The 57,671-nt window shown below is 70.8% G+C and carries 46 protein-coding genes and 2 pseudogenes (1 of these 48 running past the window's edge); 21 read left to right on the top strand and 27 right to left on the bottom strand.

Annotated features, from left to right (window positions below; genetic code table 11):
- Together ACWGIS_RS21185 and ACWGIS_RS21180 are read right to left on the bottom strand one after the other, a co-directional pair.
- A protein-coding gene (locus ACWGIS_RS21185) for a hypothetical protein (protein WP_453363980.1) crosses the window boundary here: on the bottom strand, positions 1–1,396 show its 5' portion. Its footprint begins 119 nt before the window's first position; the window shows 1,396 of its 1,515 coding nt (coding positions 1–1,396); its start codon is at positions 1,394–1,396; the stop codon falls past the left edge of the window.
- Between the two features lie 213 nt (positions 1,397–1,609).
- Complete coding sequence (locus tag ACWGIS_RS21180; RefSeq protein ID WP_453363979.1) at positions 1,610–2,623, bottom strand: zinc-binding dehydrogenase; 1,014 nt, start codon at positions 2,621–2,623, stop codon at positions 1,610–1,612.
- A 171-nt stretch (positions 2,624–2,794) separates the two neighbouring features.
- Here ACWGIS_RS21180 and ACWGIS_RS21175 point away from each other — a divergent pair, with 171 nt between their 5' ends.
- From ACWGIS_RS21175 to ACWGIS_RS21150, 6 genes are all read left to right on the top strand, one after another.
- Positions 2,795–3,334 carry a TetR-like C-terminal domain-containing protein gene (locus ACWGIS_RS21175; RefSeq protein ID WP_453364034.1) on the top strand — a complete coding sequence of 180 codons (540 nt, stop codon included), beginning with the start codon at positions 2,795–2,797 and terminating at the stop codon, positions 3,332–3,334.
- A gap of 521 nt (positions 3,335–3,855) precedes the next feature.
- On the top strand, positions 3,856–5,298 hold the full coding sequence (locus ACWGIS_RS21170; RefSeq protein WP_453363978.1) for a family 2B encapsulin nanocompartment shell protein: 1,443 nt from the start codon (positions 3,856–3,858) through the stop codon (positions 5,296–5,298).
- The gene (locus tag ACWGIS_RS21165; protein WP_453364033.1) at positions 5,295–6,377 is read left to right on the top strand and encodes a family 2 encapsulin nanocompartment cargo protein terpene cyclase; all 1,083 of its coding nucleotides are present in this window, start codon (positions 5,295–5,297) and stop codon (positions 6,375–6,377) included. The genes ACWGIS_RS21170 and ACWGIS_RS21165 overlap by 4 nt, the downstream gene beginning before the upstream one ends.
- A 54-nt stretch (positions 6,378–6,431) precedes the next feature.
- Entirely contained in the window at positions 6,432–7,307 is an 876-nt protein-coding gene (locus ACWGIS_RS21160; RefSeq protein WP_453363977.1) for a geranyl diphosphate 2-C-methyltransferase, read from the top strand.
- 275 nt (positions 7,308–7,582) lie between these two features.
- On the top strand, positions 7,583–8,866 hold the full coding sequence (locus ACWGIS_RS21155) for a hypothetical protein (RefSeq protein ID WP_453363976.1): 1,284 nt from the start codon (positions 7,583–7,585) through the stop codon (positions 8,864–8,866).
- Between the two features lie 131 nt (positions 8,867–8,997).
- Entirely contained in the window at positions 8,998–9,234 is a 237-nt protein-coding gene (locus ACWGIS_RS21150) for an acyl-CoA carboxylase subunit epsilon (protein ID WP_453363975.1), read from the top strand.
- A gap of 111 nt (positions 9,235–9,345) precedes the next feature.
- Here ACWGIS_RS21150 and ACWGIS_RS21145 read toward each other — a convergent pair whose 3' ends face one another.
- The 4 genes from ACWGIS_RS21145 to ACWGIS_RS21130 form a co-directional block, all read right to left on the bottom strand.
- Positions 9,346–9,933, bottom strand: coding sequence for an exonuclease domain-containing protein (locus ACWGIS_RS21145; RefSeq protein ID WP_453363974.1), 588 nt, complete (start codon positions 9,931–9,933; stop codon positions 9,346–9,348).
- Between the two features lie 73 nt (positions 9,934–10,006).
- Positions 10,007–10,900 (bottom strand): NAD-dependent protein deacetylase, encoded by an 894-nt coding sequence (locus tag ACWGIS_RS21140; protein ID WP_453363973.1) that lies wholly within the window; start codon positions 10,898–10,900, stop codon positions 10,007–10,009.
- A 44-nt stretch (positions 10,901–10,944) separates the two neighbouring features.
- Positions 10,945–11,379, bottom strand: coding sequence for an ester cyclase (locus ACWGIS_RS21135; protein WP_453363972.1), 435 nt, complete (start codon positions 11,377–11,379; stop codon positions 10,945–10,947).
- Positions 11,380–11,536: 157 nt separating this feature from the next.
- On the bottom strand, positions 11,537–12,436 hold the full coding sequence (locus tag ACWGIS_RS21130) for a LysR family transcriptional regulator (RefSeq protein WP_453363971.1): 900 nt from the start codon (positions 12,434–12,436) through the stop codon (positions 11,537–11,539).
- 95 nt (positions 12,437–12,531) lie between these two features.
- Here ACWGIS_RS21130 and ACWGIS_RS21125 point away from each other — a divergent pair, with 95 nt between their 5' ends.
- Positions 12,532–13,395 (top strand): PhzF family phenazine biosynthesis isomerase, encoded by an 864-nt coding sequence (locus ACWGIS_RS21125; protein ID WP_453363970.1) that lies wholly within the window; start codon positions 12,532–12,534, stop codon positions 13,393–13,395.
- Between the two features lie 157 nt (positions 13,396–13,552).
- On the opposite strand, the gene ACWGIS_RS21120 is transcribed toward ACWGIS_RS21125, so the two are convergent.
- The 4 genes from ACWGIS_RS21120 to ACWGIS_RS21105 form a co-directional block, all read right to left on the bottom strand.
- A complete protein-coding gene (locus tag ACWGIS_RS21120) occupies positions 13,553–14,392 on the bottom strand; it encodes an endonuclease/exonuclease/phosphatase family protein (RefSeq protein ID WP_453364032.1) in 840 nt (279 codons plus the stop codon).
- Between the two features lie 129 nt (positions 14,393–14,521).
- Positions 14,522–15,727 carry a vWA domain-containing protein gene (locus tag ACWGIS_RS21115; protein ID WP_453363969.1) on the bottom strand — a complete coding sequence of 402 codons (1,206 nt, stop codon included), beginning with the start codon at positions 15,725–15,727 and terminating at the stop codon, positions 14,522–14,524.
- 131 nt (positions 15,728–15,858) lie between these two features.
- Positions 15,859–17,166: an AAA family ATPase gene (locus tag ACWGIS_RS21110; RefSeq protein ID WP_453363968.1), complete on the bottom strand. Its 1,308-nt coding sequence runs from the start codon at positions 17,164–17,166 to the stop codon at positions 15,859–15,861.
- A gap of 112 nt (positions 17,167–17,278) precedes the next feature.
- Positions 17,279–18,775, bottom strand: a complete 1,497-nt coding sequence (locus ACWGIS_RS21105; protein ID WP_453363967.1) for a hypothetical protein — start codon at positions 18,773–18,775, stop codon at positions 17,279–17,281.
- Positions 18,776–19,274: 499 nt separating this feature from the next.
- Here ACWGIS_RS21105 and msrA point away from each other — a divergent pair, with 499 nt between their 5' ends.
- Positions 19,275–19,787 carry a peptide-methionine (S)-S-oxide reductase MsrA gene (gene msrA, locus ACWGIS_RS21100; protein WP_453363966.1) on the top strand — a complete coding sequence of 171 codons (513 nt, stop codon included), beginning with the start codon at positions 19,275–19,277 and terminating at the stop codon, positions 19,785–19,787.
- A gap of 138 nt (positions 19,788–19,925) precedes the next feature.
- On the opposite strand, the gene ACWGIS_RS21095 is transcribed toward msrA, so the two are convergent.
- The 3 genes from ACWGIS_RS21095 to ACWGIS_RS21085 form a co-directional block, all read right to left on the bottom strand.
- Positions 19,926–20,663, bottom strand: coding sequence for an SDR family oxidoreductase (locus ACWGIS_RS21095; RefSeq protein WP_453364031.1), 738 nt, complete (start codon positions 20,661–20,663; stop codon positions 19,926–19,928).
- 461 nt (positions 20,664–21,124) lie between these two features.
- Complete coding sequence (locus ACWGIS_RS21090; protein ID WP_453363965.1) at positions 21,125–22,585, bottom strand: dihydrolipoyl dehydrogenase family protein; 1,461 nt, start codon at positions 22,583–22,585, stop codon at positions 21,125–21,127.
- 257 nt (positions 22,586–22,842) lie between these two features.
- Complete coding sequence (locus tag ACWGIS_RS21085; protein ID WP_453363964.1) at positions 22,843–23,286, bottom strand: VOC family protein; 444 nt, start codon at positions 23,284–23,286, stop codon at positions 22,843–22,845.
- 318 nt (positions 23,287–23,604) lie between these two features.
- On the opposite strand from ACWGIS_RS21085, the pseudogene ACWGIS_RS21080 reads away from it, so the two are divergent.
- Positions 23,605–23,745: pseudogene (locus ACWGIS_RS21080) on the top strand (epoxide hydrolase N-terminal domain-containing protein); the annotation flags it as partial.
- Here ACWGIS_RS21080 and ACWGIS_RS21075 read toward each other — a convergent pair.
- Complete coding sequence (locus tag ACWGIS_RS21075) at positions 23,691–23,819, bottom strand: hypothetical protein (RefSeq protein WP_453363963.1); 129 nt, start codon at positions 23,817–23,819, stop codon at positions 23,691–23,693. The pseudogene ACWGIS_RS21080 and the gene ACWGIS_RS21075 overlap by 55 nt on opposite strands.
- A gap of 547 nt (positions 23,820–24,366) precedes the next feature.
- The gene (locus ACWGIS_RS21070; protein WP_453363962.1) at positions 24,367–25,644 is read right to left on the bottom strand and encodes an MFS transporter; all 1,278 of its coding nucleotides are present in this window, start codon (positions 25,642–25,644) and stop codon (positions 24,367–24,369) included.
- Between the two features lie 74 nt (positions 25,645–25,718).
- On the opposite strand from ACWGIS_RS21070, the gene ACWGIS_RS21065 reads away from it, so the two are divergent.
- The 5 genes from ACWGIS_RS21065 to ACWGIS_RS21045 all read left to right on the top strand — a co-directional run bounded on the left by ACWGIS_RS21065 (position 25,719) and on the right by ACWGIS_RS21045 (position 28,644).
- Entirely contained in the window at positions 25,719–26,288 is a 570-nt protein-coding gene (locus tag ACWGIS_RS21065; RefSeq protein WP_453363961.1) for a TetR/AcrR family transcriptional regulator, read from the top strand.
- A 248-nt stretch (positions 26,289–26,536) separates the two neighbouring features.
- Positions 26,537–26,893, top strand: coding sequence for a sortase-dependent protein (locus ACWGIS_RS21060; RefSeq protein WP_453363960.1), 357 nt, complete (start codon positions 26,537–26,539; stop codon positions 26,891–26,893).
- 128 nt (positions 26,894–27,021) lie between these two features.
- A complete protein-coding gene (locus ACWGIS_RS21055) occupies positions 27,022–27,600 on the top strand; it encodes a class F sortase (RefSeq protein WP_453364030.1) in 579 nt (192 codons plus the stop codon).
- 101 nt (positions 27,601–27,701) lie between these two features.
- Complete coding sequence (locus ACWGIS_RS21050; RefSeq protein WP_453363959.1) at positions 27,702–28,193, top strand: RNA polymerase sigma factor; 492 nt, start codon at positions 27,702–27,704, stop codon at positions 28,191–28,193.
- Positions 28,177–28,644 (top strand): hypothetical protein, encoded by a 468-nt coding sequence (locus tag ACWGIS_RS21045; protein ID WP_453363958.1) that lies wholly within the window; start codon positions 28,177–28,179, stop codon positions 28,642–28,644. The genes ACWGIS_RS21050 and ACWGIS_RS21045 overlap by 17 nt, the downstream gene beginning before the upstream one ends.
- A 459-nt stretch (positions 28,645–29,103) precedes the next feature.
- On the opposite strand, the gene ACWGIS_RS21040 is transcribed toward ACWGIS_RS21045, so the two are convergent.
- Entirely contained in the window at positions 29,104–30,120 is a 1,017-nt protein-coding gene (locus ACWGIS_RS21040; RefSeq protein ID WP_453363957.1) for a LacI family DNA-binding transcriptional regulator, read from the bottom strand.
- Positions 30,121–30,404: 284 nt separating this feature from the next.
- Here ACWGIS_RS21040 and ACWGIS_RS21035 point away from each other — a divergent pair, with 284 nt between their 5' ends.
- The 6 genes from ACWGIS_RS21035 to ACWGIS_RS21010 all read left to right on the top strand — a co-directional run bounded on the left by ACWGIS_RS21035 (position 30,405) and on the right by ACWGIS_RS21010 (position 38,349).
- A complete protein-coding gene (locus ACWGIS_RS21035) occupies positions 30,405–31,718 on the top strand; it encodes an ABC transporter substrate-binding protein (RefSeq protein ID WP_453363956.1) in 1,314 nt (437 codons plus the stop codon).
- A gap of 110 nt (positions 31,719–31,828) precedes the next feature.
- On the top strand, positions 31,829–32,824 hold the full coding sequence (locus ACWGIS_RS21030) for a carbohydrate ABC transporter permease (RefSeq protein WP_453363955.1): 996 nt from the start codon (positions 31,829–31,831) through the stop codon (positions 32,822–32,824).
- Positions 32,825–32,837: 13 nt separating this feature from the next.
- Positions 32,838–33,779, top strand: coding sequence for a carbohydrate ABC transporter permease (locus tag ACWGIS_RS21025; RefSeq protein WP_453363954.1), 942 nt, complete (start codon positions 32,838–32,840; stop codon positions 33,777–33,779).
- 90 nt (positions 33,780–33,869) lie between these two features.
- Positions 33,870–35,330 carry a GH1 family beta-glucosidase gene (locus ACWGIS_RS21020; protein WP_453363953.1) on the top strand — a complete coding sequence of 487 codons (1,461 nt, stop codon included), beginning with the start codon at positions 33,870–33,872 and terminating at the stop codon, positions 35,328–35,330.
- 905 nt (positions 35,331–36,235) lie between these two features.
- The gene (locus tag ACWGIS_RS21015) at positions 36,236–37,615 is read left to right on the top strand and encodes an APC family permease (protein ID WP_453363952.1); all 1,380 of its coding nucleotides are present in this window, start codon (positions 36,236–36,238) and stop codon (positions 37,613–37,615) included.
- A gap of 242 nt (positions 37,616–37,857) precedes the next feature.
- Positions 37,858–38,349, top strand: coding sequence for a DUF5949 family protein (locus ACWGIS_RS21010; RefSeq protein ID WP_453363951.1), 492 nt, complete (start codon positions 37,858–37,860; stop codon positions 38,347–38,349).
- A 179-nt stretch (positions 38,350–38,528) separates the two neighbouring features.
- Here the strand turns inward: ACWGIS_RS21010 and ACWGIS_RS21005 are convergent, their stop codons facing one another.
- From ACWGIS_RS21005 to ACWGIS_RS20975, 7 genes are all read right to left on the bottom strand, one after another.
- Positions 38,529–41,228, bottom strand: coding sequence for a hypothetical protein (locus ACWGIS_RS21005; protein ID WP_453363950.1), 2,700 nt, complete (start codon positions 41,226–41,228; stop codon positions 38,529–38,531).
- Positions 41,229–41,644: 416 nt separating this feature from the next.
- Positions 41,645–43,405 (bottom strand): AAC(3) family N-acetyltransferase, encoded by a 1,761-nt coding sequence (locus tag ACWGIS_RS21000; protein ID WP_453363949.1) that lies wholly within the window; start codon positions 43,403–43,405, stop codon positions 41,645–41,647.
- Between the two features lie 113 nt (positions 43,406–43,518).
- Entirely contained in the window at positions 43,519–44,775 is a 1,257-nt protein-coding gene (locus tag ACWGIS_RS20995) for an FxsB family cyclophane-forming radical SAM/SPASM peptide maturase (protein ID WP_453363948.1), read from the bottom strand.
- A 96-nt stretch (positions 44,776–44,871) separates the two neighbouring features.
- Positions 44,872–48,846 (bottom strand): FxSxx-COOH system tetratricopeptide repeat protein, encoded by a 3,975-nt coding sequence (gene fxsT / locus ACWGIS_RS20990; RefSeq protein WP_453363947.1) that lies wholly within the window; start codon positions 48,844–48,846, stop codon positions 44,872–44,874.
- Positions 48,836–50,140: a TIR-like protein FxsC gene (locus tag ACWGIS_RS20985; RefSeq protein ID WP_453363946.1), complete on the bottom strand. Its 1,305-nt coding sequence runs from the start codon at positions 50,138–50,140 to the stop codon at positions 48,836–48,838. Before ACWGIS_RS20985 ends, fxsT begins: the two co-directional genes overlap by 11 nt.
- 136 nt (positions 50,141–50,276) lie before the next feature.
- Positions 50,277–50,483 (bottom strand): FxSxx-COOH cyclophane-containing RiPP peptide, encoded by a 207-nt coding sequence (gene fxsA / locus ACWGIS_RS20980; protein WP_453363945.1) that lies wholly within the window; start codon positions 50,481–50,483, stop codon positions 50,277–50,279.
- Between the two features lie 441 nt (positions 50,484–50,924).
- A complete protein-coding gene (locus ACWGIS_RS20975; protein ID WP_453363944.1) occupies positions 50,925–52,037 on the bottom strand; it encodes an ABC transporter substrate-binding protein in 1,113 nt (370 codons plus the stop codon).
- A gap of 418 nt (positions 52,038–52,455) precedes the next feature.
- On the opposite strand from ACWGIS_RS20975, the gene ACWGIS_RS20970 reads away from it, so the two are divergent.
- On the top strand, positions 52,456–52,845 hold the full coding sequence (locus ACWGIS_RS20970) for a VOC family protein (RefSeq protein ID WP_453363943.1): 390 nt from the start codon (positions 52,456–52,458) through the stop codon (positions 52,843–52,845).
- A gap of 261 nt (positions 52,846–53,106) precedes the next feature.
- On the opposite strand, the gene ACWGIS_RS20965 is transcribed toward ACWGIS_RS20970, so the two are convergent.
- The 4 genes and pseudogenes from ACWGIS_RS20965 to ACWGIS_RS20950 form a co-directional block, all read right to left on the bottom strand.
- Positions 53,107–53,934 carry a glycoside hydrolase family 16 protein gene (locus tag ACWGIS_RS20965; RefSeq protein ID WP_453364029.1) on the bottom strand — a complete coding sequence of 276 codons (828 nt, stop codon included), beginning with the start codon at positions 53,932–53,934 and terminating at the stop codon, positions 53,107–53,109.
- A gap of 259 nt (positions 53,935–54,193) precedes the next feature.
- Positions 54,194–54,874 (bottom strand): annotated as a pseudogene (locus ACWGIS_RS20960) (polysaccharide deacetylase family protein); the annotation flags it as partial.
- 255 nt (positions 54,875–55,129) lie between these two features.
- Positions 55,130–55,819 (bottom strand): glycoside hydrolase family 11 protein, encoded by a 690-nt coding sequence (locus ACWGIS_RS20955; protein WP_453364028.1) that lies wholly within the window; start codon positions 55,817–55,819, stop codon positions 55,130–55,132.
- A 409-nt stretch (positions 55,820–56,228) separates the two neighbouring features.
- Positions 56,229–57,581 (bottom strand): SGNH/GDSL hydrolase family protein, encoded by a 1,353-nt coding sequence (locus tag ACWGIS_RS20950; protein ID WP_453363942.1) that lies wholly within the window; start codon positions 57,579–57,581, stop codon positions 56,229–56,231.
- Between the last annotated feature and the right edge of the window lie 90 nt (positions 57,582–57,671).

Genomic DNA, 57,671 nt, shown 5'->3' with positions numbered 1-57,671 from the left:
CCGGATGGCCCGCTGCCGTCCGCCTCGCCCGTCCGTCGGTCAGACAGGCGAGGAGTGCCGGCCCCGTCGCATGCGGATGCCGGGCGATCTCGCGCCACGCCCTCGCCGCCGTCGGCCGGTGTCGAGCCAGGTCGCACAACAGCTCCGCGGTCGCGTCCGGGTTGGCCGCCACCCCCGCGGCCACCTGAACGCCGTACCGCTCCACCATGCCTCGCAGGTGTGCCTCGTCGAAGCCCGGATGAGGGGCGACGGACTTGACCACCTTCGCGTCGGGGTCGGTGGCCAACGCGTCGCGGACTCCGGCGGGCAGATCGCGCCGTAGAGCCGTCAGCATCCGCACGGCGGACGTGGGCGACTGGGCCAGCGACTCGACCTCGTCGAGACGGGCGGCGGCGATCCGCGGCGGCAGGGTCGGACCGATCTTGCAGGTCGAGGCCAGGCGGACCAGCACGTCGAGCGGCACGTCCGGGTGATGGGCCAGGCTGCGCTGTACGTCGTGTCCGCGGTCGTCGGCCAGGATCCGGATCAAGGACTCGTCGATCGCGGAATTTCCCGCGAGGTCGGCGCGTATTGCGGGAACGGGGTCCGCGGCCAGCAGCCGGTACACCTCCGCCGGCAGGTCGGTTCGGCTGACGAGTGCCCAGCGCAGGAGGACCGACGGGTGGGCGGCGAAGTCGACCACCGCATCGACGGGTGTGGCCGGGTTCCCCAAGGCCGCTTGGCGGATGTCGTGCACCGTGGACTCGTGGGCTCCGTCGCAGAAGGCACCGCTCGGCAGGTCACGCGAGGGCTGCCGGCCCTGAGGATCATCCGCGCACGGCGTCGTCCCGCCGTCGCAGACCAGGCACCAGCGAGCGGGAGGCAGGCCCTCGTCGCTCAGCAGCGCGGCGAGGACGGCAGGCGGGGTCGCCTCGTTCACCGCCACCGCACGCCGGACCTCTGCATGAGGATGACCGGCCAGCCCGGCGGCCACATCCGGCGTGGCCCACAGGGCGAGTTCCGCGACGACCGCGATGTGCGAGTCGTGTGCCAGAGTCTCCACCACGTCGGACGGGAGGCCGGGGCAGCCGGCCAGTTTCTCCCGGCGCTCGACGAGCGGATCCGCCGCGAGAAGGCGCGCCCACTCCGGGTTCCCGGAACGCTCATCGAGGAGAGCCAGGGCGGTGAGCGGCTGTGCCGAGGGATCGACGTCGGCGGCGGTCAGCCGGCCCCTGTAGGCGAGGAGCGGCCCGCTCTCCGGTACGCGAGAGGCCAGCTCCACCGCCTGCGCGTGGCTGAGGTCCGGCCGGCCGGCCAGGCTGTCCGCGACGTCCTCGTCCGCGATCGCGATCAGCCGGTCGACCAGTTCGGACGGCAGGGCGGTATTGCCGGCGAGACCGCACAGGACGTGATGCACGACAGGCATCATGCCCGCGCCGAGCGTGAAGGGCGCGGGTTTTTCTGCGCCGTCGCACGGCTCCCGGCGCCGAGGCGGCTGGGTCGCCTCCACGGCCAATGGGGCGTGCCAGTGCACCTCGACGGCCGGTGGGCGTGCCCGTAGGGGCCGGGGCGGGCACCTACCGGCACGCCACATGACCGCTCCCCGCCCCGGCGTCGGTCGTCGCCGTCGTCAGGGGCGGAGGATGAGCCGGATGGGGTTGCCCTCCTTCTGCTCCAGCCGTTCCACCGCCCGGGCCGCCTCCGTGAGCGGCAGCACGTCGCTGATGGAGCCGGAGAAGTCCAGCCGCCCGTTCTGGATCAGCCGCAGGAGCTGGGGCAGGGCGACGGGCATGTCGGAGCCGTAGTGGCCGAGGATCTGCTGCTGCAGGTAGCTGAAGCGGGTGCCGTCCGACACGGTGAGCGGCTTGTCGGTCAGCCCGACCAGGACGAGCCGGCCCTTGGGTGCCAGGACCCGAAGCGCTTGTTCGCGCACCGCCGGGACGCCCGCGAAGTCGAAGGCGGCGGCGAGACCGGCGCCGCCCGTGAGCCTGGTGACCGTCGCGCGCAGCTCGGGGTCGGCGGAGTCCAGTGCGAAGTCGGCGCCGGCCGCGAGGGCGCGCTCCCGGGCGACGGGGTTCGGGTCGACGGCGATGACCGGGCAGGCGCCCACCGCGCGCAGCAGCTGCACGGCGTGCACTCCGAGCCCTCCCACGCCCCAGACGCCGACCGCCTCGGCGGGCAGGACCGCACCGGTGGTGGTGATCGCGCCCCAGGGAGTGGAGACGGCGTCGGGAATGATCGACCCCTGCTCGAAGGGGATGGAGTCCGGGAGCACGGTGAGCGCGTCGGCGGACGACAGGGCGTACTCGGCCCAGCCGCCGTCGTAGTCGACACCCCGCGTGTAGGTGACGCCGTCGCGCACCTCGCCCGCGTGCAGGACCACACGGGTGCCCGTCTGCCACGCGGTGACCCCGTCGCCGACCTCGGCGATCACGCCGGACACCTCGTGGCCGAGCGTGACGGTGTCCCCCTTGAGCAGCAGCGGGGTGAGCGTCCCGTCGATCAGGTGAACGTCGGAGAGGCACACGCCCGCTGCCTCCACCTTCACCAGGACCTCCCCGGGGCCCGGCTGGGGGCGGGGTACTTCCTCCATGCGCAGGGTGCGGCTGGGCACGTGCAGTCGGGCGGCGAGCATCTGCTCCATGGGGCGGTCTCCTCGGTGCGGCGGCGAGCCTCGCGCCATATCGCAGGTCGCCTTGCGTTCACCGTACACCCAACGCAGGTGGACTTGCTTTACGCTTGCACGGTGAACGCCGCCCCGTCCTCCGCACCAGAGCCCGCGCCCGCACCCCCTCTGCGACGGCGCGGCGAGCGCATGCGGCGGGCCGTCCTCGCGTCCACCGTGGACATCCTGTCGGCGGAAGGACTGCGGGGAGCGACCGTCGCCGCTGTCGCCCGGGCGGCCGGAGTGCACGAGACGTCGGTCTACCGCAGGTGGAAGACCCGCGAGAACATGATCCTCGACGCGCTGACCACGGAACTGGACACCGCGCTGCCGATCCCCGACACCGGGGGCGTACGGGAGGACCTGACGCGGTTCTTCCTGGCGCTGGTCCGGCTGCTCGACTCGGCGCAGGGGCGGGCCCTGCTGCGCCTGAGCGCGGAGCGGGACGACACGCTCGACGACTGCCGCACCGGCTACTGGCGCGACCGGCTCGAACGGGCCGCCGTCATGGTCCGGCGCGGCGTCGAGCGAGGGGAACTGGCGGCGGACACCGACGCCGGTCTGGTCGTCGAAGCCATCAGCGGGCCCCTGTTCACGCGCGTCCTCCTGAGCGGGGCCCCCCTGGACGGGGCCCTCGTGCACGGTCTGGTCGGCCTCACACTCGACGGGGTCAGGCGCGCCGAGGGCTGACATCGAGGGCTCCTGTGGGGTTGATATCGGCGCCGTTCGGGAGTTGGCTGCCAGAGCTTCCCGGTCGGTCGGCTGTCGGCGGCGTGCGAGGTCGCCGAGGCGCCGGTGCGGGGTGTTCGCAGCGCGTGAATCCGCCAAGGTGCCGGGCCTCGCAGGCCCGGTGGCTCCCCTCCTCGGCGCCGGTCGGGCGCATGCGGCGTCCGGAACGGCGAGTGAGGCAATGTGCCGGTGTCGGACGTCAGGAACGGCGTTCGCCGAAGTCTTGGCCGTGAGCAGGCGCGTCCTCCGGTGACCGGAATCTCCTGCCGCCCGGTCTCGGGCCTCGCGCGGGGGTGGGGCGCGCGAGGTGATCCACAGTGCGCCTCCTGCCTCATAACGGTGTTTATGCCTCTCAGCGAGCAAACCGCCCTCTTTCGCGCCTTACTGGCCTGCCGTCCCGCCTGTTTCGCTTGTTCCTGCGCACGGCCACCTCGCTCACCACCGGGCGTTCTCCTCACTTCCGTTCAGCTCCCGGAGGGCATGTGTCAGTACCGGACAGCGTCACTGGTCCCGCGGTCGACGAAGCGCCTCCGCCACCGCCCTCGGAGCAGGCTCGCACGAGTCTCGGGACACAGGCCGCCCGCCAGTTGGCGACCACCACCAAGTCCCGGCCGCAGATGCGGGCCATCTCCTCCCGGTGGCTGCTGCGGACGCTGCCGTGGGTCGACGTCCAGGGCGGCGCGTACCGCGTCAACCGGCGACTGCACCTGCACGTGGGCCGCGGACGCGTCCGCTTCGAGCACAACGGCGCGGACGGCATCAGGGTGATCCCCGGGACACTGGCCGAGCTGGCGGCCCTGCGCGGCTGCACGGACACGGAAGTCCTGGACGAGATCGCCGGCCGCTTCACGACGAGGGAGGTCGAGCCCGGAGAGGTCGTCGTCCGGGCCGGCCAGCCCGTCACCGAGATCCACCTCGTCGCGCACGGCCGCTTTCGCCGCTTCACCGACGGCGCCCACGGCGACGAGCAGTCCCTCGGAGTCGCCACGAACGGCGACCACCTCGGGGACGAGGCCGTCGGCCGGTCCGACCCCGTGTGGCCGGACTCCGTGCGCGCCGAGACAGCGGGAACCCTGCTGGTGCTGCCCCTGCGGGCGATCCGCGAACTCAGCGACCGGGCACCCTCGCTCGCCGCCCACCTGGCGTCGTACGACCGGCATCGGCGGCGTGAAACGAACCGCGCGGGTGAGTCGGACATGCCGGTGAGGGCCGGACACACGGGCGAACCGCCGCTGCCGGGCGGGTTCGTCGACTACGAGCTCGCACCCCGCGAGTACGAACTGTCCCTCACCCAGACCGTGTTGCGCGTGCACTCCCGGGTCGCCGACCTCTACAGCAGTCCCATGGACCAGACGCGCGAGCAACTGCGGCTCACCATCGAGGCGGTCCGCGAGCGCCAGGAGTGGGAACTGGTGAACAACCGCGAGTTCGGGCTTCTGCACAACGTGGACTTCGAGCAGCGCATCAGCACGTCCACGGGACCTCCGACACCCGACGACATGGACGAACTGCTGGCGATGCGGCGCGGGACGCGGCTGATCCTCGCCCCTCCCAAGGCCATCGCGGCGTTCTTCCGGCAGTGCAGCAGACGCGGCCTGATGCCCGCGTCCACCACGGTCAACGGTCACAAGGCCCTCGCCTGGCGCGGAGTCCCGATCCTTCCCTGCGGCAAGATCCCGACCTCCAAGGCCCACACGACCAGCATCATCGCGCTGCGCACCGGCGAGGCCGACCAGGGCGTCGTCGGGCTGTACCAGACCGGCATCCCCGAGGAGTACCACCCCGGACTCAACGTCCGCTTCATGGGCGTCGACCAGAACGCCGTCGTCAACTACCTCGTCACCGTCTACTACTCCCTGGCCATCCTCGTGCCCGACGCGGCCGGCGTGCTGGAGAACGTGCAGCTCGGCCGCACCGCCGACTGAACAGGTGGAGCACCGCACACATGACCACGTCCACGGACGACGCCGCCGCGTTCACCCCGCCCGGCCCACCCCACCCCGTTCCGACCCTGCGCGCCAGGCGCAGCGGAGCCGTCCCGGGGCTCCGGTACCGCCCGGCCGCCCCCGCCGACCCCGAGAAGGCCGCGGAGATCGACCGGAGACTGGAGGCATGGGCGCGCGGGCTCGACCTGTTCCCTCCGCAGTGGACGGGAGACTTCACCCAGTTCCAGTTCGGCCGTGCCGTCGCCCTGCAGCACCCCGGAGCGGCCGACCTGGAGCGCCTCACCGTCGCCGGCAAACTCCTGCTCGCCGAGAACATCGTCGACAGCTGCTACTGCGAGGAGGACGAGGGCAGGGGCGCCGTGCGCAGCGGGCTCGGCGGCCGGCTCGTCGTGGCCCAGTCGGCGCTCGACCCGTTCCACAGCACTCCCGAACTGGAGGAGCGGTGGCGCCGCGGAGTGCAGGCGGACGGCCCGTTGCGCTCGTACCACTGGGCGCTGAAGGACTACGCCGCCGTGGCCACACCCAGCCAGACCGGCAGGTTCCTGCACGACATCGCCCGACTGCACCTCGGGTACCTCGGTGAGGCCGCCTGGGCGGAGACCCGGTACGTGCCGGACATCTGGGAGTACCTGGTGATGCGGCAGTTCAACAACTTCCGCCCCTGCCTGTCCATCGTGGACGCCGTCGACGGCTACGAACTGCCCGAGGTGGTCCACGCCCGCCCGGAGATCCAGCGGATCACGGCCCTGGCCTGCAACGCCACGACGATCGTCAACGACCTGTACTCCTACACCAAGGAGCTGGCGAGCGATCCCGAGCACCTCAACCTGCCCCAGGTGGTCGCCGCGAACGACCAGTGCGGCCTCAAGGCCGCCTACCTGAAGAGCGTCGGGATCCACAACCAGATCATGGACGCCTTCGAGGCGGAGGCCGCCGCCCTCTCGGCCACCTCGCCACTCGTCGAACGGTACGCCCGCGGCCTCGCCGACTGGGTGTCCGGCAACCACGAGTGGCACGCCACCAACAGCCACCGCTACAGCCTGCCCAACTACTGGTAGGCCGAGCGTTTCCGCCAGCACGTCAGCACAGTGTCCACGCGAGGAGAGTCACCGTTGACCACCGTCCCCACCGCCGTCACGTCCGCACCGGTGCCAGCCCAGTCCACGTACCAGAACCGTGTCGCGGAGTACTGGAACGCCGAGGAGAACCCGGTCAACCTGGAACTCGGAAGGATCGACGACCTCTACCACCACCACTACGGCATCGGCGGCGCCGACGGCTCGGTGCTCGACGAACCGGATCCCGACCGGCGCCGCGAGCGCATCACGCATGAACTGCACCGCCTGGAGCACGCGCAGGCGGAACTGCTCGCCTCCCACCTCGGCGACCTCTCGCCCGACGACCGGGTCTTCGACGCCGGCTGCGGTCGCGGCGGCGGCAGTGTCGTCGCGAACCTGCGCCACGGCTGCCACGCCGACGGCGTCACCCTCTCCGTCAAGCAGGCCGAGTTCGCCAACGAGCAGGCCCGCAAGCGCGGCATCGACCACAAGGTGCGCTACCACCACCGGAACATGCTCGACACCGGACTTCCCTCCGGCGCCTACGCGGCGTCCTGGAACAACGAGTCCACGATGTATGTCGAGTTGGACCTGCTGTTCGCCGAACACGCCCGCCTGCTGCGCCGCGGCGGGCGGTACGTGGTCATCACCGGCTGCTACAACGACACCTACGGGCAGGCGTCCCGCGAGGTGTCCCTCATCAACGCCCACTACATCTGCGACATCCACCCGCGGTCCGAGTACTTCCGCGCCATGGCGCGCAACCGGCTCGTGCCCGTGCACGTGGATGATCTGACGGCGGCGACCATTCCGTACTGGGACCTGCGCCGACAGGCCGACCACCTGGTGACCGGCATCGAGGAGACCTTCCTGGACGCCTATCGCAACGGCAGTTTCCAGTACCTGCTGATCGTCGCCGACCGGGTCTAGACGCGAGGACAGGGGCGCGCCCGCCTGCCTGGCCGATATCCCACCCGTCAATTGCGCTTCGCAATTGCACTTCATCGGGACGGATTTCGGCGCGGGGCGGGCGGCCCCTGTGTGCGTCGTCTCCGTCGCCGCCCGGTACGCGCGGGCCGCCGTCGAAGCGGTGGGCCGGGGGTTGTGACGCTTACATCATGACAGGTCGGAGGCGCTTTCAGTAGGACGAAGGGCACAGCTCTTCCGGGTTGTCCGGCATTCTCGGCAACACGCAGAATTCCGCCATGAATTACTCGGCGAAAATCGACCAGGACGACATCCTGCGAGCGCGGAATGTCCTGCTCGCCTCGGGACGCCGCACTCCCCGCGAGGAAGTCGGCGCCTACCGTGTCCTTGCCCGGGTCAATCCCGCCGCCTATCTGCCCCGCCTGGTGAAGGCGCTGCGGCACCTCAGTTACGAGCACCGGCCCGAAGCGGCCCTCCCCCTGTGCGAGGAGGCGGTCGCCGCCGCACGAGCCGTCGACCCGGCCGGGCCGGAGCGCGCCGATCTCCTGTACGGGGCTCTCGACACGTACCAGAGGGAACTGTACGAACTGGGCAGGCGGGCCGAAGCGCTCGCCGTCCGCGCCGAGATGCTCGCCATCGGCCGGGCGCGGGCCGAGACGTCACCAGGCCGCGTGATCGGGGGTCTCTCCGAGTGGGCAGCCGGCCTCTCCGAAGAGGGCCGCTACGCCGAAGCCGCCGACGCCGCGACCGAGTTGGCGATCGCCGCGCTGCCCTGGGGGCCCGCCGAAGGAAGTCTCGCTTGGACCCCGGTGCAGTGGATCGCCGCGCTCCGTGACGCGGGCCGGTCCGACGAGGCACTCGCCGCCTTCAGGACACTCGTCGACATGGAGGCGGGCCAGGCAGTGGATGACGACCGCGGCTCGGTCGCCTGCCATCTCTTCGCGCTGCTCGAGTACGGGCAGTTGCTCGGCACCCACGGCCGGGGACGGCAGGCCGCCGCGGCCCGGCAAGAGGCGCTTGCCCTGCTGACGGAACTGGCGGTCACGGGGGAGCGTGGATCCTGGAACGGCTACCACTTGTCGTTCTGGGCGACGCTGCTGTCGATGTCCGCCGCCGAGAGCGAGCGGCCGCGGCCCGGGGAACCCCGTCCGCCGTGGGGTGTCACACCGTTGCAGTGGTCGCCCGAAGTCCGGCGCGACTACTACGACAGCCGCGACGCGCTCCGTGCGGAGGTGGACGCGCTCGCCGTACGGGCCGAGGAGGATCCCGAGGGCCACCTCGCCGAACTGGTGCGGCTGCACCGGGTTCTCACCATCCGTTGCGCCGTCTACTGGGAGGCGCGCGACCCCTCGTGGGTCACGCGCACCGGCCCGCTCTTCGACGAGGGCGTGGACCTGGCACTGCGCTGGTCCCGGCACCGCCCCGCCGAGGGAACCCCGGCACTCGTCAGGTCCCTGCTCGACCGTTCGGCCTTCCGTGCCGCCACCCGCGCGTTCGGCCCGGCCCTCGACGACTTCCGCGAGGTACTGAGACTCGTGGGGGAGCGCGGTTCGGCCGACTGACCAGCGTCCCGGAGTGACCGCACCGCCCGTACCGGTTCTCGAAGCGTCCTCGACCGGAAGGTGAGCGTTCTTCGAGGGGGTTGCCCGAGCGTGAGCGATGTCGTGGCGTGCTGTGTCGTCGGGAGGCTCTCGTGGGCGAACGGAACAGTGCAGGAACCGCGTTGCGGGTGGTGCGGGGCACCGCGGGGGAGGAGGAGCTGGCGGCGGTCGCGGTGGTCCTGGGCGCCCTGCTGTCCGGCCGGGAGCGAGGCGATGACCACCCGAAGGAGGAGCCGGGGACCGCGCGATGGCGGCAGGACGGCAGCCAGGGCGCCTACCGCTCCCCCCACTCGTGGCGCCATCCGCCCCGACTCCCCTTCGCGGGGTGACGCGGGACGGCGACGGCCGGTGAGAAGAACAGCGGTCGGCAGCGCGGCTCGGGCGGCTCGGCGGCGTGACCCGGTGATCCGACCTCTCGGCGTGATGCGGCGGCGGTCCGCCTAGACGACGGGGGCCGTGACCGGCCACGCCCCGCGGTCCACCAGATCGAGGACGAGCGCGGCGATGTTGTGCGCGTCGTCCTCGCCGCGGTGGTGGCGTCCCTCCAGGGGCAGTCCGGCGATCCGCAGGGCCTGAGCCATACCGGGCTTTCTGCGCAGCCCGTAGGCCGCGGCGAACACGGCCTTGGCGTTCGTGTGGGTGCGCTCCGTCGGACGGCCGAAGGGGTAGGCCACCCCGTCGGCCTGACTCTGCCGCGCGAACTGCCGCCGGTCGTACTCGCCCCAACTGGCCCACGGGCGCTCCCCGGCCCCGTACTCCTGGACGAGGATCCGGCATGCCTCGGCGAAGGTGACGCCCCCGTCGACCTCGGCCTGCGTCAGTCCGGTCAGCTCGGTGCAGAAGTCGCTCACCGCCGACCGGGCGGGGCGGACCAGAAGGCGGTGCCGGGACACGCGGCGCCGTGCCGGCACGTCCACGACGGTGAGACCGATCTCGATGATCTCGCTCACCGAGCCGGGCGGCGGCTGTCCGTCCCAGCAGGTGGCTTCGACATCGATGACGTTCAGCAGGGCGGATTCGGGGCGCATGCCGCCGAGCGTAGGGAAGTGGGCCCGGTCCCGGCATCCCTGTTTGTGCCCTGCAGAGGCTGGTGCCGACGTCTCAGGAGGCGCCGTCCACAGCGATGCCCAGCTGTTCCGCCACGGTGGTCAGGGCGGTTCCCAGCGGGAGGGTGACGCGGGCGAGGGCGTGCTGGTCGCCGCGGGTGGGGTCGCGGTTGACGATCACCACCGGCTTTCCGGCCTGAGCCGCCAGACGGACGAACCGGAGACCCGACATCACGGTCAGCGAGGAACCGAGAACCAGCAGCGAGGTCGCGCCGTGGACCAGGGCGCGGCAGTGCTCGACCCGGGCCGGGGGAACGGACTCGCCGAAGAAGACCACGTCCGGTTTGAGGATGCCGCCGCAGACCGTGCAGGGAACGACGTGGAAGTCCCCGACCTGTTCGTCCGTGAGGTCGGCGTCGCCGTCCGGATTGATGGCGGCGGCCACCGGGGCGAAGCCCGCGTTGGCCTCCTCGAGACGGCGGGCCAGTTCCCGGCGCGGGGTGAAGGCGCCGCAGGTGAGGCAGACGACCCGGTCCAGGCTGCCGTGGAGTTCCACGACGCCCTCGCTCCCGGCCGCCTGGTGCAGACCGTCGACGTTCTGCGTGATCACCCCCGAGAGCAGACCGTGCCGCGCGAACGCGGCGACGGCCCGGTGCCCGGCGTTCGGGCGGGCGCGGCCGAAGGTGCGCCAGCCGAGATGGCTGCGCGCCCAGTACCGGCGCCTGGCCGGGGCGCTCGCGGTGAACTCCTGGTAGGTCATCGGGGTGTGCCTGCTCAGGCTCCCGCCCTCGCCCCGGTAGTCGGGGATGCCGGACTCCGTGGAGATGCCCGCCCCGCTCAGCACCAGCACGCCGCCGGTGCCCAGCGCCCCGGCGACCGGCTCCAGGTCCGTGGTGCCCGGCGGCAGCTCCCCGCTGGGGGTCCAGTTCAGAGTGGGACGCATGCGCATTCAGCCAGGGTACGGAATCCGGCGGCGTGACCCCGCTGCGCCGGTCAGGTCGGCAGGGCGCCGAGCTGCCGAAGCTGGGTGAGGACGTCGACGACACCCCGTATCTCGGCGATCCGCCCGTCGGCGAAGCGGAAGACGAAGATCTCGCTGTACGTGACCGCCCGGCCCGTGGGGGCCAGGCCCCGGTACTCGCCCTGGTGGGTCCCGGTCACGGTGTTCCTGGAGACGACCTTGTCCCCCTCCGCGATCGTCTCCTCGATGGTGACGCGGATGTCGGGGAACGCGCGCAGTAGCACGCCCCACACCTTCTTCAGCGCCTTCGCGCCGGTCTCACCCGTCGGCACGGGGGCATGGAAGAGCACGTCCGGTGCGACGAACTCGTCGATGGCCTTCAGGACGGTTTCCGGATCGCCGCTGTTCACGGCGGAGTGGAAGCGGTGGAGCGTCGTCGTGTTGTCCGTCGTCCCGGCTTTCGGCATGCGGTCTCTCCTCCGGCCCGTGCGGGAAGGTGTCATGGCGATGAGACGAAACAGCCGCTCGGAACGTGACACGGCCCGCGAAGAAGGCTCGCGTCCAGTGCCTGGAGCGTGGGACGCGCGGCCGGTTCGGGTGCTCGGCCCGAGCGAGTGGAGCGGGTCATCCGTCGTGCCGCGCCGTGGAGAAGTGGTCCGTCAGGGCCTCCACCACCACGCGTACCTCCGGTGACGTCCATCGCTCGCCGTGGCGGACCAGTTGGACGGGGACGTCGGGAAGCGGCGGGCCCTTGATGACGGCCAGGCGCTCCTCGCGCAGCGCGGTCGCGACCGCGCTGCGGGGCAGGATGCTGATGCCGAGACCGGCCATGACGCAGCTGCGGACCGCTTCGCTGCTGCCGAGCCGGGTCAGGCGGGTGTGAGCGCCGGACGCGGCCTGGAGCCGGCCCGCGATCCGGTCGCTGTACGAGCAGCCCTCCTCGTGCAGGAAGACGTCCTCGTCGGCGAGTTGGCGCCACGTGGCGGCCCTCCCCGACGAGGCCATGGGGTGTTCCGGCGGTCCGACCAGGGCCAGGGCCTCCTTCCCGACGACGGTCGCCGCGAGGTCGGGGAAGGCGACCGAGTCCTCCAGCAGCAGCGCCAGGTCGAGTTGGCCGCCGCGCAGTCCCTCCACCGAGGCATGGGTGCCCGCGGGGAACAGGTGCACGGCGATGTTCGGGTGGCTGCGGCGCAGCGCGGCGATCACGGGAGGCAGATGCGTCGAGCACAGGGTGTCTCCCGCGGCGACGGCGACCGTACCCGCGGGTTCCGAGTCGGCGGCGGCCGAGCGCAGCCTCGCCTCCGCGTCGAGGACGGCCGCGGCCTCCGGCAGCAGTCGGCGTGCGGCGGCCGTCATGCGGGCGCCGCGCGGCATACGGTCGAAGAGCTGCACTCCCAGCATCTTCTCCAGGGACTTGACCTGCGTCGTCACGGTGGACTGCGAGAGGTGCAGCTCCGCCGCGGCCGACGTGAAGTTCTCCGTCCGTGCGACGGTCAGAAACGTCCGGATCAGCTGTGTCTCCACCCCCCGACCTTAACCCGATAACCATCGAAGTAACCAATGATGACCATCGAGAATCATCGCTTCCTTCGATGCCTACGGGATGGCACTGTAGGGGCATGACTTCGAACCTCACCGACACGGTGCTGCACTACGCCGCCTTCACCGCCGACCCCCTGGGCGGGAACCCGGCCGGGGTGGTCCTGGACGCCGCGTCGTACGACACCGCTCGCATGCTCGCCGTCGCCGCGGACGTGGGGTACTCCGAGACGGCGTTCATCACGGAGCACGACCTGGACCGACGCCGGTTCACCGTGCGCTACTTCAGCCCTCTCGCCGAGGTCGACTTCTGCGGACACGCGACCATCGCCGCCGCTGTGGCCCTGGCCGAACGCATCGGCCCCGGCCCGCTGGTGCTGGACACCCAGGTCGGTGAGGTCCCGGTCCTGACGGTGGCGGACGCCGACGGGGCGCTGCACGCGACGCTGACCAGCGTCCCGACCCACACCCGTCCGGCGAGCGGGACGGAGCTGAGCGAGGCCCTCGCCGCACTGGGCTGGGCACAGGCGGACCTCGACACCGAACTCCCGGCGCACGTGGCCTTCGGAGGCGTGCGGCACCTCGTCCTCGCCGCCCACACCCGGGCCCGGCTCGCCGACCTGGACTACGACTTCGACGCCCTCGGCGAGGTCATGCGACGCCACGGCTGGACGACGCTTCAGCTCGTCTGGCGCGAGTCGGACGACCTGTTCCACGCCCGCGACCCGTTCCCCGTCGGCGGCGTGGTCGAGGACGCGGCGACCGGCGCCGCGGCGGCCGCGTTCGGCGGGTACCTCAGAGCTCTTGGCCTGGCACCGCACGGCCGCACCGTGCGCATCCACCAGGGCGACGACATGGGCCGCCCCAGCCTGCTCGACGTCGACATCGACCCCGCGGACCCGCGGATACGAGTCAGCGGACAAGCGGTGCCGATCAAGCACTGAACCGGGCAGGCCCCCGGGCCCGCGTCCGGGCGGCCCCGGCCGGGCGGTGGAGCCGTCGCGGGCCGGATCGCAGGCGGCCGGCTGCCCGTACGAGCGGGCGGCGGCGGCCGGCGCACCGCACGCCGTCGGGCGCGGGCCGGGGCCGGTCGGCGCCCGCTCAGGCCGTGTCCAGGTCGGCGAGGAGCACGTGGTGGTCCGAGTACGCGCTCGGGCGCACGCGGTGCCGCACCGAGTCGATGCCTCGCAGGAAGACGTAGTCGAACTTGCTCTGCCAGTCGGTGGTCGGTTCGCAGGCCCCGCCGACGGAGTGACGGCACTGCGGGTCCGTGTCGAGAGCCAGGGTCCACATCCTGTCGAGCTCCGGGGCGTCCGGTACGGCGTTGAAGTCGCCGAGGACGATCGCGCGGTCGTGCCGGGCGACCTCCGCGGCCAGGACGCGCGTCTGGGCCGCCCGGACATCCTCCTGCCTGCGCTGGGCGAGGTGGGTGTCGAAGACCCGGACGGACCGGCCGCCCACGGTGGTGGTGACCGCCATGTACCCGCGGTCCTCGGAACCGCCGTCGGGGTATTCCGCCAGGACGAGGTCCGTCATCGGCGCCGCCGAGAGGATCGCCTGCCCGTAGCCGCCCGGACGCCACGGCACGCCTCCGCAGCGACTCCAGTTCCGCAGGACCGCCCCGTATTCGACGTGGTAGACCAGCCCGTGCAGGTTCTCCAGATGGTCCCTGATGCTCTCGACGTCCCGCACACACGCTTCCTGGAGCCCGATGACCTGCGGAGCGTACGTGGCGATCTCCGCCGCCCGGTCGGCGTTGCTCGCGTCGCACGGGTTGCACATGTTCCACGTCATGACCCGGTTCGGTACGACGTCCCTGACCGCCTCGACCGGCAGCGGCCCGCCGAAGAGGGCATCCCGCGGGGCACTGGGCCCGATGAGCGCCAAGCAGGCGACGATCAGTGCGCCGACGTGCAAACGCGTGCCCCTGGCGAGCACCATCGCCTCCTCGAAGTCGATCCCCTGGCATCCGACGTGTTCCCGTACGAGGTTATGGGACGCCCCGCCGCCGGCCCGCGCGGAGTGACGGATCCCGGCGTCCTCGGACGGCGGCACGGCGTTCGCCGCCTCTCACCCGATGGTGACGACACGCGCCCAACCGGGCGGAGTGTCCGGGACGTAGTCGGGATCCTCCTCGTGCGTGCGGTGGTCGGTCCGGGGGAAGAGACCGACGACGGTACGGCAGGGCGGTGGCGCGGAGGGCCAAGGGGTCTGCCCGTCCGTCAGGGCCACGATGACGTCGGGACCGGGCCGGGAGCGCAGCGCCCGGGCGAAGCCGGAGCGCAGGTCCGTGCCACCGCCGCCGATCAGCTCCATGCTCTCGGCGCGGCAGAGCGGGACGGCGACTCCGGCCGCCGCGTCGCAGGAGATCACGGAGACCAGGTCGCGTCGGCCGCCCACCGCCCGGGTGATCGCCGCCACCTCCAGCAGCGCGCTGCCCAGTTCGGCGTCGCTCACGGACCCGGAGGTGTCGATCACGACGCAGACCCGCGGCGGGGTACGGCGCAGGCTCGGCAGGATCACCCCGGGGACGCTCGCGGAACGCCGTGAGGGCCGCCGGTAGCTGTGGTTCTCGCCGGCCCCCGGAGAACCGGCGGCCGAGCGGACCGCCGAACCCAGCAACTGCCGCCAGGGCTGCGGGGGTTGGAACGCCTCGTCGGCCCAGCGGCGCCACCCCTCGGGTGCGCTGCCCGGCCTGCCCTTGATCGCCTCCGCGACCCGGAAGCGGACCGCGTCCCGCTGCTGCCGGGTGAGTCCCTGCGCCCCGTCGGGGCCCAGTTCCCACGGGCGGTGCTGACCGTCGGCGCCACTGCCGCAGTCCAGCCAGGCCAGGTCCGCGGCGAGCCCGGACATCGAGGACCGCCTCAGGTACTCCTCCATCAGCAGTCCGTCGGGCAGCCGCAGCAGCGAGGGCAGGACCACTCCGGCGGGTTGGGGCAGCCCGTCACCGTAGATGTCGTCGTTGATCTCGAAGTCCGCGGCGATGTTCCGCCGCAGCCGTTCACCCGGCCCGTACTCCTCGTACTGCCGCGCGTACCGCTCGCCCCGCCCGTGGTGGTCCCGGAGCAGATGGGAGACCTCGTGCACCCAGACGCCCGCCAGCTCCTCCACCGGGGTGCGCGCCACGAAACCGGGGGAGACGTAGCAACGCCAGTGGGCGTCCACGGCCATCGTCGGCACAGAGCGGTCCTCCACCACGTGCAGCGCGAAGAGCGCCCCGGCGAGGTAGGGGCGTACGTTCACCGCGTGCAGCCGGGCGGTCAGCAACTTCTCCATGTCCAGCCGGAGGCCGGCCCGGTCGGACGCACGGACGGGCCCCCGGCCGGGTTCCGGCAGGGCCGCCCGCACCGGGCGCGGCGCCGCGGGCCGGGGCACGGGACGCGGCACCGGCCGCTTCGCGACCCCCGTCACCAGCCCCGCCCCGCCGTACGCTTCGCGGCCGCGGCGGCCGCCGCCTCGACCCTTCCCACCGAGCGGTCCGCCTGCCGGGCGATGCCGACCACCGCGGCCAGCCGCTCCATCGTCTCCGGCACCTCCCAGTCATCGCGCCGCACCGCGGCCAGTGCCGTAGCCGGGGCGACGAGCAGGTCCGCCGCGCCGGTCTCCATCGCCCGGACCAGGACGGCCCAGCCCGCCTCCCACCGCGCCCGCTCGGGCCGCGCGCCGACGGCGGCCACCACCGCCTCCAGAGCCGCCTGCCGCAGGTCACCCCGCTCGGGCAGCTCGGCGCCGGCCGGATCGGCCAGCAGGGTCTCCGGGTCCGGCAGGTCCATCCGGTCCAGGTGGGCGAGCAGTTCGAGCCCCGGTCCGTCGCCCACGGCGCCGCGCACGAGCAGGGCCAGCACCTCGCGGGAGACGGAGGCCGCGGTGCCGAAGGCCAGCAGAGTCAGCGCCGCGTCCCAGCTGCGGGGCGAGGGCCAGGCACCCCCGCGTCGCGTCTCGGTGCTGGGCAGCCGGTGGATCAGGGTCGGCCGGGCGGCCAGGAAACCGCAGACCGCACGGCGGGAGAAGGCGACGGCCTCGGCCAGCCGTCCGGGCGCCAGCCGGGGCAGTTCCGCCCGCGGCCAGACGCCACCCAGGCCGCGCACCACCACCTCCTGGTCGTGCACCCAGTACAGGTGCACGAACCGGTTGGCCAGGGGAGGGCTCAGTTCCCAGCCGTCCGCCGCCGAGGCGCGCGGGTTGGCGGCGGCCACGATCCGTACGCCCGGCGGCAGTTGCAGCGCACCCACCCGCCGCTCCAGCACGACCCGCAGGAGCGCGGCCTGCACAGCGGGGGTCGCTGTGGAGAGTTCGTCGAGGAACAGCAGCCCGCGTCCGGCCCGTACGAGTTCCACGGCCCACTGCGGGGGTGCCATCGGCACGCCCTGCACCGCCGGGTCCTCACCGACGATGGGCAGGCCCGAGAAGTCGGACGGCTCGTGGACGCTGGCGATGACGGTGGTCAACGGCAGATCGAGGGAGTGCGCCAGCTGGGTCAGGGCCGCGGTCTTCCCGATGCCCGGTTCGCCCCACAACAGCACGGGCAGGTCCGCCGCCACGGCCAGGGTCAGCGCTTCGAGCTGCTCGTCGGCGCGCGCCTCGGTGGTGGTCGTCCGCAGGAGGGACAGGAGGCTGTCGGCGACGCCGAGGCGGTCGTCCGTCGCTGTCGTCCGGGCGGGTTCGCACCGCGCCGTGGTCGGGAGCGGAGTGGGCAGGAGCGTACTGGTGGTCATCGGCATCACCTTGAGTGTGTGAGGGGACGGGAACGGGGCCCCGGTCCGAAGGACATGAGGGCGCGCGAACAGCCGAACGCGTGCTTGCGCAGAGGAACTTGGAGAGGACCGGTCAGGACGCCAGGCCGGTCCGGGGCCTGCTGCGGCGGGTCAGCTTCCTGCGCACCGCGGTCGGTGTATGGCGGGTGAGGCGGGGCCGGTGGCCGGCCGTCGCTCCTCCCGCGTCCGGCACGCTCCCGGACTCCGCGGCAGGGGCGCCGGGGTGTACGTCGAGCAGTCCTGAGCGGAAGAGCCCGTGGTCGACGCGGCGGGCCATGGCCGACTCCAGTTCGGTCCGCAGCGGTCCGTCGCGCAGGACCGCCGCGGGCCCGAGCAGCCCCTCGACCACGGCCAAGGCGCCGGTGATGTCGCCGTGCCGCAGCCGTTCCCGGACGGCGGGCAGTGCCTCCGGATCACGGTGCACCGCGTCGATCGCCCGGAGGCAGGGCAAGGGAGGGCCGCCGAGCGCCACGAGCAGTTCCTCGCGCCGCAGTTGACCGGGATCGTGGTCGACGGCTGTCAGCACCCCGTCCCTGAGAGCGATGTGGTGGCTCTCACCCCGGCACTGCACGCGGTGCGGATCACGGGTTCCCTGGGCGGCCGTGTCAGCCGGTGCCGACCCGGAGGCCGCCAGCGCCGCGCTCACGAGAGGGTGCAGTCCGGCCACCGGGACGAGCCCCGAGCGGAGCAGTTCCAGGTCCGGCAGGACCCGGGCCGCCGCTTCGGGCAGGACCGGCAGTGCGGCGGTCACCTGGGACGGCAGCGTGTCCTCGGGAAGGCGCCGGAGCGTCGGGACATGGCTGTCGTCGGGCGCGACGAGTTCGAGTACGGCATGCCGCCGCGCGCCGAGCCGTACGGTGAAGGCTCCGCGAGGAAGCCCGTCGGCGTGCAACAGCAACTCCGCCTCCGCCGCCCAACTCCCAACCGCCCAGAAGGAGTCGTGGCCGGTGTTGCCTTCCGGTCCGTCCGGCCGGAGCGGCCGGGCCGGCACAGGATGCCGGACGACTGCCGGCAGGGAGTGCGGTGCTCCCGACCCGCACCGCGATGCCAGTTCGTGGCTCCGTTCGGCATCCCAGAGATGCCGGTGCAGGTCGAGCCGGAAACGGCGGTCGGGATGCGGATGGGGGTGCTGCCCCGGAATGCCGTTGCCCGAGCCGTCCCACAACGCCAGGGACATGTGCTGTCCGGCGTCCGCCCGGGCGGGCGGTGTCCGCACCACCAGGTGCAGCGGCGACCCGCCCGAACTCCCGTAACGGGCGAGGGAGATGGTGAGGCCTGGACGCAGCCGGCCGTCGGGGGCGATGCGGGGCATGTGCCAGCGGAGCAGATCCGGCGCCAGTCGACGCAGGTCCGCCCGGAGCAGGGTGACGATACCGGTGCCGTGACGACGGCGTACGGCGCGCAGATCGAGATCGACGTAGACACGGGCGGCCGCGCAGGCCCCCGCCCAGTCACCGACCGCACGCCGCGCGGTCGCGTTCTCGATCATGGACGGTGGCACGGCGTACTCCCGTACGCGCTGCCACATCAGCAGGTGGGGCGGAATCTCGTTCGTGAAGTGAAGTGCCATCAGCACTCACCGGTCACGAAAGAGTCCCCCAATCCGAAAGAGGTGAAGTTCTTCATCGCCCGCATCGTAACCACGCCGATGATGGTCTGTCATGCCCCTATTGGCGGCTGCCGCACCTCCGCCCGCACTGCCTCGTCAATCCGGTCGGGCAGCTGCGACGGCCGCATCGGGTGCACGGACAGTGACATTCGTCACCCTTCGGAGCGGTGACGTGAGGCGTGGAGAGAGCAACTGACAGTCATGGGAACCGGCGATCGTCCCGTGTCCCTGCCCTCCCACGGCACGTACGCCTCGATCACGCTCGGCGTCCGCGCTCGGGCCCCGGTCCCAGGGCGCGCCGGCCCCCTGGCCGACCCCGTCCGGGGAATGACCGGCCCTCCCGCGGTGTTCGATTGGCTGCGGCATCAGTGCAGGCCGGTACTACAGTGCGCCCTGAGGGCGTGCGGATGTACCAGGGCGTGTCGCCGGCCGTGTGCACCGACGAAGAAGGAGACGGACCATGAGTAACGAAGCGCAGCGGGCCCTGCTGGCAGGCGGCTGCTTCTGGGGCATGCAGGAGCTGATCCGGTCACTCCCGGGTGTCCTCGACACCCGCGTCGGATACAGCGGCGGCGACCTCCCGAACGCCACGTACCGCAACCACGCCGGGCACGCGGAGTCCATCGAGATCACCTTCGATCCGGCGAAGACGGACTACCGCAACATCCTGGAGTACTTCTTCCAGATCCACGACCCGACGACGAAGAACCGGCAGGGGAACGACATCGGCGCCGACTACCGTTCGGCCATCTTCTACCTCGACGAGGAGCAGCGGCGCGTCGCCGAGGACACCATCGCCGACGTCGACGCCTCGGGGCTGTGGCCCGGCAAGGTGGTGACCGAGGTGGTGCCCGCCGGTGACTTCTGGGACGCCGAGCCGGAGCACCAGGACTACCTCCAGCGGTACCCCGACGGCTACACCTGCCACTTCCCGCGGCCCAACTGGCGCCTGCCGAAGCGCGCCGCGAGCTGATCCGCCCGGCTGACGGCCACCTGCCCCGCGGTTCCCCGGAACCGCGGGGCGGTCTTGTGCCCGCCGCCGGTCGAGTGCGGTCACGGCCGGGGGCGGGCGGGCCGTGGCGATACGGAACGGCGGCCCCAAGGCGCGGCGTCACAGCAACTGCTGGCCGCCGTCGATGTCGTAGGTGGCTCCGGTCAGGGCCTCGTTGAGCATGAGGTGCACGGCCAGCGCCGCGATGTCCTCCGGGCCGACGACTCGCCGGATGGGCAGGGTCGTGCGCAGTTCCTCGCGTCTGGCGTCGAGTTGGTCGCCCAGGAGCGAGGCGGACAAGGCCGTGTCGACGAATCCGGCGGCGATGAGGTTGACGCGGATGGGCGCCAGTTCGAGTGCCAGGTTGGCGGTGAGTGCGGGCAGCGCCGCCGTGAGCGCGGAGATGACGGACAGGCCCCTGCCGGGGCGCCGGCCACCGGTACCCCCGATGAACAGCAGCGTTCCTCCCGCCCGGACCCTGCCCTGGCTGTACTTGCCGATGGCGAGGGTCATGGCGAGCCGTTCGCCGAAGTGCCGGCTGGTCTCGGGGAGGTCCAGGTCGGCCAGGGGGGCGTAGGACGGCGTGCCCGCCGTGGACAGGACGTGGTCGACCGGGTGGGGCAGGTCCTGGAAGAACCGCTGCACCTGGTCGGGGTCGGTGGCGTCGAAGGTCGCGGTGCTCAACGGCTGGATCTCGGCGGCCGCCTGCTCCAGTCGCCGCGGGTCGCGGCCGACCATCACCACCTGACCGCCCTCCGCACGTACGCGACGCGCGGTCGCCAGCCCCATCCCGGAACTCGCACCGATCACCACGACGGTCTGGTCGGCCAAGTCACGGCCCTGGTTCTGCTGGCCCATCATGTGCCTCCGGTGAGTAAGGGGCCGGGGACGAGCGGCGGGCACCTCGCACTCCGGGTCGACTGCCGGTGCGGCACACGTGGTTGGTGGTCCCACCCACCGGCCCGTCCGGCAGCGCACCGCATGGGGTCGGCCCGAGCCGGACAGGACCGCCGCCCCGAGAGCGATGTCGTCCTCACGTGCGCGCCCCAGTGCAGGCAACTCCGGTACACACCAGCGACTTCGGAGGCCGCAGAGGTCCGCTTGCGCTCCGCGTCGCGCCGGCGCCCGCGTTCTCGCGTCGAGCCGTCGTGTGTGCGACCGCCCGTGGTACCGGCGCGCAGTGCGCCTGTACGAGCGCTCACCAACGTACCCCTCCGGGATGTCGCTCACCACCGGAGCAGGGCAGCACCCGGACCGCTCCGCCTGCGGGGAGCACCGTTTGCCGCTCCGGTGTCACGGTGCTCGCAACGCGGACCGTGTCATGCCTGGCCGGCGCGGCTGTCGCGGTAGCTCTCCAGGACGCGCAACCAGACCTCGCTGATCGTGGGGAACGCGGGTACGGCGTGCCACAGCCGGTCCACCGGTACCTCACTGGCGATCGCTACGGTCGCCGAGTACAGCAGTTCCTGCGTCCCGGGGCCCACGAAGGTCACTCCGACGACGGTCCTGAGGTCGGGGTCGATGAGCACGCGTGCTCTGCCCCGGTAGCCCTCGGCGTACTGCAACGCGCCGGCGACCTTGCCGATCTCGTAGTCCACGACGTCGACGCGGCGCCCGGTGCGCTCGGCCTCCTGCGTCGTCAGGCCGACGCTGGTCACCTCCGGCTCGCAGAACACCACTTGGGGCACGGCGGCGCTGTCGGCCGTCGAGGCGTGCGCTCCCCACCTGCCGTCGTCCAGAGGCTCGCCCTTGGCACGCGCCCCGATCACCGCACCGGCGATGCGCGCCTGGTACTTGCCCTGGTGGGTCATCAGGGCGCGGTGGTTGACGTCGCCGACCGCGTAGAGCCACCCGTCGGCGACCTCTGTCACGCGGTAGGAGTCGTCCACGGTCAACCAGTCGCCCGGGGTCAGTCCGACCGTCTCCAGGCCGATGTCCGCGGTGTGCGGCGCGCGGCCGGTCGCGAAGAGGATCTCGTCCGCCTCCAGTGTCCCGCCGCCGGACAGGGTCACCCGCACGGGGCCGTCGTCGCCGTTCTCGCGGACGACGCCCGTCACCGAGGTGTCGAAGCGAAGATCCACGCCCGCGGCGCGCAGGGAGTCCGCCACCATCTCCCCGGCGAAGGGCTCCATGCGGTTGAGCAGCCCCTTGCCGCCCCGCACCAGCATCGTCACCCGCGACCCGAACGCCTGGTACGCCGTGGCCATCTCGACGGCCACCACCCCGCCGCCGACGACGACGAGGCGGTCCGGTACGTCCCGGGCGGCCGTGGCATCCCGGTTCGTCCAGGGGCGGGCCTCCGCGAGCCCGGGCAGATCGGGGAAGGCGGTGATCGTCCCGGTGCAGACGCCGACGGCTTGCCGTGCCGTCAGGCGCACGGTGTCGCCCTCCGGCGTCTCCACGACGACCTGCTTCGGGCCGTCCAGCCGCCCGTAGCCCCGCACCAGGTCCACGGACACCGAATCGAGCCAGTCGACCTGGTCCTCGTCGTGCCAGAAGGCGGACATCTTGTCCCGGTAGGCGAGCACCGCGGGGACGTCCAGCGGGCCTTGCACCGCCGCCCTCAGCCCCGGGACCCGACGGGCGTCGGCGCGCGCCACCACCGGGCGCAGCAGCGCCTTGCTCGGTTCGCACGCCCAGAACGAGCACTCGCCCCCGAGCAGTTCGTTCTCCACGATCACCGAGGAGAGTCCGGCCGCTCTGGTGCGCTCGGCCAGGTTCTCGCCGGCCGGACCTGCGCCCAGAACCACCACGTCGTAGGCACGAGAAGTGCTGTCCATGCTTGCTCCAGTCCCTCATCCGGATCGCGGCCCCGGCGCGGCGCTCACTGTGGAAGGCACTGCGCGACCCGCACGTGCCCGGAGTCGGCGCAGTCCTCCTGCCATGTTCCTCCAGGGGACCGGTCAGCGCCTGGTGGAGGCCGGACCGGCCGCCAGGGCTCCGGGCGGCCGTAGGGGGAAATCCGCCGCGAGGTCCGGGCCGTCTCGACGGCGGCCGGCCCGGAGCGGTGTTCCCAGCTGTCCCTACGGAGGGGCCGTCACCGGCCGGGGAGCCGGGTCGTGACCTCCTGCAGAACCCATCCGTTGCCGTCCGGGTCGCTGAAGGCCGCGAAGGAGCCGTAGCTGGCGCGCTGGGGCTGCGGTCCGCCGACCCTGCCCTCTTCCGTGCCGCGGTGGAACACCCCGCCCGCGTCATGGAAGATCCCGCCCACCTCGACCCCCCGCTCCACGAGCTCCGCGTGAGCGGCCTCGATGTCGGAGACGACGAGGTGCAGGCCCTGTACGGAACCCGGCGCGGCGGTCGTGACACCGGTGCCGAAGAGGATGGAGCACTGCGACCCGGGCGGAGTCAGGTGGACCACCCGGTAGGTGTCATCGGCGACGTGATCCACGTCCAGACGGAACCCGGCCTTCTCGTAGAAGGCCTTGGCCGCATCGACGTCCGAGACGGGCAGCACGATGACTTCGAGCTTGAGTTCCATAGTTGCCTTCACTTCCACGACAAAGGACACGCACCGAGCGCGTCACCGGTTCGACAGGTGAAATCCTTTCCCATTCTGCTGTCACCGGTCAAGCTGGTGACGAAAAGGGTGTGTCCCGATTGGGTGGTCTGCCTGACGCGAGGGTGGCCGCTTCGGATCGGCCCCCGATGGGTCGGCGCCAAGAGCCGGACGGGCGCAGGTGCGGCGCCAGTTGGCCCCATCCGCTCCATGTGACCGCCTGCCGACGAGAGTGATTCGAGTGCGCGTTGCCCGCTCCGGGTGAGCGCCGGTCGGCACGGGTTGTCACCGGCTTGACTGGTGACTGCCCGGCTGAGGCCCCTGGTGGAGTACTGGGGCAGTGGCTACGACTGGCGCAAGGTGGAGACGCGGCTCAACGCGCTGCCTCAGTTCATCACCGAGATCGACGGACTGGACATCCAGTTCGCGCACATCCGCTCGTCCCACGCCGACGCCATGCCGCTGCTCATGACACACGGCTGGCCGGGCTCGATCATCGAACTGCTGAAGGTCATCGGACCGCTGACCGACCCGACCGCACACGGCGGGCGGGCCGAGGACGCGTTCCATCTCGTTCTTCCGACGCTGCCCGGCTACGGCTTCTACGGCAAGCCGACGGCGACCGGCTGGAACCCGGTCCGGGTGGCGACCGCCTTCCACCGGCTCATGGGCCGCCTCGGCTATCAGCGGTACGTGTCCCAAGGCGGCGACTGGGGTGCGATCATCTCGGAACTGCTCGCGGTGCAGCGCCCGGAGGGCCTGCTGGGCATCCACATCAACATGCCCGGGACGGTGCCGCCGGACGTCCTGCGCCACCTGCGCAACTTCGACCCGGCGCCGCACGCCCTGTCCGCGCGCGAGAAGGCCGCCTACGAGCGGCTGCTGCACTTCTACCGTGACGGCTTCGGCTACGCGGCGATGATGAACCAGAGCGCGCAGACGATCGGTTACGCCCTCGCCGACTCCCCGGTGGCAGCTGCTGTCCCGGGAGATCCGCACCGCTTTCAGGTCACTGCGTTAGGCCGCCGTCCGGGGCGGCGGCCACCGCCCCGCACGGACTCCTCACGTCTGCGGGCTGGTCGCCCGTCCGGGAGTGCGGCCGGAGCGCAGCCACTGGGCGAGCAGGGCGAGGGCGGAGAGGAGTGCCACCGTGGCGGCGTAGACGACGGCCGTCTCGTGCAGTCCCGTGTGGGTGGCGGCGATGCCGGCGATCACGGCGGGCACGCTGAAGGACACGTAGGAGATGACGAAGGCCACGGAGAGCAGTTCGCCGCGTTCGGACGGGGCGGCGATGCGGGCCAGGGTGCCGAAGCTGGCGAGGGCCGAGCCCCCGAAGCCCACTCCGGCGATGACGGTCCCGAGCGCCGCGGTGACCAGGGAGTTCTCCTCGACCCCGACCAGGGCGACGACCGTGCCGGCCAGCAAAAGGCTCGCGCCGAGCGTCAGGGTGCGCGGGGTGGGCCAGCCGCGCAGGGCGAACGCGGTGAGGGAGGCCGGCACCGTGAGCAGGGTGACCACCAGGCCACCGACGACGTGGCTGGAGAGGCCGAACAGGCCGACCGCGACCGACGGGCCGAGCGAGAGGTAGAGACCGCCGAGCGCCCAGCTCGCGACGAGGATCGGCACCAGCCCCAACAGGTCGGCCCGCAGGTGCGGAGCGACGCGCAGGCGCGGCTGGAGCGAACGGGCGGCGCCCGGGCGCTTCAGCGACGTCTCCGGCAGCGCCAGGAGGACGGCGCCGGCGACCAGCACGGCGGCCAGCAGCAGCAGGTACACCAGACGGGTGGGGTGCGGTCCGTACTCCACGAGGAAACCGGAACCCAGCGCGCCCAGTCCGAGCCCGAACGTGGGCGCCGCACCCGAGATGACACCGGCCCGGTGGGGCGCGTGTGCGGGGTTGAGGTCGACCAGGGCCGCGCCGAGGGCGGTCATGGCGGCGCCGGTGGCTATGCCCTGGACCAGCCGCGCGACCAGCAGCAGCGTGATGTCGTCCGCGGTGAGGAACAGGGCCATCGCCACCGCTTCGAGCGCCAGCGCGGACAGTAGGACGGGCCGTCGGCCGAGGTGGTCGGACAAGGCGCCGAGCACCAGCAGAGCGGCGATCATCCCGAGGACGTAGACCGCGAAGACCGTGGTGAGGACGGTCGCCGAGAAGCTCCATTCCTGCTGGTAGACGACGTAGAGCGGGGAGGGCGCGCTGGACGCGGCCATGAAGAGCACGAACACGACGGCCAGGGCGACGAACGCCATCGGCCGCCCCAGCTCGCGCCGGCGGCGACCTGGCGGTGACGTGGTGACCGGCGGGGACATGCGCTGATTGGGCAGGGCGGAGGCGGGCACGATTCTCTCCAAACGCAGTGATCGGTGCGTTAAGACGCTAGCACTAACGCAACGATCAGTGCGATAATTCCGTCATGGTTGACGCTTCAGCTCAGGTACGTCCCGGTGGCCGCTCCGCGAAGGTGCGGGCGGCCGTGCATCGCGCCGTCGAGGATCTTCTGGCGGACGGACCCGCCGAGGCGCTGACGATCCCCGCCGTCGCCGCCCGCGCGGGCGTCCACCCCACGACCGTCTACCGCCGCTGGGGATCGGCCGCCCAGCTGCTGAACGACGTGGCCACCAGCCGGTTCAGCGGTGACGTCGTCGTGCCCGACTCGGGTTCGCTGGCCGGCGACCTGGAACGGTGGATGGCGGACGTCGCGACCGACCTCGCCGATCCGGACACGCTCGCCCTGATGCGCGCCACCATCGGCTCGGGGCCCGAAGGCGGGTGCGCCTGCACGGCGGACCGGCACGAGCAGCTGAGGGCCATCATCGAACGCGAGCGCTCCCGGGGCGGTGAGGCGCCCACGGTGGAGAGCGCCGTCGACTTCCTCCTCGGCCCGCTGTACTACCGAGCGATCTTCAGCACACAGCCCGCCTCCGGCGACTGGGCGCGCGGTCTCGTCACGACGTTTCTGGCGGCGTCCCGGGCACTGGCCTGAGCGAGCCGGACCTCACCGGCGCCGGGTGCGCCGGTGCCCGGTGACCAGGACCGGGAAGCGACGGCCACGTGCCGGGGCATGTGCGGATGCTCGCGGTGCCGCCGTGCGAATCGGGGAGAGTCCGCCACCGAGAAGGAACTTTGCCCGCTCTTTACAACCTCGTCCGTCGCTGTGTCGTCTCTGCGCTCGACCTGTCACCCCGTCCGCCGGAAACCCGCGGCGGACGGACGGAAAGAGGAGAGCGACCCATGCGCCGTACCGTTTCTGGGGCCATGACACTCGCGTGCACCGCCGTACTGGCGGGCGCCGTACCGGCGTTCGCCGACGAGTCGACGCCGAGGCCGACCCCCGCCGCCCCCTCGGAGCGCCCGACCGCCGCCGCGACGCCCACCCCGAGCACCGCGGCTCCCACCGAGGCGCCCACTCGGGCGCCCGCTCCGGGCCAGGTCAGCCGCGTTCCCAGCGGGGCTCCCGACACCGGTGTGGCACCCACGGCGGGGCAGAGCACGGACGGGGGAGCGGCCATCGGAGGCGCCGCCGCAGCGGTCGCCCTGGGCGGCGGGGTGGCGTTCGTCGTCCGTCGGCGACGGACCACCGGGTCGTGACGTCGCCTGCCCGGCAGGCGATCACTGGTGCCGTACCCGGCCGACCCGCGGGGGCTGTTGGCCATGCCGTACCCGCCCGGCTCGCAGCTGTCGGCACGCCTCCCAGGCGGACCGTCACGGCCGCTGCACTGGGCTTACTGCTGTCCGGCTGCGGTGGCACCGGTGACGGCCGGTCCCCAACAGCCGCAACGGGGAACGGACTTGCACCCTCGAATGCCGGCACGAAGGCGAAGGCACCCCAGCGGCGCGGAAGTTCGGTTCCTGTGCGGCTGCGGATCCCCGCCCTCTCGGTGGACACCCCGCTGATACGGCTCGGGTTGGCCGAGGACGGCAGCTTGCAGGTGCCGCCCGTGACGGCACACGACCGAGCGGGCTGGTACGAGCACTCGCCCGCGCCGGGACAGGTCGGGCCGTCCGTGATCCTCGGCCATGTCACCGTCGGCGCCTACGGGGACGGGGTGTTCCGCCGCCTGGACCGGCTGCGCCCCGGCGACACCGTCACCGCGAGTCTGGCGAACGGCACGGCGGCGGCCTTCTCCGTGACCTCCGTCCGGACGGTCGCCAAGGACCGTTTCCCCTCGGACGCCGTCTACGGGGACGTGAACCACCCCGAGCTGCGGCTCATCACCTGCGGCGGCCCCCGTACCGACGAGGGCTACCGTGACAACGTGATCGTCTTCGCCCGGCTGAAGGCGGCGGCTCCCTGACCCTCCCACCGGATCCCGGGCGGACGGAACCCCGCCGGCCGCCCGGGATCCTCCCCCTCAGCCCGAGCCCACGACCTGTGCGGCCACGACCATGGAGAGCGTTGAAACGGTCCCGCGACACGGCAGCGTCCGAGCTGTTCGCTGCCCTCTACCCACGGCTGGCCGGCTGGTGCCGCCGGCTGGTCGACGACGAAGAGACGGCCCACGAGATCGCCTCGGAGGCCTTCACCCGGCTCTGGGCACGCTGGACGGCCGTGGAGGAACCCCGGGGCTTCCTCTACGTGACGGCGGCCAACCTCGTCCGCGACCACTGGCGCAGGACGGAGCGCGAGCGCAGAGCCGTGCGGCGCGTCACGTCCGAGGCGGCCGTCCGGCCGCACGACGAGCAGACCGATCCCTCGGTGCGTCTGCTCGTACAGTCACTGCCGGAGCGCCTGCGCGTCCCGATCCTGCTGCACTACTACGCGGACATGCCCCTCCGGGAGGTGTCCGCCCTGACCGGACGCAAGGAAGGAACCGTCAAGGCCGACCTCCACGCGGCCCGAGAACTGCTCCGCGCCCACCTGGGGAGGAACCTTGATCGCACACCATGACGACGGTCCGGACCCGGAGTTCGGACTCGACGACCCCCTCGCAGTCGTGCTGCGCCCCGGCCCCGACTATCTGAGCCCGCCGCCCGGCCGGTACGAGGCGATCCGCCGCGGTGCGTCCCGGCGCAAGGCGGTCCGCGCCGCGATGGCAGTCGGGCTGTCGTGTGCCGTCGCGGCCGTCGTCGCGCTCCCGCTGGCCATGTCCGCGTCCGAGGCGCCGTCCTCGCCGTCGGTCCCTCTCGCCCCGCCTGCCGCGAGCAGCCCCTCGACCGTCCCTACGCGGCAGGCGACTCCGGAACCGTCCCGGCCCGCGCCCAGCGAGAGCGACCGCCGCCGCGCCCCGGTCCCCACCCGCGCACCGTCCGCGGCACCCACACCCACACCTTCCCCCGACCAGCCGTCGCGGGAGCCGGCCAGGACGGGAGCCACACCCACGGAGCGCGGCGCGCGCTGAGCCTGCGCACGAGCGGGGCCGTGGCGCGGAGGCGAGGGTCAGCCGAGGCACCCGGCGTGGCGGAGGAGAGTCAGCCGAGTGCCCGCAGCCGCAATTTCCTCGGCCGTACCCACGGAGCGCGGGCCCGCGTTGAGCATGCGCACACCGTGCGCTCGGCGCGGTGGGCGAGGGTCAGCCGAGGCACCGGCGCGGCGGAGGACAGTATGCCCGCGGCCTCGACTTCCCTGACCGCACTCACGGACCGCGGCCCGCGTTGAGCCTCCGCACGAGCGGCGACCCGGCGCGGCGGGCGAGGATCAGCCATGGCCCGGCGCGGCGGACGCGGGTCAGCCAAGCCACCGGCGCGGCGGAGGACAGTATGCCCGCCGCTTCAACTCCCCTGGCCGCGAACGGAAACGGACGCCCGCCGAAACCAACTTCCTTGCTCCGAACCCCTGCAAGGACCGGCGCCCGGCCCGCTCACGACGATTCGCGCACCACGAGTTCGGTGGGCAGGACGACGTGCCGGCGCGGTTCCTCGGGGTCGCCGATCTCCTCCAGCAGGATGCGGGAGATCGTGACGCCTATCTCCTCGACGGGCTGACGCACGCTCGTCAGGGGCGGGTTGGTGTGCCGGGCGATGATGGAGTCGTCGAACCCCACCACCGCCACGTCGTCGGGGACGCGCCGCCCCTGCCTGCGCAGCTCGGCGAGGGCGCCCGCCGCCATGACGTCGGAGGCGACGAACACCGCGTCCAGAGCGGGGACTTGTTCAAGGAGTGAACGCATGGCCGCCTCGCCGCCCTCCTCGGTGAAGTCGGCAGGAGCCACGAGCCGGTCGGGGGTCTCGTGCCCCGCCTTCTCCAGCGCGTCACGCCATCCCTGAAGCCGGCTGCGCGCCACGTCCATGTCGAGCGGGCCGCTGATCGTCGCAATCGTCCGCCGCCCTCGCGCGAGCAGGTGCTCGACGGCCGCGGCGGCTCCGCCCGCGTTGTCGGAGTGCACGTGGCTGAGGGACTCGGCGGGGGAGCGGCGCCCAGCCAGCACCGTGGGCAGCCCCATGTCCTCCAGCAGCCCGGGCAGCGGATCGTGCTCGTGCACGGAGACCAGGAGCACACCGTCGACACGCCGTTCCGCCACCGACTCGGTGAGCTGGTCCCGCTCGGCCTGGTCGCGCACGAGCACCAGTTGGAGCTGCGTCCGCGTCTCCGCGAGGGCGGTGCTGACCCCGCGGATGACCGCCGAGAAGTACGGTTCGGAGCCCAGCCGGCTCTCCGACTCCGGGATCACCAGGGCCACCGAGTTCGTCCGGCTCGTCACGAGCCCCCGGGCGACCGAGTTCGGCACGTACTTCAGTTCGTCGATGGCGGCGAGCACGGCGGCCCTGGCCTTCTCGCTGACGAGCTCCGAGCCGTTGATGACTCGTGAAACCGTGGTGCGTCCGACACCGGCGCGCGCGGCCACGGTCTTGATGGTCGGGCGTTGCCTGCCCCCCATGGCGCCTCCTCGCTGACGCGCTGCCCCGACGGCTTTCACCTGCGCATTGTGCCAGACCCCGAGAGCGCACCCCGAAAGGCCGAGGACGCCTGCGCGACATCTTTCCGCAACGAACTGGATTCAACTTCTTGACAGGAGCCTTTCACGGCGGCCACGCTTCGGGCCTCCGGGTGGGCACGTTCCCATCGCCGTTTGGGAACGTGCCCACCCGGACAAACCGGGCCTACGGAGCGGACCGTGGCGCTCGAACTCCGGTGCGTCAGCGCCGCCGCTAGGAGGACGAAATGGGCAAGGCCCGAAGGAAGTTGCGTACACGAGTCGTGGCCGCCGTGTCGGTCGTGTCGGCTCTCGGTCTGGTCGTGGGCTGCGGAGGCAGTGACAACGGGGGGACCGGCGGAGGGAAGAAGGACGGCAAGGTCACCATCACCATGGGGCTGTTCGGCGTCATGGGCTTCAAGGAGACCGGCCTGCTCGACAAGTACATGGAGGAGCACCCCGACGTCACCATCAAGGCCGACGTCGCGGGTGACGAGCAGACCTACTACACCGCGCTGCAGACCCACCTGGCCGCCGGCAGCGGCCTGAAGGACATCCAGGGCATAGAGATCGGCCGGGCCAAGGAACTGTCCGACACGCAGAAGGACAAGTTCGTCGACCTGTCCAAGGTGTCCGGCACGGACCACTTCCTCCCGTGGAAGCAGAGCCAGGTCACCACCGCGGACAAGAAGGTCATCGGCCTCGGCACCGACATCGGCCCGATGGCGGTCTGCTACCGCAAGGACCTGTTCGAGCAGGCGGGCCTGCCCACCGACCGCGACGAGGTCGCCGAGCTGTGGCAGGGCGACTGGGCCAAGTACGTCGCCGCGGGCAAGCGGTTCAAGCAGAAGTCCAAGGACGGCAAGGTCGCCTTCATGGACAGCTCCAGCGGCCTGTTCAACGCCATGATCTACGGCCACTCCGAGCAGTTCTACGACAAGAAGGGCGAGTTGATCTACAAGTCCAACCCTGTCGTGAAGGACGCCTGGAAGCTGGCCTCCGAGGCCGCCACCTCCGACCTCACGGCCAAACTGCGCCAGTTCCAGCCCGGTTGGGACCCCGGCCTGGCCAACAGCACCTTCGCCACCACGGTCTGCCCCGCCTGGATGCTCGCGCACATCAGCGAGAAGGCCGGACCGGCGAACAAGGGCAAGTGGGACGTCGCCAAGGCTCCCCAGGGCGCCAACTGGGGCGGCTCCTTCCTCGGCGTGATGGAGAAGAGCCCCGTCAAGAAGGAGGCCCAGGAACTCGTCGCCTGGCTCACCGCCCCCGAACAGCAGGCGTACCTCTTCAAGAAGATCGGCAACTTCCCCTCGTCGCAGACCGCGCTCGGGATGCCCGAAGTCGTCGACGCCAAGTCCGACTACTTCAGCGGAGCGCCCATCGGCAAGATCTTCGGCGCCGCCGCCAAGGAGATCCCCGACGAGCAGGTGCTCGGCCGCAAGGACGGCACCATCAAGGACATCTTCTCCCAGGGCCTGACCCTGATCGAGGCGCAGAACAAGAGCCCGAACGAGGCGTGGAAGACCACGGACGGGCGCATCGAGAAGGCCGCCGGCTGACCTCGGGCACCGCTGCCCACCCGCGGAGCCGCCCGGCGCCCCACGCACAGCCTGCCTGGGCCGCCGGGCCCCTGCCCGCCCCTCCCACCCTCCAGGAAGGACGCCTTCCGGTGGCCATCTCCACCTCCACACCCCCCGACGGTGCCCCCGGCACCGCCCCGCCGGCCGGGACCGGCACCGGCGGGGAACGCCAGCGGCGGCGGACGCTGCTGCACCGCCTCGACGTCCGCGGCGCCCCGTACGCCTTCGTCGCACCGTTCTTCGTCGTCTTCGCCGCCTTCAGCTTCTATCCGCTCGTCTACACCTCGTGGATCTCCCTGCACCGCGTCGAGCTGTCCACCCTGAACCTCATGGAATGGGTCGGCTTCGACAACTACACGGCCCTGTGGGAGGACGACCGCTTCTGGAACGCGCTGCTCAACACGTTCACCATCGGCGTCCTGTCGACCGTGCCGCAGCTGATGATGGCGCTCGGCCTCGCGCACCTGCTCAACTACCGGCTCCGCGGCTCCACTTTCTTCCGCGTCGCCGCCCTGACGCCCTACGCCACCTCGGTGGGCGCCGCCGCCCTCGTGTTCACGATGCTCTACGAACGCGACTTCGGCATGATCAACTGGGCGCTGAGCCTGGTCGGCGTCGACAACATCGACTGGGAGAACAACAAGTGGGCCGCGCAGACGGCGATCTCCACGATCGTCATCTGGCGCTGGACCGGCTACAACGCCCTCCTCTACCTCGCCGCGATGCAGGCGATCCCGCGCGACCGCTACGAGGCCGCGGCCATCGACGGCGCCTCGCGGTGGCAGCAGTTCCTGAAGGTCACCGTCCCCGGCATCCGCTCCACCATCGTGTTCACCATCGTCCTGTCCACGATCGGCGCCACCCAGCTCTTCGGCGAGCCCCTGATCTTCGGCCAGGGCCCGAACGGCATCACCGGGGGAGCGGACAACCAGTACCAGACCCTTGGACTGCTGCTGTACGAGGAGGGCTGGAAGAACTACCAGATGGGCCGGGCCGCCACGGTCGCCTGGGCGATGTTCCTGCTGCTCATCGCCCTGTTCGTCGTCCAACGACTTGTCAGGCGCGTCCTCGCGCGCAGGGCCTGACCGGGAGATCCCCATGACCACAGACAGCATCCCGGTCCGGGCGGCGGAGGCACACCCCGGGACCGCGCCGACCACACGCAAGAGCACCGCGCCCGGCGGACAGGGCCGGCGGCTCTTCCGGCACCCGGGCGCCGGACGTCAGCACCACGCGGGCCCCGTCGCCTACATCCTCCTGGGAATCGCGGCCCTGTTCTCGCTCTTCCCGCTCTACTGGACGATGGTCGCGGCGTCGAGCGACAACACGCGGGTCACCCAGACACCTCCGCCGTTCCTGCCGGGACCGCACCTGCTGGAGAACCTCGGCAAGGCCTGGCAGGACGCCGCGCTGGGCAAGGCCATGCTCAACAGCATGATCGTGGCCGGGGTCATCGCCCTGTCCACCGTGCTGTTCGCCACCCTCGCCGGCTTCGCGTTCGCTAAGCTCCGCTTCAAGGGCCGCAACATCCTGCTCATGCTCGTGATCGGCACGATGATGGTGCCGCCCCAACTCGGCGTCGTCCCCCTCTTCATGATGATGACGGAACTGGGCTGGGGCCAGAAGCTGCCCGCCGTCATCTTCCCCACGCTCGTCAGCGCCGTCGGGGTGTTCTTCATGCGGCAGTACCTGAGCGAGGCGCTGCCCGACGAACTCGTCGAGGCCGGCCGCGTCGACGGTGCGCACTCCCTGCGCATCTTCTGGAGCATCGTCCTGCCCATCGCCCGGCCTCCCATGGCCGTGCTGTTCATGATCACGTTCGTGCACGCCTGGAACGACTTCTTCTGGCCCTTCATCGTGCTCGACATGACCAACCCCACGGTGCCCGTGGCCCTCACCCAGCTGAGCGCCGGCTACGTACGCGACCAGTCTCTGATCATGGCGGGAGCCCTCCTCGGCACACTCCCGCTGCTCGTCATGTTCGTCGTCTTCGGCCGTCAGATCGTCGGCGGCATCATGCAGGGAGCCGTCAAGGGATGAGCACCCCGCCGCCCCCTTGCTCCCACGGCCCGCCGGAGCCGGCCGCCCCCGCTCGCCCCTCCCGCCCGCAGTACATCTGGAAGGACTCACGTGACCACCGTTACCCGACGTGTCGCGCCCGCCCCGGAGAACACCGCCGCCGTCCGCTTCCCGCAGGGATTCACCTGGGGCACCGCGACCGCCGCGTACCAGATCGAGGGCGCCGCCTCCCTCGACGGTCGCACCCCTTCGATCTGGGACACCTACTCGCACACACCCGGCAGGGTGCGCAACGGCGACACGGGTGACGTGGCCACCGACCACTACCACCGCTGGCGCGAGGACGTCGCGATCATGGCCGACCTCGGCGTGAGCGCCTACCGCTTCTCCCTGTCCTGGCCGCGCGTACAGCCGACCGGCCGCGGCCCGGCCGTCCAGAAGGGGCTCGACTTCTACCGCGCCCTGACCGACGCGCTGCTGGAGAACGGCATCGAACCGGTGGTCACGCTCTACCACTGGGACCTGCCACAGGAGTTGGAGGACGCGGGCGGCTGGCCGGAGCGCGTCACCACCGACCGCTTCGCCGACTACGCCGCCCTGGCCGCCCACGCGCTGGGCGACCGGGTGAAGACCTGGACCACGCTCAACGAGCCCTGGTGCAGCGCCTTCCTCGGCTACGGCTCGGGAGTCCACGCACCCGGGCGCACCGACCCGGTCGCCGCGCTGCGGGCGGCGCACCACCTCAACCTCGCCCACGGCAAGGCCGTTCAGGCACTGCGCGCCGAACTTCCGTCCTCCGCGCGGGCGTCCATCACCCTCAACATCCACCACGTGCGCGCCCTGACCGAGGCCGCCGAGGACCTGGACGCGGCCCGCAGGATCGACGCGCTCGCCAACCGCGTCTTCACCGGCCCGCTCCTGGAGGGCAGTTACCCGCAGGACCTCTTCCAGGACACGGCCGGCCTGACCGACTGGTCCTTCGTACAGGACGGCGACACCGCCACGATCCACCAGCCCCTGGACTTCCTGGGCGTCAACTACTACACACCCACCCTCGTGTCCGCCGCCAGGGGCGAGGCCAGTCACGGGTCCGACGGCCACGGGGCCAGCGAGCACAGCCCCTGGCCGGGCGCCGACCAGGTCGCCTTCCACCGGCCCGAGGGCAGCACCACCGCGATGGGCTGGGCCGTCGACCCCAGCGGTCTGTACGACCTGCTGATGCGGCTCAAGGCGGACTTCCCCACCATGCCCCTGATGATCACCGAGAACGGGGCCGCGTTCGACGACTACGTCAACCCGGAGGGCGAGGTGTCCGACCCCGAGCGCATCGCCTACCTCCACGGCCACCTGTCCGCCGTGCGGCGGGCGATCGCGGCCGGCGCCGACGTGCGCGGCTACTTCCTGTGGTCGCTGCTTGACAACTTCGAGTGGGGCTACGGCTACAGCAAGCGCTTCGGCGCCGTGTACGTCGACTACCCGACCGGCAAGCGCATCCCCAAGGCCAGCGCGCGGTGGTACGCCGACGTGGCACGCACCGGCAGCCTGCCGGCGGAGGCAGCTCAGGGCCGCTGATCCGCCCGGTAGGACGGGGCCCGGTCTCGGGTGGCCCGGTCTCGGGCGCGGATGAACGGCGGGTGCGCGTACCGGCGGACCCGCCGCAAACGCCTCGCGGCCGACGGCGTACCTGCCGCAGAGCGACTCTCGGCGGGGCGCTGTGGTGTGGTGTCCCCTGTGTCAGAGGGCTCAGAGTCCACAGCGCTCAGAGGCGGATCCCGGGCCCGGGATGCCGGGGAGCCGGGGCCCGGGATGCCGGGGAGCCGGGGCTCGGGGAGCGTGGGGCGCCGGGGCTCGGGAACCCAGGGCTTGGGGAGGGCGGCGGACTCGCACCGTCTGTGGCGCGTGCTGCCGGACCCGGACCGGACCGGACCTGGAGTGACCCGGACGCGGACCCGGACCGGATGCGGACTGACCCGGACCCGGACCGGACTCGGAACGGGCGCCGAGGGCGCCGCCCGCCCCGCCCGGGCCCGCGCGGCCCGCCCCCGCCCGGCCCACTCGCGAATCAGGGCGGCGCGTGTCCGTATTCGAGCACCCAAGGGCTCAGCTGTCCCGGCCCGCAGTGCCCGCAACCCTGGCTGACCAGCGCACTCGTCGCTCGCTGGTCCGCGCCGCGCGGACGGCACGGGCAGCGTGGGCCCGGGTGATCGGCGGACATGACCGGGTAGGCGGAATCACGCGATCGCCCCGTTTCCCTCGGGCGCGGCGGGCTACTCACCTGCACATGGAAAGACCTACCGCTCTGCCGCGCGGCACGATGACCAGTGACCACGACCTGCCGGCCCCCTTCAGGACCGGGAGGTCCGGACGGCCGCTTCGGCGACGACCGCGACAGCCGGTCCTGAGCCCGCTGCCCCGGCGCCGCCTCCCGCGCGCCTGCCGGGAGGCCGGAGCCGTCGCGCGAGAGGCGGCCTGACCACATGGACACCTCCAGGTCCTCGGCATCCGCGCAGTCGGCGCAGAGCGGCCGGCAGTCCGGCGACCGGTCGCCGAAGCGGAGCCCCCTGAATTCCGCCCTGTCCACACCGCTGCTCTACTTCTTCATCCTCGGCGACGTCCTGGGCGCCGGCGTGTACGTCCTCGTGGGACAGATCGTCGCCGCGTCCGGCGGAGCGGTCTGGGTGCCGCTGAGCGTCGCGCTGTGCCTGGCGATGCTGACCGCCGGGAGCTACGCCGAGCTGGCGACCAAGTACCCGCGCGCCGGTGGAGCCTCTCATTACACGACGCGGGCCTACGGGCCGTTCGCCGGGTTCATGGCGGGCTACTGCATGCTGGCGGCCGGCATCGTCTCCGTGGCCGCGCTGGCCCGCGGCTTCGCCGGTGACTATCTGACCGCGTTCGTGTCGTTGCCCGTCGCGGCGGTCGTCATCGTGTTCCTGGCGGCGCTCGCGCTGCTCAACGTGCGCGGCATCAAGGAGTCGACCCGTGCCAACGTGGTCGCGACGGTCATCGAGGTCGGCGGACTGCTGATCGTGGTCGTCCTCGGCGCGTGGATCGTGCTGCGCGGCGACGGACACGTCGACGCGCTGACCGATCTCGGCACCCCGCAGAAGGGCGCGGCCGCCGCCGTGCTCAGCGGTGCGGTGCTCGCGTACTACTCCTTCGTCGGTTTCGAGACGTCCGTCAACGTGGCGGAGGAGACGCGCGACCCGGTGCGGTCCTATCCCCGGGCGCTGTTCGGCGCCCTCGGCACCGCCGGACTGGTCTACGTGCTCGTCGGGCTCGCGGCGACCGCCGCCGTCCCCGCCAGCACCCTCGCCGAATCCAGCGGTCCGTTGCTGGAGGTCGTCAAGGCGGCCGGAGGCGTACCGGAGCGGCTGTTCAGCGCGATCGCCCTGGTCGCCGTCGCGAACGGAGCACTGCTGACCGGCATCATGTCCTCCAGGCTCGCGTTCGGCATGGCTCGGGACGGACTGCTGCCCCGTCAGCTGACGACCGTGCTGCCCCAGCGTCGCACCCCCTGGGTCGCGATCGCCGTCACCACCGCGCTGTCGCTGCTCCTGGCCCTCACCGGCGATGTCGCCACCCTGGCCTCCACCCTGGTGCTTCTCCTCCTCGTGGTCTTCTTCATGGTCAACACCGCGGCTCTGGTGCTGCGGAAGGACCCTGTCGACCGCACGTACTTCCGTGTTCCGATCGTCGTCCCGGTCCTGGGCGCCGCGTCCTGCATCCTCCTCGCGACCCGCGTCGAGGCCGAGGTGTGGAAGCGCGGACTCCTCGTCCTGGCGGTGGGTGTCGTCCCCGCCCTCGTCGCGGCGCGCCGGCACCGGCGCGACGACCGGGCCGCCCAGCCGGACTGAGCGAGCAGACCGGAGCGCGACGCTCCATCCGCCGACGCTGCGGAAGCGCCCGCAGGCCCTTCCGTCTGCGGGCGCACCGTGTGCCCAGGCCCACTGCTCCGGCGGCGGCGACCGCGAGACTGCACGTCGGGCCGCGACCAGCCCGCCGCCCGTCCTTCGTTCGGGTAGAGAACACCGCACGTGTCACCCGGTCGAGTGAGCGAGAACGGAGCCTGGTGCCGCCGCGCCGATACGGTCACGCGGTGACCTCGAACTCAACAGAAACGCGCCCCGTGCGCTCCGCCGAGGTGGGGACCTTCGTCGCCATGTCGTGGAGCCGCGAGACGCCGCAAGGCGCCATCCCCTACGTGCTCGCCTTCTCCCTCGGCGACGGTGAGAACGGTCCCGAAGGCTCCTCGGCCGCCGTCGAGCAGCTGATGCACAACTGCGGACTCTCCGTCGACGAGGGCCTGGTCGACGGCAGTTCCCGGCCGAGCATGCCGGTGCGCCTGCTGGTGGTCGACGGATCCGTAGTGCTGTCCATGCCGCAGATCAACGCGCAGATCGTCCCGTCGGACCAGTGGCTCGCGGTCGTCGCCGAGCGGGGGTACGCCTGTCTCATCCTCACGACGCGCACGTGGCCGGGCGGCGAGCTGACCGACAACGACGCGCTGGCCGCCTTCGCCAACGACGAGGAGACGCTCAAGCTGTCCGCCAACGTCGTCCTGCCGGCCCGCAAGCTGCGCGATCGATGACCCGCCCGCCGACCGCGGCCGTGGACTCACGGCGGCGGTCGGCGCCCTCCCGGCACAGGCGCGAGCGATGGCTCACGGCGCGTGCCGGTTCGCGACGGCGTGCTCATCTAGGAGTGCCCCGCGTCGTAGAGGGGAGTGCCCCGCACCCGCCTGAGCGGGTGCGGGGGGCACAGACGGGATCAGGGCTTGTAACCGAGGACGAACGTCACCGGGCTGCCGCTGGCCGGATTCCCCGCGGTGCTGGGCTTGGCGAGCGAGTAGACCGGCGCGTTCACGGCGCCCAGCGCGGCCAGTGCGGTCTGCTGGTCGCCGGCCGCCCCGTAGTACAGGTCGAAGCTGCCCGACGTGCCCGGCTGGCCCGCCACAGCGTCGACCGGCACGTCGACGTCGAGCAGGGTCCCCTGGTCGTAGGGTCCGGCGTCGGTGAACGAACCGCTGTGATGCAGCCACGGGCGGCCGGTCAGGGGGTTCGGCCCGGCCAGGCCGTCGTCGCTGGCGAAGACCACCCGGTCGTGATCGGCCTTGAGGGTGACGTACTCGTCCAGCGGCGTCGGCTCCACGTCCCAGTCGACGACCCGCCGGTAGACGACCGACGGCTGGTCACCCGGCGGTGCCTCGGAGGCGACGGTCACCTTCACGTCGTACAACTCGGGCCGCGAGGACGGGCGGTACTCATGGGTGACGGTGATCGGGTAGTCGGTCCCCACGAGCCGCACCACGGATTTCGCCGTGGTCGCGGTGGTGGAGAACTCGACGATCTCGGCGTTGTCCGAGAGCCCGTGGACGCCGTGGGACCAGCCGGCCCACTGTCCGACGCCCCCTGGTGGGGTCACCTCGATGCCCCAGCCCTCGCAGAAGCAGCCGGCGACGGAGACGCCCTCGTAGTTCGTCGGCTTGTGGCGCAGCCCGAGGTCGGTGGTGCCTACCCCGGCGCTCGGCCGGCCGCTGGGGGTGATCAGGTTGCCACCGGGCTGAACCCCAATTTCGACCTCGGTGGCGGCGCCTCCGATGCTGCCGCCGAAGAGACTCGTGTACTTCGTCTCCCAGCGACCCTCCTCCTCGTCCTCGTCGGGCAGGCCGTGGCTGATCAGCAGGGTGACGCGGTAGCAGTCTCGGCCGCCGATCCGCGTGTCGAGTGTCTTGTCCTCCTCGCGTGCGCTGACGTCGTCGGCGTAGCAGCGCTTGGGGATCTCCTGCCAGTCGACGACCCGGAAGGTGAGCCGCCGGTCGTCGTCCTGCATGGTCCGTACGGCCATGTTCCACAGCTTGGACGGATCGGCCTGACCCACTAGGTCCACCAAGTGCGCGCCGCCGCCGTGCACGGTGTACGAGCCGGACGCCACCCCTGTGTCGGCGGGAAGGCGGACGGTCTCGTGCGCCGGGCGCGGGACGGAGAAGGTCGAGTCCGAGCCGGTGCCGCGGAGTTCGGAGCACCAGACCGGGACGTCCTTGTCGGTGTAGTGCCAGTACGTGCCGTAGTCGGCCGCGCTTCCGCCGCCGCAGAGCTGGTAGTTGGCGATCCAGTAGTCGCTGAACTGACCGTGCGGGTCGCTGTGGTAGTCGTCCTCGATCATGTCGCGGATCTGGCTCTTGGCGTCCGGGAACCAGGCGTCGTCGATCCGTTCCCAGCTGCGCCGGATGGAGTCCCTGCCGAGCCGTTCCTCGAGGAACTCGGCGAAGATGAACGTCCCGTACTGGTGGCCCGACCCGAAGCCGTCCTGCTGCGTGAGGTCGACGCCGGGCCTCTCGAAGTAACTGTCCAGCGCCTTGGCGTACTTGGCGTTGCTGGCGGCCGGCACGGTGCTGTCGTTCTGCATGGCCTGGTGAGCGGCCCACTCGGCGCTGCCTTCCATCCAGGCGTTGACGTCGCGCGGGTTGAAGACCAGCCGGATGCCGATGTAGCCGTACTGCATGGTGTGGAACAGTTCGTGCCTCGGCAGGTAGAACTCGTCGGCCTCGTCGCCGGCGCCGTGGTCGGTGCCGATGTGGATGATGTTCGCGTCGGCGATCTCGTACGGCTGGACGAAGCCCACGCCGCTGTCCACGTGCGTCGAGCCGAGGAAGACGGCGACCTTCTTGTCGGTGTCCTCACGCGGGTGGTAGCCGAGGTCCGACGTGTACGTGGACCACGACACCTCCAGCGAGCGGGAGAGACGTTCGACGTAGTTGGGCACGCCGTTGCCGGCCACATCGCCCCGGGCCGGGTCGCCGGCGCCGTCGTAGGTGTCGACGTCGCGCTCGCCCGTGGTGCGGTAGAAGACGGAGAAGTTGGCCGTCTGGTGCAGGCACTGGAAGTCGCCCGGCAGACTGGCCTGTTGGCACTCCGCGGTCGGCGTCGGAGCGAGCCGGAGCGAGGAGCGGTTGATGAAGGGCGCGAGGAGATCGGCCCGGTCGAGTTCGTGCTTGACCGAGTCGCGGACCGGATGGTCCAGGCGGGCCAGCTCCCGGCCGAGCACCATGGCGAGGATCTGACGCTGCTCCTGCGGCACCTTGGTGGTGTCGCGGTACGGAGCGGGTACGCCGCCGAGGTAACCGAGCGTCGCGTAGGCGTGGTTGACGAAGGCCTCCTGGTTCAAGACCCCGCTCTGCAGGTCCTCCAGGAGGGCGCGGATGCCCGGTTCGAAGCCGGCGTAGCTGACGGGACCGGGCGGCTCGGGTGGTGTCTCGCCCGGCTGCTTGTTGGTGAGCGGCTGCGGATCGAACTCGGGAACCTCGTACTCGGCCCGCGCCTTGGACCGCGGGGCGAGAGCCGACTTGGCCGCGGGGCCGCCGTCGACGGTGGAGGTGACGGGTGCGTCGTCGCCGGACGGCGAGTCGGCGGTGGCCGGCACCGGGAACGCGCCGACGGACAACAGCAGGGCGGCGGTGACAGCGAGCAAACGGCTGCCGTATGTGGTGCGCGCAGGTCTGTGCCGTGAGCCGGGCACGAAGCGCCACATGGCGAGTTCCCCCCAGAATCTCGACGGCCCCCGCGGACGGGACGTCCGGTCGGGCGGCCGCTGGGTCAAGTGGTGCAGGGGGAGGCTAGGGGATGCGTGACTGACTCTGTCATGGCTCGGTCAGGCCATGGGCTGCTGGCTCGTGAGCACTAGGACCGAGTGGTCAGATCGGTGACGCGGGGTCGGCGAGCGGCGATGACCACGGGCCGGGCCGTTGCGGCGGTGGTCCGATTCCGACTTCGGCTCCATGGCCGACTCCCCGGGGAGGCAAGCCCAATAGAGCGGAGGCCAATCGAAGCGAGGCCGCTCGAGTCCGCCACCTTCGACCGCTCCAGCCGCTGCGGGCATCCCCAGGATCAGCCGTCGTCCAAGCCCTCGCCCCTGCCCCCCAGCCACTCCACCGCGTAATCCACTGCCGGAGCCAGCCGGAACAACCGCGCGTCCGCACTCCCCACCTGCCTCCGGTGCACGGCGCCCGTCGCCTCGTACGCTTCACCCAGTTCGCCGAAGGGGGAGGAGTCGAGCAGGACGTCGCGGTACTGGTACCAGCGGCGTCCCTGCGGGGGCGGGGCCGCGACGACGCACGAGTACGTGACCCGTGGCCGCCCGGGAGTGCGGTACTCGGCGAGATGGAAGGCGGTACACACGTCGTATCCGACACCCAGCAGCAGCACCTTGGCGTCGAGCTTCTCCAGCCGGGCCAGGGGGGATTCCTCACCCAGGTGGCAGTCCAGCGCGTGGTCGGCGGTGACGTAGGACGCCTCCGCGCCCACAGCGGCGAAGGAGCTCTGCGGATGAGCGCTGCGCACGGCGCCGTCCTGCCTCCACACACGCTCGGAGAGGACGCCCACGCCGAAGCTGGGACTGCGCGCCGGGTCGAACGCGGGCACCCCGGCCCGTTCCGCGTCCCAGGTCCGGTCCGGCACCGCGTATCCCCGTGTGCCGGGCCACCGGGACGGATCGGAGTTGTCGGGGGTCTGCGTGTAGACGGCGAGAGTGCCGGTGGGGCCGAGCACCTCACGCAGAGCGTCCACCACGGTGTCCACACCGCCGCGGACGGGCCCCAGGGCGTGCAGCGAGGCGTGTACGAGGACGGTATCGCCGGCGCCGAGTCCCAACCGCCGCATGTCGTGCACGAGTTCGCGCCGCTCGCTCAGCCGGCCGGTGACGACCGGCTTCCGTCGCACGGCCTCGCGCACTCCGCGGACGAGCCGTTCGCCCGCGGGCAGCAGTTCGCCGCTGCCCAGCAGGGTGGCCGTCGCGTCCTCGGTGTGTCCGCGCCAGGTGCCGTACTCGTGCCGGGCCCGCTCGCCGCCCACGCCGGCGGCGAGTTCGGCTCGCCAGAAGTCGGTGACGCCGAGATGGGCGTAGGTGCCCTGGAGCAGGGCGCCGGCCGGGCGGGGATCGGGTCGCCAAGGGGCGTGGTAGCGGGCGTCCGACGGAGGGCCGTGCAGCGGCACCAGGTCCAGGAGCGCGCCCAGTTGGACGTGCAGGAACTCGTGGACGAGGGTGAGCGCGAGCAGCACCGGGTCGTCGGGCAGCGAAGCCGCGATCGCACCATGGGCACGGCGGGCGGCGGAGCTGACCGCGGTGCCGTCCGGAGCGGGACACAGCGGCACCAGCGCCTGGACGCAGGCGGCCACGGCCTCGGCGTGCCAGGGGTGCCGCCGGACCAGGACCTCCCAGGCGCCCTCCAATGCCTCCTGCCACCGCAGGACCTGCTTGTCGTCGAGCGGGTCGGCGAGGGCGTGGCCGTGCACGTCCCGCAGAGGGCCGCTGTCGGCGAGCCACAGCTGCAGTACGTGTCCGTCGCAGACCGCGCGCACCACTGGCCAGCTGTCAGGCCGGGTGCCGTTCAAGAGGTCGGTCAGCCAACCCAGTTCGGGGCGCGCACCACGGTCCAACGAACCGAGGGCGCGGGCCAGCCCTTCGTCGAGGAACGGGTGCATCATGACCGCGTACCAGGCCCGCCGGTCCCGGTGGTTCAACTCCACCAGCCGTTGGTACACGCCGGCGACCTCGGCGGCGATGTCAGGCGGTCCCGTGGTCGCGGTACGGCGGAGCGCGTCCGCGAGGAGCATCCGTTTGCTGAGCTGCCCGGCACGGAGCCCGACCACGGCCCGCGCGCCACCCCTGGCCCGGGCGAGGTCGGCGAAGGTGGCGGGGCTGATGACGTGTGGGGCCAGGCCGCCCGAAGCCCGAGCAGTGCGTGAGCTGTTGCCGGTTGTCTTCACCCTGTCGCCTCCCGCCCCGATGGTGCGAGCCGAGCCACATCCCTGCGGAGCCGGTCGCCGATGTGGTCGATGAGTACGGCGAGGTCGTCGCAGTAGACGGAGGGCGCGGCGAACACAGGAGTGGAGCCGGGATGATACCGGTGTGCGTAGAGGCCTCCGCCACAGACGCTGGAGCGCGGGCAGGCCCGGCACACTGGTCCCAGCCCCGCCGTCCCGCGCTGGCGGGCGCGGAAGCCTGGGTGCGCGGCGGCGTCGGCGAAGGTGTCGCTCAGCACGTGCAGTCCGGTCGCGGGGGCTCCGGGATAGCTCGCCTTCAGCGAGTCCGCCTGTTCGAGGGCGCCGTCTGTCTCCACCACGACCAGGTCCACGGGCGTCAGCCCGATCGCCTCGCTTTGCGCGGTCCCTCCCAGCAGAAGCACCATGATCTCCTCGAACAGCCGGATGCCGGTCTCTCGCCGAGGCGCTCCATACCAGCGGTCGAAGACCGTGCGGAGCCAGTCCGCGTACGGCGTCGGGCCGGAGGGTGCACCGGGCCCCGGTGGGTGTTCGGGGGGCGAGGTCCGGGCCGCGAGCCCCGGAGGTGGGCTCTGCCATGTGCCGTGCGGGAGCAGCAGATCGAGGCGTGGCGGACTGTTCTCCAGCAGCGCCTCGTAGGTCTCGACGGGGTCCGTGGCGGGATCGACCACACAGAGGAGCCCGGCGTAGAGATGGCGATAGGCGGGCGAGGCGAGCAGCCGCAGGGCGCGCACAGTGTCGGCGTGACTGCCCCGGCCGTCAGCGCGGCGCCGGTTGCTGTCGTGGTTGGCGGCGGTCCCGTCGAGGCTGACTCCGACGCGTACGCCGTACCGGTCCAGGACGGGCAGCAGGGCCGGGTCCTCGACAAGCCGGATGCCGTTGGTCTGCATGGTCAGTCGCAGTTCGGCGACTCCGGCGAGGGCGTCGGTGAGGGTCTGTAAGAGCGCGGCGAGCCGTTCGGCTCCGACCAGGAGTGGTTCGCCGCCGTGAATCACCACGTCGACCCTGCGCAGCCCGTGTTCGCCGGCGTGCGCGGCGATGAGACCGGCGGTTCGGCTGACGACCTCCGGAGCCATCGTCCTCGGCCGCTCGCGCCAGCTCTGGTCGGCGGCCTCGTACATATAGCAGTAGGTGCAGGCCAGGTTGCACCTGCTGTGCACCTTCAGCAGGAACTGCCGGAAGGGAACCGTCTCCTGACGGTCGTCCGGTCCGGCGGTCGGGAGGCTGGTGGCGGGCATCGGCATCGGTCGCTCTGGTGCGTCGGCGGAGTGAATCCCAGAATCCTAGGGAGTCGGGGGCCGGACCCCGACAGCGGGCACGGTTAATTACGCCGTTCAGGTGGTCGGAGGTTCAATGTCGGAGTCGAGACGCTTGCCGGCGAGTACGGCACGGGTGGTCGGGTGGGCGTCGCCGAGGGTCTCCTGGGCACGCCGGACCGCTTCCTCGGCCAGCGCGTCCGCCTCCTCGGTGCGTCCGATGGTGCGCAGACTGAGCGCCAGGTTCGAGGTCACTCCGATGGCGTCGTAGTGGTCGTCACCGAGGATGTCGTGGAAGTGCTGCCGTGCCTTGCGGTCCCATCCGGCGGCCTCCTCCGTGAAGTCGGCCAGGATTAGGTCGTTGGAGTGGTTGATCATGCAACTGAGGCTGTAAGGGTGCTTTTCGCCGAGAATCCGGGTCATGTGGTGGAGCGCCCGGTGAGACAGCTGGCGGGCCTCTTCTCCGCTGCCCGTTAGCCGTCGGTAGACGGAGACGTTGTTGGCGCAGGCCAGTGTGACGGGATGTTCGTCCCCCAGGTACACGCCGTAGCGTGCCATCGCGCGCTCGGCCAGATCCCGGGCGCGATGGGTGTCGCCTAGGGCGGCCAGGTCGCTGGCGAGGCCGCATGCGGCGGCGAGGGTGTCGGCATGCTCGGGTCCGTGGGCCTTAACATGCCGACTGTAGATGTCCTCGTCGATCTCCTTGGCCTCCTCGTACTGCCCCGCCCTGCGGAGGGCCACGGCGAGGTTTCTCCTTGTGCGCAGGGTGTCGGTATGACTGTCCTTGAGGGTCTGCTCGTACAACCGGACGGTGCTGCGCAAAAGTTCCAGCGCTTTGTTCAGACTGCCGGTCTCCCGCATGTCACGGGCGTAGTTGCTGGCGAAGAGCAGTGAGTAGAAGTTGTCCGGACCGCGCGCCTCACGCTGCTGTTCGTAGGCGCGTTCATGCAGTTGTAGCGCCGCTCGACGATCGCCGGCCAGATACTCCGACATGGCCAGGTTGCTGGTGTACATCAAGGTGCGGGCATGGTCGTCACCCAGGACGCGCTTCGCCCCTTCCAGGGTCCTGCGATCCAGCTCGCGAGCCTCCTGGTAACGGCCCAGAGCACGCAGATCCGCGCCCACGTTGCCGGCGGCGGCGAGAGTGTGGGCGTACTCCGGGCCCCTGGTGCGGTGGAACCGCTCGAAGGTGTCGAGGTCCACCTCGTAAGCGTCGTTCAACTTGCCCTCGGAGCGCAGGGCATTACCGAGCTGAGTGCGCAGCATGAGAGTTTGCGGGTCGTCTGTGGCGCCTACCCCGGAGCGTTCCCAACGGGACAGGGTGCGCTCTGCGAGGTCGCGGGCGTCACTGTGAAGGCTTCGCTTCCACAGGTAGCGCACCGAGTCGGTGATCCATTTCCGGACCTCCGGCTCCGGGTTGTCCGCAGCGTGGGACGGCCAGAGATGGGGCAGCAGTTCCGCGTAGCGGTCCCAGTCACCGGGGACATCCGGGTCGCCGGGGTTGGCGTCGACCAGTGCCGCGTGGACCACGCCACGCACCCGCGGTGTGCGTTCCGTGTCGACCTGGTCGCGGATGACGGCCTGGACCAGCCGGTGGACGGTGAGCGTCTCGCTGCTCTGGTCGCTCTTGGCCAGGCCGAATCGGTTGATGGCGCGCACCATCTGGGCGATGGCCATCTCGTCGCGCGGCTCACCCTCCGGGAGCGTCAGCGCCTTGGTCACGGCCTTGCTGTAGAGGAGACGCAGGGGAATGGGATCGGGGCCGAAGAAGCTGCAGATTTCCAGCATCTCGGCCGCGGCCAGGTTGACGCGCCGCAGTTCGTCCACCGCGAGGCGCCAGGTCGCCGCCGCCGAGTGGGGATAGTCCCGTTCCGGCAGCTGGGTACTCTGCAATACCTCGGTCAGCCGGTCGCGGAGCAGTTCCAGATAGGTGGCCACCGGCATGCTGCTTTCGCTGAGCCATACGGCGGCCTGGGCGACGGCGAGTGGCAGGTCTCCCAGCTCCTTGGCGACATCCTCGGCGTCCGAGTCGGTGAGACCGGTGTTGAGGCGGTGCAGCAGGTCGGTACTTTCTTGGCGCTGGAACACCTCAACTTCGACAAGCCCGGCGTCGTTGACCCATGTGCGGTCCCGCGAGGTGAGCAGTACGTGGCCGCCGGGCGGTCCGCTGGGGATGAAATCCGCCAGCTGCTCGGGTCGTCCGGCGTTGTCGTACACGAGCAGCCATCGCCCGAACGGCTCCCCACGTCTAAGGGCCCGCAGGACCGACTCCGCCGTACTGGTCACGTCCTCGCCCCGTTCCATCTGCAGCCGTGGGGCGAGGTCGGCGAGGGCGGGACGGATCAGGCCGGGCTGGGCCGCCGGCACCCACCAAACCACGTCGTATGCCGCTTTGAATCGGTGCGCGTACTCCTGCGCGATCTGCGTCTTGCCCATTCCGCCAAGGCCGTAGACGACCTGGGTGGTGGTGCCGGCGGTGAAGCCGTCGCGGAGGCGTTCCAGGAGGATTCCTCGGCCGGTGAACGATACGTTGCGCGATGGGACGCGCTGCACCTCGGGTGAGGTGCCGGGGAAGGGCGGGAGTACTCGTGAAGCGACCCGGGTGTGGCCCTGGCCGGTGCGCGACGGCCGGACCGGGCCCACCGCGGCGAGGAGCTGCGCTTGGGCCTGGTGGGCATCGCTGTGGGTGAGGTCCACCACGGCGTGCTCGGCGGGGTGATCGGGTTCCGACCCGACGCGCTCCTGGACCCGCACCGCCAACAGGGCGGTTCCCTCGATCGTATCCAAAGCGCCGAGCTGGTTCCGTATCTCCTCGGCTCGCCGCTGGGCGATGTACTCGGGAGACAGCAGGGCAAGAACCCTGCCCCGCCCCTCGACGGCCGCGGTGATCTCGGGTACAGGCGCGCCCGAGGGTTCCGCGGTGCTGTGCAGGGAGACCTGGTATCCAACTGCTTCTAGGTGGACTGCAGCCCACTCAGCCCACATCCGGTTGCTCGGCGCGTAGCTGAGAAGGATGCGGGGTGAGGACGTGCGCAAGCCGTAGCGATACTCGGCCTCCAGACGTTCGCGTTCTTCTTTGGGCTGAGGGACGAGCGCGGTGATCTCGTGCGAGGTGATCCAGGCGGTGAGCCGTTCCAGCGCTGCCAGCAGCGTGCCCGGTTGGGAGGGCCGGTCCTTGACCGTGGCGAGTATTTCGGTGAAGGCGTAGTAGGTCCGGTACGGAATTTCGACATCGCCCCAATACTGCTCGCGCTGTTCTTCGTCGAGCCACGACAGATGGGGGTCGAAGCGGGCGCGGGCCAGGTCGCGCCCCCACTCGGCCAGGTCGTGCTCGTTGCCCTCCACCCTCATGGGTACGGGCAGGATCCTGATGGGGTGCTGCCGTGAAGCGGCCACCGAGGCCGCGGCTTCCAGCCCTCCCTCGATGCTCTGGTGGTTCAGCACGAAGCCGTCGACGAGGACGTCCGGCATCAGGATGGTGCAGATTCCCGAGATGTCGCTGACGCCGGTACGGCTGTCGATGAGTACGTAGTCGTACGACGCCTTCATCTCCTCGCGTAGCGTACGAAGGAATGCACCACCGCCCCAACGTTCGTAGAAGTTACGCCAGTTGAAGTTTGTTACGTCGGCGGAGTAAGACGGCGACATACGTCCTGCGGGCAGGAAGTCGAGGCGGCCTGCGGACGGCAGGCGTAGTTCCAGACCGGTCGTGTAGGCGCTGAGGCGGGCATGGGAGCGCAGCTCGTCCTCTTCCATCACGGCGATTTCACCGGGTGGTTCGGCCGAGCCCGGCCGCATCACCTGTCCCACGAAAGCCTTCATCATGTTGATCAGGCCCTCGGTGTCGCGCAGCGTGGGATCAATCAGGAACGGACCGAGGTAGCGGTGCAGGCCCGGAGCCTCCAGGTCCCAGTCGACCAGTAAGACCCGTTTGCCGGTGCTCGCCATGATCCAGCCCGCGTTCACCAGGGCCATCGTGCGGCCCGTGCCGCCCTTGTAGGAGTAAAAGGTGACGATCGTCCCGGTGCCCCCAGCCTCGGGCTCAGTGGTCATCGTGTCGGTCCTTCCGCAGGAGTGGGCGGCCGGGCGGCTGCGGCAGGTCGCCGATTGTCGGTGAGGGGGACGCGGGGACCCTCAGTCCGGGCAAGGGAGGCACCGGTGGGCCAGCGGGCAGTCGGCGGGGGGTGGCGTTCTCCATCAGCCGACCCTGAGCCACACTGATCATCACGGACAGACTGCTCGCGAAGTTGTCCTTAGCGACCTGAACCTGGAAAAGCGGGTCGACCGGGTCGTTGCGTCGCATCCAGTTGCGGCGGAAAACCGCCTGTAAGTCCGTCCACAGTTGCTCGTCGCCTGATTCGTCGTCCGACTCATGGCAGGGCACGAGGACTCCGGTGACCGGGTGGTAATGCTTGTCGTAGTCGGACAGTGGATGCCGGTACGGCACATCTCGGGCGGCCCACGCGTCGATGAGCAGGACACTGGTCTCGTTGTTCGCCAGCGCGTCGTCCAGCCGGTCGCCGAGGTCGCTGCCGACGACCTCCAGACTGGTGGTGCATCCGCCGTCAATGATCACGCGCTGGGCACTGTGGGCGACAGTCGGGTGCACGGGCGGGTGGTACGGAGTCCACTCAAGTGGAGACGCGCCGTAGTACTCCTGGCGGTGGCGACCCTCGGGCAGGAACCTCGTGGCACCGGCGGCCACGAACACCCGTACGTGTCCGGTGATCCCGTCGGCCGACTCGGCCAGAGGGCTTCTCTTGAAGGGGCTCGCCACGTCGTCCAGGTCGAGATCTGGGGTCCGGGGTAGCCGAAACAGCTCCGCGACATGGTGCACGCGCTTGGCGATCAGGCCCAGCACCGTGCGGTAGGCGGAGTCTCCGGGGCCGGTACGCAGCAGGCTCATCAGGCCGTACTCCAAGTATTCCCTGCCCATGGCGGGCTCGAAGTACTGATACCGACTGAGTTCAGCAGGCATCGCGCCGCGCAGGGGCGACCACAGGACCGGTATGAGCGCGGGCACGTCGATGTCGGTCTGATCCCGGTATTTTTTCACCCGGGTCTGGAAAGCAGCCCACTCTTTACCGCAGTAGAGGCTGTTGAGGTAGGCGGGGGAGCACAGGGCGACCATGGCCCGGCATTGTCCGACCGCCCGCCCGAGTTTTCTCTGCCAGTCGTCCCCGAGACTGATCCGCTCCACGTCGCGGAACGGCAGCTCGCCATGGACCTCAACGCCCAGCAGGCCCAGTTCGGCGATCAGATCCTCGTAGAACCGTCCCACGAACGCATCGTGGTCGTCCCGGCGCGCATAGCTGAGGAAGAAGTACGGCTCCCGTTCCAAGGACACCCCCCGCCGCCCCGTCCGGTCGACGGCATGACGCCGTACCGGGGATACGTACGTGGCATCGTGGCATCCCGGCGGTCAGCGGCCCAGTCATCGTGGGGCGACGGGCGGGAGTTGGCTCAAAGGCGCCTGTCAGGCGTCAGAGGAGAGCGGACGCGAAGGCAGCGAAGCGCTCAGCCGGGGGACGCCGAACGTCCTGAAGCACGTGCCTGAGCACTGTGTCCGGCAGGCCGCCCAATTCCTCCAGCGAGAGATCTGAGACATCGACCAGAACCGAGGGGAACTCGGATTCCAGCGTCCCTGCAAGAACCGAGACGCACTCGGGTTCGCTCGTTCTGGCCAGCACGTATCGTGCCTTTCTGCTTGGTAGGTCTGCCCGCGAAGAGGTCGGGGTAGCGACGAGTAACGGACAGCGAGCGCCTAGAGCCTAACGGAGCCCGCTGCAATCGGACACGGTCGGTAATGGCGCATTCTGGACCGTATTTGAGACTGTGCACCAGGTGTCGCCAATCGGCCACACGGGACACGCGTGGATCCTGTGGCTGTGACTGTGAGGTTTCCCGCACACCTATTCGGGCGCAATGTCGGACGTGTGTCAGCGCTCCTGCCCTCTGAAGCAGTTGCGTCAGCGTGCCCCATCTGCGCCGGGCGGCCCCCTCCACTGCCCGCGGACCCAGGGCGGAAGGGCCCTGCAGGACGACGATCCGTCGCATGGCAAGAGGGGGCGAGGAACACGAACCTCCGCCGCATCCTGACTTTCTTCTCGTGTCCTGAAGGCTGTGCCCTCTCATCCCGCGTGCAGAACACGAAAGCGACCGGTATCCGCCGGGTCTCGATCGACGACCTGGACCGGTGCCCACGCCCATTGCCACACGCTGATACCCGGCGTGCGAGAGAAGCTGATCTGCCCGCGCGTGCCTTCGGTGGCGACGCGCGACCAGGATTCGGCCACGCGCGTCCGCTCCGCGCCGTGTGAACGCAGGGCATCGGCAAGGACGAGGACCGTGTCGTAGCCCTCGAAGGCGACGAAGGACGGGGCTTCGCCCAGCCGCTCGCGCAGGGTTGTTCGGACGCGTGTCCCGAGAGGGGGCAGGGTCTCGGGCAGATAGCGCAAGAACGGGATCCCGCTGCCGGCCTCGCCCAGGAGCGTCGCCCATTCGGCGAATTCCGGCTGCCCGGCAGGCGCACCGATCAAGAGGTCGGCGAGGCGTTGGTCCCGGCGGACCGCCCGCACCAGCGACACGGCCGGTTCCGGATGGCCCACGAGAAGAAGGAGAGCCGTCGCGCCACTGCGGACAAGCTCGTCACAAACGGCGGCAGGGGTGAGGGCGCGCGCGTCGAGCTCACTGACGGTACCGCCACGCGGAATGAGGTGGTCCCGCAGGATGCGGGCCCCTGACGCCCAGTAGACGCTCGGCTCGGCTGCGACGGCGATACGGCTGTGTCCCGCGGCGAGAAGAAAGTCGGCGTAGATCCGCCAGCTGTGGGACTGTGCCGGTGCCAGGCGCGCCACCCACTCCGTCGGCTGATCGGTGAGCGCGTCGAGAACCGCCGACGAGCAGAGGAACGGCAGACTCTGGAAATCCGCCCTCGCGGCGACGGCGCGGGCCACGACGCTGTGATATTCCCCCGCCAGGGCGACCACCCCCGAGTCGGCCAGATCGTCCACGGCCGCCGCAGCCTTCTCGGGGTCGGCCGCGGTATCCCGGACCTCCAGTTCAAGAGGCCGTCCGGCGATGCCGCCGGCCATGTTGACCTCAGCGACAGCCAGTTCGAGTCCGGCCAGCACATGCCGGCCCGCCGCCGACCAGCCAGGCCGGGACAACGGGACGAGAGCACCGATCCGGACGGACGATGCCTCAATGGGCTTGTTCCTGAGCACTGTTGGCGGCGTGGTCATGCGCTGACCTCTCCTCTGTGACGATGCGGCTGCGAGGTGCCCGGCCCCGGGTTGACGTGAGCGGGGGTACGTGTCCGCCTCGCCCCCGTGCGGCTGGTGCACCTGGACAACCATGCCCCACACCGCATCCACCCCGGTCGTCGACGGGCAAGTGGTCGCGCCTCGGCAGAGCAGGCATGGCGGTGGCCCGTTGTCCCGCTTCACTGCGGGTAGGGAAGGGCGTCGGAGGATCCGAGGGCTGAGGCGGCGGCGTCCAGAGGCTCGCGGCGACAGGCAGCGCGCCCGAAGGGGTTGTCGGCCGACGTGCGGCGGCACTGCCTGCCTGGACGACTGCGACTAGGATCAACCAAGACATCGCGTGTCGGTCACCGGCTGGGTGAGGCATGGAGGTGTCGGGACATGCCTTCGGAGGCATTCCATGTCAGTCGAGTTGAACCACACGATCGTCCACGCCCGGGACAACCGGGAGTCCGCGGAATTCTTCGCGAACCTGCTCAGCCTTGAAATCACCGCCGAGTGGGGCCCGTTCATCGCGGTCGGCCTGAGCAATGGCGTCACACTGGACTTCGCCACCATCCCTGCGGACAGCATCACTCCGCAGCACTACGCCTTCTTGGTCTCCGAGGAGGAGTTCGACGCGGCGTACGCGCAGATCAGGCAGCGCGGCATCGAGCACTACGCCGACCCCCACCGTAAGCACCCCGGCACGATCAACCACAACGATGGTGGTCGGGGCGTGTACTTCATGGACCCGGCCGGCCACGCCATGGAACTCATCACCGTGCCGTACGGCGGATGGACTTCGTGATCTGATCTGCCGAGGGTCGCGCTCCAACGCCGAGCGCGGCCCTCGACCACCGCTGCGCCTTGGCGTCATCCAAGCCGGCGGCGCTCTGTCACACCTGCCTGGCGAGCATCCGAGCCGGGCGCTGCACGGACAGCAAGCGGCCGACAGCACTCGGCGTTCATGACTGCGTGCAGTTGAGCCAAGATCGCAGCGGCACGCCTGACGAGCGAGTGGCGCTCCCATCGCATGGTTCGCTACGCGAGGGCACCGTCATACCCGCCCCTAAGCCTCCCCTTCGCCGTAGAAGCGCACATAGTCGACCGTCATCGTCGCGGGCGAAGGTGTCGAGGCGTCGGGAGGGCCGGGCCAGTCGCCCCCTACGGCGACGTTGAGCAGGAGGTGCATGTCCTGCTCGAAAACCCAGTCGCGAGGCGCGGGCAGCTTCGACGGCGTCAGAGTGAAGTAGGGCTCTCCGTCGACGGACCAGGTGATCCGATGCCTTTGCTTGTCCACGGCGTAGGTATGGAACGCCTTCGAGGCGTCGGCCGGGAGGGTCGTGGAGTCTCCGATCCCGTCCTCGTTGAAGTAGGTCGGACCATGGGCCGTGCCGTACACGGTTCGTGGCTCTCCGCCGACTACTTCGCAGATGTCGATCTCACCCTGACCGGGCCACTCGACCCCGTTGTTGCCGAGCATCCAGATCGCCGGAAGCAGTCCCCTGCCCGTGGGTATCTTCGCGCGGATCTCCACGCGTCCTTGGGTCAGGGCGACCTTTCCCTCGGTGGTCAGACGTGCCGACGTCCAGTCGCAGAACTCCTGCGTGTAGCACGGCAGTTCTGAGCCCTTGGGCGCCGGCCGTGCGGAGATCAAGAGGTGACCGGAACCGTCGAGAGCCGAGTTCCGCGGACTGTCCGTGTAGTACTGCAGTTCGTTGTTGCCCCATCCCTCGGCGTCCCGGTTCCCGGTCTCTGTGTTCCAGAATTTTCCGGACGGGCGTGCGGCCGCCGCACCGTCGAACTCGGCCTGCCAGAACGGCTGCTTCTTGGCAGACGAGGCCGGGGCGTCGGCAGGGGAGCCACACCCGCCCAGCAGTCCGCCGAGCGCGAGCACGAGCGCCAAGCGTGTACGACGGTTCAACGCGCTGCTCCTGAAAGGCGATGGAAGGACGGTGAATGTAGTCCATTCATCGCCGTGTAGGTGACCGGGCCCGGGACGAACCAGGGCCCTGTACACACCACGTACCTTACAAAGCACCCGTTGCGCAGAGCGCGTCGCTACCCAGCCTGCTGCACCTTCGCCTTTCCCTTGTGGGCGTCGGCACCGCCGCTCCTCAGTGGTGAGTGCGGCGGTGCCGACGCCGCTTCTGTCAGGGGGCCACGGCCCGCCCGGTCTGCGGAGAGATCCTGCCGGCGCACAGGCCCTTGCTCGCCAGCGTCTGTGCGATGCGCGGTATCGCCGCCAGGGTGTTGGCGGACCACTCGTGCATGAGGATGATCTGGCCGTTCGTGAGCCGGGCGTTGGCCTGCACGATCGCGTCGGTGCTGGCGCCGTTCCAGTCCTGCGAGTCGACGTCCCAAATGATCTGTGTCAGGCCGTACTTGGCCTCGACCGACCGCACCGTCGCATTGGTCTCACCATAGGGAGGTCGGAAGAGCTTCGGCGTCCCACCGCCCGCGTTGGCGATGGCCTGCTGAGTCCGCGAGATCTCTGAGTCGATCTGCGCCTGGCTCTGCTGGGTCAGATGCGGGTGGGTGTAGCTGTGGTTGCCGATCCACATGCCGGCGCTGACCTCGGCCCGTACCTGGGCGGGGTAGGCGGCGGCGTACTGGCCTTCGTTGAACATCGTGGCCCGCAGCCCGTACTGCCTGAGCGCGTTGAGCAGGGCCGGCGTGTAGGCGTTGGACGGGCCGTCGTCGAAGGTGAGTCCGACGTAGCCGGTGCAGGCTGCGGCGTGCGCCGGGGCGGCTTCGGCGGCGGACGTGACGGTGCTTGCCACAGCCGTCGCGACGACGGCGAGGCCCGTGGCCCAGATACGTGGTTTGTTGCGCATGGAGTGGGTTCTCCTCGTGCTGGTGGTGTGGCCGCGGTGGGGGTTCATCGGACGGCCGACTGGCGTGAGGGCCGTGAGGGCCGTGAGGGCCGGGGCGGCGGCTGACGCCGCTGGTGCCGCCTGGCTGGGCAACGGGGGTCCGGGTGGCGGCCGCCTGGCATCGTCGCCGAGTCGCCGAGTCGCCGAGTCGCCGAGTCGCCGAGTCTCCGAGTCGCGAAGTCGCTGGTCTCTGGGCCCGGCCCTGGGACCGCTACATCACCCGTACACCGTGATGTTGGAGTTCCCGCTGCTCTGGTAGCCCTCGGTGGCGAGGATCATGTAGTAGTTGAAGCTGCCGAGCCTCATCCCGTAACGGGCCCACGCGTCGAAGTGGTTGCCGGTGGTGATGGTGCCGCCCGTCCTCTTCGACTGCCGGACGCTCCAGTACTGGTTGAAGGTCTTGGTGCCTTCCACGGAGGGGGCGTTGTAGCGCGTCGTCTGGTAGATGTCGTAGGTGCCGCCGTCGGTGCTGACGCTGCTCTTGTACGTACCCGTGGGCCGGTACGTGCCCCAGTTGTCGACGATGTAGTACTCCACCAGGGGATTCGAGGTCCACCCGTACAGCGCCAGGTATCCGTTGCCGGACGGGCTGAAGCCGCCCGAGTAGTTGACGGTCCTGCGTCCGCCGTTGCTCCAGCCCTTGCCGGCGACGAAGTTGCCGCAGTTCCTCCACGAGGTGCTGTAGTTGCCGCCCGAGCCGAGGGTCATGGAGACCGAGCCGCCGCCGTCGGTCCAGAACGAGTAGTAGAAGCCGTTGTTGGTGCCGGTCTGGTTGGTCGTGATGACGGTGGCGGCGTGGGCGGTGCCGGGCAGCAGCAGTCCGGAGGCGGTGGCGCCGAGCGCCAGGGCGCCGGCGCGGCCGATGAAGCCCCTGCGGTTCATCGGGTGGGCGAGCGGCTTGTCCATGTCCATGGTTCCTCCTGGTGAGGCTGGTGGGGGTGCCAGGTGGCGAGACACGTACGCGGAGTCGAGATGGCCAGAGTGAGGCCGACCGGGCGATCTGTATGGCAGGTACATGCCATATGCGGGTCGGACTTGTGCGCCTTGAAAGGCCCGATCGCTGGTGAGTATGCGCCTGGCTCCGAACGGCGGTCAATGGCAATGTTTCCGAAACTTCATCGAAACTTGTTGGCGAGCATCGCAGGCAAGCTCTCGAAATATTTCGGGCTTGCATCGGCCGACGAGATGGAAGCTTGGACTTTCTTGCCGACAGGCGGATGGACAGATAGGACGACAGTCCGGGCTTTGGCTCATCGCGGGCCGGACTGCTGACGTCGAGGTCAACTCGCGGGAACCGCCGACGAGTCCGCAGTCTTCAATGCGCCGTTGCGTTTCCCGCTGGCTCCTGTGAGTGGAATATGGCGGCCGGGACGCTGTCGCTCAGGGCCTTGTACCCCGCCGGGTTGAGGTGGAGGTGGTCGCCCGTGTCGTAGGCCGGCAGCAGTCGGTCACGGTCCTGCGGATCGCCGACCGCCAGGTCGAAGTCGATGACGGCGTCGAACCGGCCGCTGGTGCGGATCCACCGGTTGACCGCCTGCCGGGCGGACTCGCGGACGCCCTCCGGGGCGTCGTAGACGTTGCCGCCGAACGGGGTGAGCGTGGCGCCGTAGACGCGGATGCCCTGGGCGTGGGCACGGGCGATGATCTGCCGGTAGGCGCCGATGAGTTGGGCCGTTATCTGCTGTGCGTCCGCCTTGGATGTGCCGGCGGTGCCGATGTCGTTGACGCCCTCGAAGACGATCAGTCGGTTCACGCCGCTCTGGGCGAGGACGTCGCGGTCCAGCCGGGCGAGCGCGTTGGGGCCCAGGCCGTCGTGGAGCACGCGGTTGCCGCCGGCCGCCTCGTTGACGATCGCGATGTCGTCCGTGCCAACACGGGATCTGAGGCGGGTCTGCAACTGGTCCGGCCAGCGGTCGTTGCCGTTGGTGGTGGACCCGCGGCCGTCGCTCAGCGAATCACCGAGGACGACGGTGGCCGAGGTGTGCCGCTTGGACCACACCTCGAGCCCGCTGAGGAAGTACCAGTGGTCGACGGCGGTTGCGCCGGACAGCTCGCCGTCGTCCAGGTGGTCACCGGCGAGCATGTAGGAGGTGGTCCGTGATCCGGGGTGGGAGGTGATGGACGTGGATGCCTGCCCCCGGGCGAGGTACAACGTCACGGTGAGGTTGGCTCCCGGACGGACGTCGAAGTCCAGCGGGTCACTCACGGCCTGGGCGCCCTGGGGGATGTCGAACCCGGGTCGGCCGCCGAACGTCACCCGTCGGGTGCTCCCCGGTGTGATCGCGTCGACGCCTGCTCTTCCGTCGGCCGGGAGCGCCACCGAGGCGGCGGTGATGGGCAGATCGCTGCCGCCGAAGGCGTTGGAGAAGCGCAGACGCAGGCGGTTCCCTCCGACCGCGACGTGCACGGTCTGGCGCAGCGTGGCGTTGTCCAGTACCCGATCGGCCTGGGTGAACGGCGCGGGCGGCAGGTTGCCCGGCTCGGTCAGCTGGGGCATGGACGCCCAGGTGTCCACCCAGTGGCCACCCGCGGACGTCGTCGCGACGGACCGAGCGGACGGGGGTCTGTCGTTCCGCGTCTCGTGTGTGCTCTGCGTCTGGTTCAGGGCGAGGCCTGCCGTGACGACGGCCGCTGCGACGGTGCTTGCCAGCGAGGGCATGCGCTTCATGACCGAGGGATCCCTTCAATCGCCTTGCTTACGGGGCTATGTGCCGTTCCTGGTGCTGCCGTTTGGTGCTCGTCGCGCCCGGGGGGGGGG

This window comes from Streptomyces sp. NPDC054842 (assembly GCF_053611025.1).
The sequence above is the reverse complement of the archived record's forward strand: the minus strand, read 5'-3'. Positions and strand labels throughout refer to the sequence as shown.

What these genes read in the sequence shown, in the direction of transcription:
- ACWGIS_RS21180 (WP_453363979.1), bottom strand. Translation starts at nt 2,623, where the DNA reads ATGGAGCAGATGCTCGCCGCCCGACTGCACGTGCCCAGCCGCACCCTG.
- ACWGIS_RS21175 (WP_453364034.1), top strand. Translation starts at nt 2,795, where the DNA reads ATGCGGCGGGCCGTCCTCGCGTCCACCGTGGACATCCTGTCGGCGGAA.
- ACWGIS_RS21155 (WP_453363976.1), top strand. Translation starts at nt 7,583, where the DNA reads ATGAATTACTCGGCGAAAATCGACCAGGACGACATCCTGCGAGCGCGG.
- ACWGIS_RS21145 (WP_453363974.1), bottom strand. Translation starts at nt 9,933, where the DNA reads ATGCGCCCCGAATCCGCCCTGCTGAACGTCATCGATGTCGAAGCCACC.
- ACWGIS_RS21140 (WP_453363973.1), bottom strand. Translation starts at nt 10,900, where the DNA reads ATGCGCATGCGTCCCACTCTGAACTGGACCCCCAGCGGGGAGCTGCCG.
- ACWGIS_RS21135 (WP_453363972.1), bottom strand. Translation starts at nt 11,379, where the DNA reads ATGCCGAAAGCCGGGACGACGGACAACACGACGACGCTCCACCGCTTC.
- ACWGIS_RS21125 (WP_453363970.1), top strand. Translation starts at nt 12,532, where the DNA reads ATGACTTCGAACCTCACCGACACGGTGCTGCACTACGCCGCCTTCACC.
- ACWGIS_RS21120 (WP_453364032.1), bottom strand. Translation starts at nt 14,392, where the DNA reads ATGGTGCTCGCCAGGGGCACGCGTTTGCACGTCGGCGCACTGATCGTC.
- ACWGIS_RS21115 (WP_453363969.1), bottom strand. Translation starts at nt 15,727, where the DNA reads ATGGAGAAGTTGCTGACCGCCCGGCTGCACGCGGTGAACGTACGCCCC.
- ACWGIS_RS21110 (WP_453363968.1), bottom strand. Translation starts at nt 17,166, where the DNA reads ATGACCACCAGTACGCTCCTGCCCACTCCGCTCCCGACCACGGCGCGG.
- ACWGIS_RS21105 (WP_453363967.1), bottom strand. Translation starts at nt 18,775, where the DNA reads ATGGCACTTCACTTCACGAACGAGATTCCGCCCCACCTGCTGATGTGG.
- msrA (WP_453363966.1), top strand. Translation starts at nt 19,275, where the DNA reads ATGAGTAACGAAGCGCAGCGGGCCCTGCTGGCAGGCGGCTGCTTCTGG.
- ACWGIS_RS21095 (WP_453364031.1), bottom strand. Translation starts at nt 20,663, where the DNA reads ATGGGCCAGCAGAACCAGGGCCGTGACTTGGCCGACCAGACCGTCGTG.
- ACWGIS_RS21090 (WP_453363965.1), bottom strand. Translation starts at nt 22,585, where the DNA reads ATGGACAGCACTTCTCGTGCCTACGACGTGGTGGTTCTGGGCGCAGGT.
- ACWGIS_RS21085 (WP_453363964.1), bottom strand. Translation starts at nt 23,286, where the DNA reads ATGGAACTCAAGCTCGAAGTCATCGTGCTGCCCGTCTCGGACGTCGAT.
- ACWGIS_RS21075 (WP_453363963.1), bottom strand. Translation starts at nt 23,819, where the DNA reads ATGACCTTCAGCAGTTCGATGATCGAGCCCGGCCAGCCGTGTGTCATG.
- ACWGIS_RS21065 (WP_453363961.1), top strand. Translation starts at nt 25,719, where the DNA reads ATGGTTGACGCTTCAGCTCAGGTACGTCCCGGTGGCCGCTCCGCGAAG.
- ACWGIS_RS21060 (WP_453363960.1), top strand. Translation starts at nt 26,537, where the DNA reads ATGCGCCGTACCGTTTCTGGGGCCATGACACTCGCGTGCACCGCCGTA.
- ACWGIS_RS21040 (WP_453363957.1), bottom strand. Translation starts at nt 30,120, where the DNA reads ATGGGGGGCAGGCAACGCCCGACCATCAAGACCGTGGCCGCGCGCGCC.
- ACWGIS_RS21035 (WP_453363956.1), top strand. Translation starts at nt 30,405, where the DNA reads ATGGGCAAGGCCCGAAGGAAGTTGCGTACACGAGTCGTGGCCGCCGTG.
- ACWGIS_RS21025 (WP_453363954.1), top strand. Translation starts at nt 32,838, where the DNA reads ATGACCACAGACAGCATCCCGGTCCGGGCGGCGGAGGCACACCCCGGG.
- ACWGIS_RS21015 (WP_453363952.1), top strand. Translation starts at nt 36,236, where the DNA reads ATGGACACCTCCAGGTCCTCGGCATCCGCGCAGTCGGCGCAGAGCGGC.
- ACWGIS_RS20995 (WP_453363948.1), bottom strand. Translation starts at nt 44,775, where the DNA reads ATGCCCGCCACCAGCCTCCCGACCGCCGGACCGGACGACCGTCAGGAG.
- fxsT (WP_453363947.1), bottom strand. Translation starts at nt 48,846, where the DNA reads ATGACCACTGAGCCCGAGGCTGGGGGCACCGGGACGATCGTCACCTTT.
- ACWGIS_RS20975 (WP_453363944.1), bottom strand. Translation starts at nt 52,037, where the DNA reads ATGACCACGCCGCCAACAGTGCTCAGGAACAAGCCCATTGAGGCATCG.
- ACWGIS_RS20970 (WP_453363943.1), top strand. Translation starts at nt 52,456, where the DNA reads ATGTCAGTCGAGTTGAACCACACGATCGTCCACGCCCGGGACAACCGG.
- ACWGIS_RS20955 (WP_453364028.1), bottom strand. Translation starts at nt 55,819, where the DNA reads ATGGACAAGCCGCTCGCCCACCCGATGAACCGCAGGGGCTTCATCGGC.
- ACWGIS_RS20950 (WP_453363942.1), bottom strand. Translation starts at nt 57,581, where the DNA reads ATGAAGCGCATGCCCTCGCTGGCAAGCACCGTCGCAGCGGCCGTCGTC.